Annotated in this window: 54 protein-coding genes (1 of these 54 running past the window's edge); 18 read left to right on the plus strand and 36 right to left on the minus strand. The window is 65.5% G+C overall.

Annotated features, from left to right (window positions below; genetic code table 11):
• From E4K64_RS40865 to E4K64_RS09855, 4 genes are all read right to left on the minus strand, one after another.
• Window positions 1-194 (minus strand): hypothetical protein (locus tag E4K64_RS40865; RefSeq protein ID WP_209311955.1); only part of this gene is annotated, 194 nt, incomplete at its 3' end.
• Window positions 195-590: 396 nt separating this feature from the next.
• On the minus strand, window positions 591-1,598 hold the full coding sequence (locus E4K64_RS09845; RefSeq protein ID WP_135163340.1) for an Hsp33 family molecular chaperone: 1,008 nt from the start codon (window positions 1,596-1,598) through the stop codon (window positions 591-593).
• Between the two features lie 291 nt (window positions 1,599-1,889).
• Window positions 1,890-2,825 (minus strand): ornithine carbamoyltransferase, encoded by a 936-nt coding sequence (gene argF / locus E4K64_RS09850; protein ID WP_135163341.1) that lies wholly within the window; start codon window positions 2,823-2,825, stop codon window positions 1,890-1,892.
• The gene (locus E4K64_RS09855) at window positions 2,825-4,033 is read right to left on the minus strand and encodes an aspartate aminotransferase family protein (protein WP_135163342.1); all 1,209 of its coding nucleotides are present in this window, start codon (window positions 4,031-4,033) and stop codon (window positions 2,825-2,827) included. Before E4K64_RS09855 ends, argF begins: the two co-directional genes overlap by 1 nt.
• Window positions 4,034-4,490: 457 nt before the next feature.
• Between E4K64_RS09855 and E4K64_RS09860 the strand changes: the two genes are divergently transcribed.
• Window positions 4,491-5,000, plus strand: coding sequence for a GcrA family cell cycle regulator (locus E4K64_RS09860; RefSeq protein ID WP_126257260.1), 510 nt, complete (start codon window positions 4,491-4,493; stop codon window positions 4,998-5,000).
• A 243-nt stretch (window positions 5,001-5,243) separates the two neighbouring features.
• Here the strand turns inward: E4K64_RS09860 and phoB are convergent, their stop codons facing one another.
• From phoB to E4K64_RS09930, 14 genes are all read right to left on the minus strand, one after another.
• Entirely contained in the window at window positions 5,244-5,951 is a 708-nt protein-coding gene (gene phoB, locus E4K64_RS09865) for a phosphate regulon transcriptional regulator PhoB (protein ID WP_014491300.1), read from the minus strand.
• 13 nt (window positions 5,952-5,964) lie between these two features.
• Complete coding sequence (phoU, locus tag E4K64_RS09870; protein WP_135163343.1) at window positions 5,965-6,681, minus strand: phosphate signaling complex protein PhoU; 717 nt, start codon at window positions 6,679-6,681, stop codon at window positions 5,965-5,967.
• An 11-nt stretch (window positions 6,682-6,692) separates the two neighbouring features.
• The gene (pstB, locus tag E4K64_RS09875; protein ID WP_135163344.1) at window positions 6,693-7,514 is read right to left on the minus strand and encodes a phosphate ABC transporter ATP-binding protein PstB; all 822 of its coding nucleotides are present in this window, start codon (window positions 7,512-7,514) and stop codon (window positions 6,693-6,695) included.
• Window positions 7,511-8,356 carry a phosphate ABC transporter permease PstA gene (gene pstA / locus E4K64_RS09880; RefSeq protein ID WP_135163345.1) on the minus strand — a complete coding sequence of 282 codons (846 nt, stop codon included), beginning with the start codon at window positions 8,354-8,356 and terminating at the stop codon, window positions 7,511-7,513. Before pstA ends, pstB begins: the two co-directional genes overlap by 4 nt.
• A 4-nt stretch (window positions 8,357-8,360) precedes the next feature.
• A complete protein-coding gene (pstC, locus tag E4K64_RS09885; RefSeq protein ID WP_167771948.1) occupies window positions 8,361-9,350 on the minus strand; it encodes a phosphate ABC transporter permease subunit PstC in 990 nt (329 codons plus the stop codon).
• 176 nt (window positions 9,351-9,526) lie between these two features.
• The gene (gene pstS / locus E4K64_RS09890) at window positions 9,527-10,540 is read right to left on the minus strand and encodes a phosphate ABC transporter substrate-binding protein PstS (RefSeq protein WP_135163347.1); all 1,014 of its coding nucleotides are present in this window, start codon (window positions 10,538-10,540) and stop codon (window positions 9,527-9,529) included.
• A gap of 144 nt (window positions 10,541-10,684) precedes the next feature.
• Window positions 10,685-11,983, minus strand: coding sequence for an ATP-binding protein (locus E4K64_RS09895; protein WP_135163348.1), 1,299 nt, complete (start codon window positions 11,981-11,983; stop codon window positions 10,685-10,687).
• A gap of 44 nt (window positions 11,984-12,027) precedes the next feature.
• Window positions 12,028-13,083 carry a lysylphosphatidylglycerol synthase domain-containing protein gene (locus tag E4K64_RS09900; RefSeq protein ID WP_135163349.1) on the minus strand — a complete coding sequence of 352 codons (1,056 nt, stop codon included), beginning with the start codon at window positions 13,081-13,083 and terminating at the stop codon, window positions 12,028-12,030.
• 425 nt (window positions 13,084-13,508) lie between these two features.
• A complete protein-coding gene (locus E4K64_RS09905; RefSeq protein ID WP_135163350.1) occupies window positions 13,509-13,940 on the minus strand; it encodes a GNAT family N-acetyltransferase in 432 nt (143 codons plus the stop codon).
• Window positions 13,941-13,958: 18 nt separating this feature from the next.
• Window positions 13,959-14,186 carry a SelT/SelW/SelH family protein gene (locus E4K64_RS09910; RefSeq protein WP_135163351.1) on the minus strand — a complete coding sequence of 76 codons (228 nt, stop codon included), beginning with the start codon at window positions 14,184-14,186 and terminating at the stop codon, window positions 13,959-13,961.
• A gap of 11 nt (window positions 14,187-14,197) precedes the next feature.
• Window positions 14,198-15,103, minus strand: a complete 906-nt coding sequence (locus E4K64_RS09915) for a haloalkane dehalogenase (protein WP_135163352.1) — start codon at window positions 15,101-15,103, stop codon at window positions 14,198-14,200.
• Window positions 15,100-15,690: a TetR/AcrR family transcriptional regulator gene (locus tag E4K64_RS09920; RefSeq protein WP_135163353.1), complete on the minus strand. Its 591-nt coding sequence runs from the start codon at window positions 15,688-15,690 to the stop codon at window positions 15,100-15,102. The genes E4K64_RS09915 and E4K64_RS09920 overlap by 4 nt, the downstream gene beginning before the upstream one ends.
• A gap of 96 nt (window positions 15,691-15,786) precedes the next feature.
• Window positions 15,787-16,083 carry a hypothetical protein gene (locus tag E4K64_RS09925; RefSeq protein WP_167771919.1) on the minus strand — a complete coding sequence of 99 codons (297 nt, stop codon included), beginning with the start codon at window positions 16,081-16,083 and terminating at the stop codon, window positions 15,787-15,789.
• Window positions 16,084-16,085: 2 nt separating this feature from the next.
• Window positions 16,086-17,480, minus strand: coding sequence for an OmpA family protein (locus tag E4K64_RS09930; RefSeq protein ID WP_135163355.1), 1,395 nt, complete (start codon window positions 17,478-17,480; stop codon window positions 16,086-16,088).
• A 164-nt stretch (window positions 17,481-17,644) separates the two neighbouring features.
• Here E4K64_RS09930 and E4K64_RS09935 point away from each other — a divergent pair, with 164 nt between their 5' ends.
• Entirely contained in the window at window positions 17,645-18,703 is a 1,059-nt protein-coding gene (locus E4K64_RS09935) for a polysaccharide deacetylase family protein (RefSeq protein ID WP_135163356.1), read from the plus strand.
• A gap of 240 nt (window positions 18,704-18,943) precedes the next feature.
• Window positions 18,944-19,744: an SDR family oxidoreductase gene (locus tag E4K64_RS09940; RefSeq protein ID WP_135163357.1), complete on the plus strand. Its 801-nt coding sequence runs from the start codon at window positions 18,944-18,946 to the stop codon at window positions 19,742-19,744.
• A gap of 175 nt (window positions 19,745-19,919) precedes the next feature.
• Here E4K64_RS09940 and boxB read toward each other — a convergent pair whose 3' ends face one another.
• From boxB to E4K64_RS09965, 4 genes are all read right to left on the minus strand, one after another.
• The gene (gene boxB / locus E4K64_RS09950) at window positions 19,920-21,371 is read right to left on the minus strand and encodes a benzoyl-CoA 2,3-epoxidase subunit BoxB (RefSeq protein ID WP_135163619.1); all 1,452 of its coding nucleotides are present in this window, start codon (window positions 21,369-21,371) and stop codon (window positions 19,920-19,922) included.
• A 148-nt stretch (window positions 21,372-21,519) separates the two neighbouring features.
• Window positions 21,520-23,208 (minus strand): 2,3-epoxybenzoyl-CoA dihydrolase, encoded by a 1,689-nt coding sequence (boxC, locus tag E4K64_RS09955; protein ID WP_135163358.1) that lies wholly within the window; start codon window positions 23,206-23,208, stop codon window positions 21,520-21,522.
• Between the two features lie 187 nt (window positions 23,209-23,395).
• Complete coding sequence (locus E4K64_RS09960; RefSeq protein ID WP_135163359.1) at window positions 23,396-24,214, minus strand: alpha/beta fold hydrolase; 819 nt, start codon at window positions 24,212-24,214, stop codon at window positions 23,396-23,398.
• A 249-nt stretch (window positions 24,215-24,463) separates the two neighbouring features.
• The gene (locus tag E4K64_RS09965; RefSeq protein ID WP_135163360.1) at window positions 24,464-26,005 is read right to left on the minus strand and encodes a benzoate-CoA ligase family protein; all 1,542 of its coding nucleotides are present in this window, start codon (window positions 26,003-26,005) and stop codon (window positions 24,464-24,466) included.
• Between the two features lie 137 nt (window positions 26,006-26,142).
• On the opposite strand from E4K64_RS09965, the gene E4K64_RS09970 reads away from it, so the two are divergent.
• Window positions 26,143-27,051 carry a helix-turn-helix transcriptional regulator gene (locus tag E4K64_RS09970; protein WP_126257240.1) on the plus strand — a complete coding sequence of 303 codons (909 nt, stop codon included), beginning with the start codon at window positions 26,143-26,145 and terminating at the stop codon, window positions 27,049-27,051.
• Window positions 27,052-27,369: 318 nt separating this feature from the next.
• Here the strand turns inward: E4K64_RS09970 and E4K64_RS09975 are convergent, their stop codons facing one another.
• A complete protein-coding gene (locus E4K64_RS09975) occupies window positions 27,370-27,702 on the minus strand; it encodes a PRC-barrel domain-containing protein (RefSeq protein WP_126257238.1) in 333 nt (110 codons plus the stop codon).
• Between the two features lie 65 nt (window positions 27,703-27,767).
• Window positions 27,768-28,553 carry an IclR family transcriptional regulator domain-containing protein gene (locus tag E4K64_RS09980; RefSeq protein ID WP_135163361.1) on the minus strand — a complete coding sequence of 262 codons (786 nt, stop codon included), beginning with the start codon at window positions 28,551-28,553 and terminating at the stop codon, window positions 27,768-27,770.
• 106 nt (window positions 28,554-28,659) lie between these two features.
• On the opposite strand from E4K64_RS09980, the gene E4K64_RS09985 reads away from it, so the two are divergent.
• Window positions 28,660-30,018 carry an aromatic ring-hydroxylating dioxygenase subunit alpha gene (locus E4K64_RS09985; RefSeq protein WP_135163362.1) on the plus strand — a complete coding sequence of 453 codons (1,359 nt, stop codon included), beginning with the start codon at window positions 28,660-28,662 and terminating at the stop codon, window positions 30,016-30,018.
• A gap of 193 nt (window positions 30,019-30,211) precedes the next feature.
• Complete coding sequence (locus E4K64_RS09995) at window positions 30,212-31,660, plus strand: glutamine synthetase family protein (protein WP_135163364.1); 1,449 nt, start codon at window positions 30,212-30,214, stop codon at window positions 31,658-31,660.
• A gap of 148 nt (window positions 31,661-31,808) precedes the next feature.
• Here the strand turns inward: E4K64_RS09995 and E4K64_RS10000 are convergent, their stop codons facing one another.
• From E4K64_RS10000 to E4K64_RS10030, 7 genes are all read right to left on the minus strand, one after another.
• A complete protein-coding gene (locus E4K64_RS10000) occupies window positions 31,809-32,522 on the minus strand; it encodes an ABC transporter ATP-binding protein (RefSeq protein ID WP_135163365.1) in 714 nt (237 codons plus the stop codon).
• The gene (locus tag E4K64_RS10005) at window positions 32,515-33,282 is read right to left on the minus strand and encodes an ABC transporter ATP-binding protein (RefSeq protein WP_135163366.1); all 768 of its coding nucleotides are present in this window, start codon (window positions 33,280-33,282) and stop codon (window positions 32,515-32,517) included. Before E4K64_RS10005 ends, E4K64_RS10000 begins: the two co-directional genes overlap by 8 nt.
• On the minus strand, window positions 33,275-34,219 hold the full coding sequence (locus E4K64_RS10010) for a branched-chain amino acid ABC transporter permease (RefSeq protein ID WP_135163367.1): 945 nt from the start codon (window positions 34,217-34,219) through the stop codon (window positions 33,275-33,277). Before E4K64_RS10010 ends, E4K64_RS10005 begins: the two co-directional genes overlap by 8 nt.
• A complete protein-coding gene (locus E4K64_RS10015) occupies window positions 34,216-35,133 on the minus strand; it encodes a branched-chain amino acid ABC transporter permease (protein WP_126257231.1) in 918 nt (305 codons plus the stop codon). The genes E4K64_RS10010 and E4K64_RS10015 overlap by 4 nt, the downstream gene beginning before the upstream one ends.
• Window positions 35,134-35,507: 374 nt before the next feature.
• Window positions 35,508-35,726 (minus strand): hypothetical protein, encoded by a 219-nt coding sequence (locus E4K64_RS10020; protein WP_135163368.1) that lies wholly within the window; start codon window positions 35,724-35,726, stop codon window positions 35,508-35,510.
• A gap of 1 nt (window position 35,727) precedes the next feature.
• Window positions 35,728-36,387, minus strand: coding sequence for an acyl-homoserine-lactone synthase (locus E4K64_RS10025; protein ID WP_167771920.1), 660 nt, complete (start codon window positions 36,385-36,387; stop codon window positions 35,728-35,730).
• A gap of 86 nt (window positions 36,388-36,473) precedes the next feature.
• On the minus strand, window positions 36,474-37,211 hold the full coding sequence (locus tag E4K64_RS10030) for a helix-turn-helix transcriptional regulator (RefSeq protein ID WP_135163370.1): 738 nt from the start codon (window positions 37,209-37,211) through the stop codon (window positions 36,474-36,476).
• A gap of 168 nt (window positions 37,212-37,379) precedes the next feature.
• On the opposite strand from E4K64_RS10030, the gene E4K64_RS10035 reads away from it, so the two are divergent.
• The 10 genes from E4K64_RS10035 to E4K64_RS10080 all read left to right on the plus strand — a co-directional run bounded on the left by E4K64_RS10035 (window position 37,380) and on the right by E4K64_RS10080 (window position 47,469).
• On the plus strand, window positions 37,380-37,556 hold the full coding sequence (locus tag E4K64_RS10035; RefSeq protein ID WP_126257227.1) for a hypothetical protein: 177 nt from the start codon (window positions 37,380-37,382) through the stop codon (window positions 37,554-37,556).
• Between the two features lie 365 nt (window positions 37,557-37,921).
• Window positions 37,922-38,854 carry a LysR family transcriptional regulator gene (locus E4K64_RS10040; RefSeq protein WP_135163371.1) on the plus strand — a complete coding sequence of 311 codons (933 nt, stop codon included), beginning with the start codon at window positions 37,922-37,924 and terminating at the stop codon, window positions 38,852-38,854.
• A gap of 145 nt (window positions 38,855-38,999) precedes the next feature.
• On the plus strand, window positions 39,000-39,887 hold the full coding sequence (locus E4K64_RS10045) for a shikimate dehydrogenase (protein WP_135163372.1): 888 nt from the start codon (window positions 39,000-39,002) through the stop codon (window positions 39,885-39,887).
• Window positions 39,888-39,945: 58 nt separating this feature from the next.
• Window positions 39,946-41,076, plus strand: a complete 1,131-nt coding sequence (locus E4K64_RS10050) for an ABC transporter substrate-binding protein (protein ID WP_126257224.1) — start codon at window positions 39,946-39,948, stop codon at window positions 41,074-41,076.
• A gap of 109 nt (window positions 41,077-41,185) precedes the next feature.
• Entirely contained in the window at window positions 41,186-42,061 is an 876-nt protein-coding gene (locus E4K64_RS10055; protein ID WP_135163373.1) for a branched-chain amino acid ABC transporter permease, read from the plus strand.
• Window positions 42,058-43,056, plus strand: a complete 999-nt coding sequence (locus E4K64_RS10060) for a branched-chain amino acid ABC transporter permease (protein WP_135163374.1) — start codon at window positions 42,058-42,060, stop codon at window positions 43,054-43,056. Before E4K64_RS10055 ends, E4K64_RS10060 begins: the two co-directional genes overlap by 4 nt.
• Complete coding sequence (locus tag E4K64_RS10065; protein WP_135163375.1) at window positions 43,053-43,796, plus strand: ABC transporter ATP-binding protein; 744 nt, start codon at window positions 43,053-43,055, stop codon at window positions 43,794-43,796. Before E4K64_RS10060 ends, E4K64_RS10065 begins: the two co-directional genes overlap by 4 nt.
• A gap of 12 nt (window positions 43,797-43,808) precedes the next feature.
• Window positions 43,809-44,546: an ABC transporter ATP-binding protein gene (locus tag E4K64_RS10070; RefSeq protein ID WP_126257220.1), complete on the plus strand. Its 738-nt coding sequence runs from the start codon at window positions 43,809-43,811 to the stop codon at window positions 44,544-44,546.
• A complete protein-coding gene (locus E4K64_RS10075) occupies window positions 44,543-45,601 on the plus strand; it encodes a Gfo/Idh/MocA family protein (RefSeq protein ID WP_135163376.1) in 1,059 nt (352 codons plus the stop codon). The genes E4K64_RS10070 and E4K64_RS10075 overlap by 4 nt, the downstream gene beginning before the upstream one ends.
• Complete coding sequence (locus tag E4K64_RS10080) at window positions 45,598-47,469, plus strand: bifunctional sugar phosphate isomerase/epimerase/4-hydroxyphenylpyruvate dioxygenase family protein (protein ID WP_135163377.1); 1,872 nt, start codon at window positions 45,598-45,600, stop codon at window positions 47,467-47,469. The genes E4K64_RS10075 and E4K64_RS10080 overlap by 4 nt, the downstream gene beginning before the upstream one ends.
• Before the next feature lie 235 nt (window positions 47,470-47,704).
• Here the strand turns inward: E4K64_RS10080 and E4K64_RS10085 are convergent, their stop codons facing one another.
• The gene (locus tag E4K64_RS10085) at window positions 47,705-48,877 is read right to left on the minus strand and encodes an ABC transporter substrate-binding protein (RefSeq protein ID WP_135163378.1); all 1,173 of its coding nucleotides are present in this window, start codon (window positions 48,875-48,877) and stop codon (window positions 47,705-47,707) included.
• 307 nt (window positions 48,878-49,184) lie between these two features.
• Between E4K64_RS10085 and E4K64_RS10090 the strand changes: the two genes are divergently transcribed.
• Entirely contained in the window at window positions 49,185-50,447 is a 1,263-nt protein-coding gene (locus E4K64_RS10090) for an NAD(P)/FAD-dependent oxidoreductase (RefSeq protein WP_135163379.1), read from the plus strand.
• A 128-nt stretch (window positions 50,448-50,575) separates the two neighbouring features.
• On the opposite strand, the gene E4K64_RS10095 is transcribed toward E4K64_RS10090, so the two are convergent.
• The 3 genes from E4K64_RS10095 to E4K64_RS10105 form a co-directional block, all read right to left on the minus strand.
• Complete coding sequence (locus tag E4K64_RS10095; RefSeq protein ID WP_135163380.1) at window positions 50,576-51,787, minus strand: ABC transporter substrate-binding protein; 1,212 nt, start codon at window positions 51,785-51,787, stop codon at window positions 50,576-50,578.
• A gap of 74 nt (window positions 51,788-51,861) precedes the next feature.
• Window positions 51,862-52,185 (minus strand): 2Fe-2S iron-sulfur cluster-binding protein, encoded by a 324-nt coding sequence (locus E4K64_RS10100; protein ID WP_135163381.1) that lies wholly within the window; start codon window positions 52,183-52,185, stop codon window positions 51,862-51,864.
• A gap of 11 nt (window positions 52,186-52,196) precedes the next feature.
• Window positions 52,197-53,417, minus strand: coding sequence for a cytochrome P450 (locus E4K64_RS10105; RefSeq protein WP_135163382.1), 1,221 nt, complete (start codon window positions 53,415-53,417; stop codon window positions 52,197-52,199).
• 83 nt (window positions 53,418-53,500) lie between these two features.
• Here E4K64_RS10105 and E4K64_RS10110 point away from each other — a divergent pair, with 83 nt between their 5' ends.
• Window positions 53,501-54,007, plus strand: a complete 507-nt coding sequence (locus E4K64_RS10110) for a MarR family winged helix-turn-helix transcriptional regulator (protein ID WP_135163383.1) — start codon at window positions 53,501-53,503, stop codon at window positions 54,005-54,007.
• A 385-nt stretch (window positions 54,008-54,392) separates the two neighbouring features.
• Here E4K64_RS10110 and E4K64_RS10115 read toward each other — a convergent pair whose 3' ends face one another.
• Window positions 54,393-55,883, minus strand: partial view of a feruloyl-CoA synthase gene (locus E4K64_RS10115; RefSeq protein WP_167771921.1) — the 3' portion only. The gene runs 360 nt beyond the window's last position; the window shows 1,491 of its 1,851 coding nt (coding positions 361-1,851); its start codon lies beyond the right edge, outside the window; the stop codon is at window positions 54,393-54,395.

Genomic DNA, 55,883 nt, shown 5'->3' on the forward strand with positions numbered 1-55,883 from the left:
TCGGCCTTCCCTGCGCGGTGGTCGGACGGCTTATGCCGTGCTCTCCCGGGAGCCGAACTTTCCTTCTGGCCTCCCTCGCCGGTCGAATTGGCGATGCCGTCCACCCGGTTGGGCTCGCGCGCATCTTCGATCCGGCTTGACCGTAGCAACGACGGCCAGGACCACACGGTTTTGCCGTACGCACGGCCCGCCATGTCGCCGCAGTTTTTCCAGCCCTGTCGACGGAGCCGGAAACTTACAGGCGAGACGAAGCCTAGCAGCGCCGTTCGTCCGCACGCGGCCACGGGCTCACAGGGACACCCCGCCCTGCCCGCACCTCTCGCGCCGACGCTGCCGCGTCCACCGCAAGCCCGGCTCGCGAAATTGACGACCGCAAGATCGCCCCTCTTGAGTGAGCCGGGATGGGCGACACTTACGCTAAAACCGAATTTCGGTAAAGTGGAATATTTTAGCGGCGGTGGGTTGACACGGGGCGACACAGCAAGGTGCCGTAGGGTGGGCAAAGCGCAAGCGTGCCCACGTCTTTTCGCCGACGTCGAGAACTCGTGGGCACGGCGCAAGTGCGCCTTTGCCCACCCTACGAGAGTTCGCTACGCGTCCTCGACGCCCGCCTCGTGCGGCGTGAACTGGTAGACCGAGCTGCAGAACTCGCAGGTCACGACCACCTTGTCGTCCTTGACCATCGCGGCGCGGTCGTCGGGCGAGAAGCTCTTGAGCATCGCGGCAACCGCATCGCGCGAGCAGGAGCACTGCGCCTTGAGAACCAGCGGATTGAACACGCGCACGCCGCGCTCGTGGAACAGGCGGAACAGCAGGCGCTCGCCGGAGAGCTCGGGATCGATCAGCTCGACGTCCTCGACGGTCTCGATCAGCGAACGTGCCTCGACCCAGGCATCGTCCTCGGTGACGGCATGCACCTCGACGCCATCAGGGGCATCGCCGGGATGCAAGTCCGCCTGCCGGGCGCGCTCCGGCGCCTTCGGCAGAAACTGCATCAGCATGCCGCCGGCACGCCAGCGATGCTTGCCGCCGTCATTGGAACGCCACTCCTCGCCGACCGCGAGACGCACCTTGGTCGGGATCTGCTCGGAGCGCAGGAAATATTCGTGGGCGGCGTCTTCCAGGCTGCCGCCGTCGAGCGCGACCAGGCCCTGGTAGCGGCTCATGTCGGGGCCCTGGTCGATGGTCATGGCGAGATGACCGCGGCCGAGCAGCGCGCCGGAATCCTTGGCGTCGCCGAGACGCGCGGCATCGAAGCGAGCATAGGCGCGCAGGCGATCCGGCGCCTGGTAGTCCACCACCAGGAACGACACCGGACCGTCGGTCTGGGCCTGGAGGATGAAGCGCCCCTCGAATTTCAGCGCGCTGCCGAGCAGCGTCGTCAGCACGATGGCCTCGCCGAGCAGCTTGCCGACGGGCGCGGGATAATCGTGCTTGGTCAGGATGTCGTCGAGCGCCGGGCCAAGCCGCACCAGGCGCCCGCGCACGTCGAGTGCATCGACCTCGTAGGGCAGCACGGCGTCATCGATCGGAACTGCGGATGGCGCGCGAACCGGGCCTTCGGACCCGGTCTTCATGTCAGGAGATTGGAAAACCATGGCGCTCTATCTGGGGGTCGGGGGTGGAAAATGGAAGGGGCGCGGAGGTGGTGTGTTCCGGGTGCGGGTTGAGCGGTGGCAAGCCGCCTCAAATTCGATGTCGTCCCGGGGCGCGCGAAGCGCGAGCCCGGGATCCATAACCACAGGCTGCGATTTGGCGAAGACTGTTGGCGTCGCCCAGCCTGCCACAAGAGAGATTCCGCGGTATGGGTCCCGGATCGGCGCGCGCTTGTGGCGCGCTGGTCCGGGACGACAATTGTGTATGAGGCGGCGGCCAGGCCGCCGGCGCGGTTATTTCACCGCGTCGAAGCACCAGGCCAGAATGCCCTTCTGCGCGTGCAGGCGGTTCTCGGCCTCGTCGAACACGACCGATTGCGGGCCGTCGATCACCTCGTCGGTGACCTCCTCGCCGCGATGGGCAGGCAGGCAATGCATGAACAGCGCATCGGGCTTGGCGAGCGACATCAGCTTGCCGTTGACCTGGTAGGGCTTGAGCACGTTGTGGCGATGCTCGCCTTCCTTGTCGCCCATCGACACCCAGGTGTCGGTGACGACGCAATCGGCGCCGCGCACGGCGGCTTCCGGATCGGTGCCGAGCACGATCGGCGCGCCCGTCGCCTTGACCCAGTCGCGCATCGCCTTTTTCGGCGCGAGCTCCGGAGGGGTGGCGACGTTGAGCTGGAACTTGAAGCGCTCGGCGGCGTGCGCCCAGGAGGCCAGAACGTTGTTGTCGTCGCCGGTCCAGGCCACCGTCTTGCCCTCGATCGGGCCGCGATGCTCCTCGTAGGTCATGAGGTCGGCCATCACCTGGCAGGGATGCGAGCGCCGCGTCAGGCCGTTGATCACGGGCACGGTGGCGTTGGCCGCAAGCTCCAGCAACGCATCGTGATTGAGGATGCGGATCATGATGGCGTCGACATAGCGCGACAGCACGCGCGCGGTGTCGGCGATGGTCTCGCCGCGGCCGAGCTGCATCTCGGCGCCGGTGAGCATGATCGCCTCGCCGCCGAGCTGGCGCATGCCGACGTCGAACGACACCCGGGTCCGCGTCGAGGGACGCTCGAAGATCATCGCCAGCGTCTTGCCTTCGAGCGGCCGCACCGGCTGCTGCGCCTTCTGCTTCGCCTTCATGGCGCTTGATGCGGCGAGCATGCGCTTGAGCTCCGACAAGGGCAGCTCGTTGATGTCGAGGAAGTGCTTCGGCGTCTTGGTGGGAGACTTGCTCATCAGCTTGCCGCCCGCTTGCTCTGACCGGCCGCCAATGCGGTGCAGGCACGCTCCAGCCGCCCGACGCTGTCCTCGATCTCGGCCTCGGTGACGATCAAAGGCGGCAGGAAGCGCACGACGTTGTCGCCGGCCCCGACGGTCAGGAGCTTTTCGTCGCGCAAGGCGGCCACCAGATCGCCCGAGGGCACGACGGCCTTGATGCCGATCAGGAGGCCCTCGCCGCGCACCTCGTTGACGATGTCGGGGTGACGGTCGATCACGGAGGCGAGCTTCTGCTTGAGCAGCAGCGACATCTTCTGCACGTGGTCGAAGAAGCCGGGCTTGAGCATGACGTCGAGCACGGCGTTGGCCGCGGAAATCGCCAGCGGATTGCCGCCGAAGGTCGAGCCGTGCGAGCCGGGGCCCATGCCGGCCGCCGCATCCGCGCTCGCCAGCACGGCGCCGATCGGGAAGCCGCCGCCGAGCGCCTTTGCCAGCGACATCACGTCAGGCGTGACGCCGGTGCGCCGATACGCGAACAGATCGCCGGCACGGCCCATGCCGGTCTGCACCTCGTCGAAGGCGAGCAGCAGGCCCTTCTCGTCGCAAAGCTGGCGCAACGCCTTGAGGAAAGCGGGCGGCGCCGAACGCACGCCGCCCTCGCCCTGGATCGGCTCGATCAGGATACCGGCGGTGTCGGGGCCGATCGCCTTCTTGACGGCTTCGAGGTCGCCATGCGGCACCTGGTCGAAACCGTCCATCGGCGGACCGAACCCTTCGAGATATTTTGCAGAGCCCGTCGCAGCGAGCGTCGCCAGCGTGCGGCCGTGGAAGGCGCCTTCGAAGGTGATGATGCGGTAACGTTCCGGATGCCCTTTGGAGAAGTGATGATGGCGCACCAGCTTGATCACGCCCTCCAGCGCCTCGGCGCCGGAATTGCAGAAGAACACGAAGTCGGCAAAACTCTCGTTGCACAGGCGCGCGGCGAGCTTCTCGCCGTCCGGGCTCTGGAACAGGTTCGACATGTGCCACAGCTTCGTCGTCTGCTCCTGCAACGCCTTGATCAGATGCGGGTGGCAATGGCCGAGCGCATTGACGGCGACGCCCGAGGTGAAGTCGAGATAGCGATCGCCATTGGTCGCGATCAGCCAGCAGCCTTCGCCGCGTTCGAAACCGAGGTTGGCCCTGGCGAAAACGGGGAGCAAATGCGGCGCGGCGCTGTTGGTCATGACGTCACTTGAATGTTGCGGACGGTGGGACGCGTGCATTGCGCAACGCACCATTGACCGGCCCGGAAAACGAAACGTGCCGCCTTTTAAGGGCGGCACGCGCAACTATCTTAGGCCTGGTGAAACGGGAGTCAATGCCGCCCGAAAGCCCCGGGAAACGCTGATTCCGTAGTCTTGCGGTGCCGATTTTGCGGGTTTTTCACCACGGAACATGTGGACGCGAGTCGGCGGACTCTTGCGCGGGAGTCACGCCATATTGTAGCGTTTGGACTGTCAGATACGACATCTCGTGCAGCAGTTCTGATCCCTTAAGTCCTCATGTACCGGCGTAAACGTTCGGGCGTCTTGAGCGCGCCCGGCGAGCCTTAAGGGATTCTGGCGGCACGGGTTTTTGAAGGCTTAGACAATCGCTGCGAAGGCCCCAGGATGGCAGCCGCGCGGCGAGGGAAAGGGTGCAATGACGGTTTTGACCTGGTCCGACGATCGCGTCGAGCAGCTGAAAAAGCTCTGGGAGGCCGGACTTTCGGCCAGCCAGATCGCAGCAGAGCTCGGCAATGTGACCCGCAATGCCGTGATCGGCAAAGTGCACAGGCTCGGCCTGTCCGGCCGCGCCAAGAGCCCTTCGTCGGCCGCGCCCCGGCCGCGCAAGGCGCGTCCCGCCCAGCACATGATGCGGGTGACCCGCCCCATCGCGCGCGGCAACACCGCGCTGGCGCAGGCCTTCGAGGTCGAGATCGAGGCCGAGCCCGTCACCTACGACAACGTGGTGCCGATGAGCCAGCGGCTGTCGCTGCTCGAATTGAACGAGGCGACCTGCCACTGGCCGGTCGGCGATCCCTCGAGCCCGGATTTCTTCTTCTGCGGCGGCAAGGCGCTGTCCGGCCTGCCCTATTGCGCCCAGCACTCGCGCGTGGCGTATCAGCCGGCGGCCGATCGCCGCCGCGCACCGGCGAAGCCCACGCGGTGAGACCGCGAAATTAACTGATCGCCTAGACTGCAGCCGTCACACGATGACGGCTCCAATTATTCGGTGTCATCCCCGCGAACGCGGGGATCCATAACCACAGGGCGCAATTGTTGCGCGAGATGGTGACTCCGAGTCTTCACCAAACCACGTCCTGTGGTTATGGATCCCGGGCTCGCGCTACGCGCGCCCCGGGACGACAGCTGAGATTGCGGCCACAGCTGCCAGCAAACAACTCACCCGACCTTACGCCTGCTCCGCCTTGGCGAAGCGATCGTCCAGTGCGTAGCCGGCGCCGCGGACGGTGCGGATCGGATCCTGCTCGCGGCCGAGATTGAGCAGCTTGCGCAGGCGGCCGATATGGACGTCGACGGTGCGCTCGTCGATGTAGATGTCGCGGCCCCAGACGCTGTCGAGCAGCTGCTCACGCGAGAACACGCGGCCGGGATGCTCCAGGAAGAACTCCAGCAGGCGATATTCGGTCGGGCCGAGGTCGATCGGGCGGCCCGAGCGCGCGACGCGGCGCTTGTCGCGGTCGAGCTCGATGTCGCCATAGGCGAGCACGGTGGCGAGCCGCTCGGGACTGGCGCGGCGCAAGAGGCCCTTCACGCGCGCCAGCAGCTCCGGCACCGAGAACGGCTTGACGATGTAATCGTCGGCGCCGGTCGCAAGACCCCGCACCCGCTCGCTCTCCTCGCCGCGCGCGGTGAGCATGATAATGGGCAGCTGCTTGGTCTCGGGCCGGGTGCGCAGGCGCCGGCACAGTTCGATGCCGGAGAGGCCCGGCAGCATCCAATCGAGCACGATCAGATCGGGAATGTGCTCCTTGAGGCGGGTGTCGGCGTCGTCGCCGCGCATCACCGTCTCGACGTCATAGCCGTCGCCTTCGAGGTTGTAACGCAGGAGCTCGGTGAGAGCTTCCTCGTCCTCAACCACCATAATGCGTGCGCCCATGGTGTCGTCGCTCCTAGGTATTCGGGATCGTCGTGGCGAAGTTCGTCATGTCGCCCTTCGGCCGCTTGTCGGTGATCGCCTGGCCCTCGATCATGTAGAACACGGTCTCGGCGATGTTGGTGGCGTGGTCGCCGATGCGCTCGATGTTCTTGGCGCAGAACATCAGGTGGATGCAGAACGAGATGTTGCGCGGATCCTCCATCATGTAGGTGAGGAGCTCGCGGAACAACGAGGTGCAGATCGCGTCGACTTCCTCGTCGCCCTTCCACACCGCCATCGCTGCCGGCAGATCGTGCGCGGCATAGGCGTCGAGCACCGACTTGACCTGCTGCTGCACCAGGTCGGTCATGTGCTCCAGGCCGCGGAACAGCTTGAGCGGATGGAAGTCGGTCTCCAGCGCCGCGACGCGCTTGCCCATGTTCTTGGCGAGGTCGCCGATGCGCTCGAGATCGGTCGCAACCCGCATGGCGCTGACGATCTCGCGCAGGTCCACCGCCATCGGCTGGCGGCGGGCGATGGTGAGCACGGCGCGCTCCTCGATGCGCTTCTGCAGCGCGTCGAGATCGGCGTCGATGGCGACGACGCGCTGGCCGAGCGGGACGTCGCGGCGGATCAGCGCATCGACGGAATCGACGATCATGCGCTCGGCGATTCCGCCCATCTCGGCAACCAGGCGGGTGAGCTCCTGGAGGTCGGTGTCGAAGGCCTTTGCGGTATGTTCAGTACCCATATTGCGTCTCCTCAGCCGAACCGGCCGGTGATGTAGTCCTGCGTCCGCCGGTCGGTCGGCGACGTGAAGATCTTGCTGGTGTCGTCGAACTCGATCAGCTCGCCCAGATACATGAAGGCGGTCTTGTCGGAGACGCGCGCCGCCTGCTGCATGTTGTGGGTGACGATCGCGATCGTGTAGTTCTCGGACAGTTCCTGGATCAGCTCCTCGACCTTGGCGGTCGAGATCGGGTCGAGCGCCGAGCAGGGCTCGTCGAACAGGATCACCTCGGGCCGCACCGCGACGGTGCGGGCGATGCAGAGGCGCTGCTGCTGGCCGCCGGAGAGCGACAGGCCGGAGGCGTTGAGCTTGTCCTTGACCTCGTTCCAGAGCGCGCCGCCGCGCAGCGCCTTCTCCACGCGACCGTCCATCTCGGACTTCGAGATCTTCTCGTAGAGGCGGATGCCGAAGGCGATGTTCTCGTAGATCGTCATCGGAAACGGCGTCGGCTTCTGGAACACCATGCCGACCCGGGCGCGCAGCAGGTTGAGGTCGAGCTTGGGATCGAGGATGTTGGTATGGTCGAGCAGCAGCTGGCCGGTGGCGCGCTGGCCCGGGTAGAGGTCGTACATCCGGTTGAAGATGCGCAGCAGGGTCGACTTGCCGCAGCCGGACGGGCCGATGAAGGCCGTGACGCGGTTGGTGCCGAGCGCCAGATTGATGTTCTTCAGCGCGTGGTGCTCACCGTAGTAGAAGTTGAGGTTGCGCGCGGTGACCTTGGCAGGCGCCTCGGGCAGCGGCTGCGAGCCGGGATGAACGCTCGGCGCGCTGACGGAAACAGACATTTCACTCATTTTGCGGTCCTCTCGGCACCAAGGATGCGGGCGCCAATATTCAGGGCAAGCACAGTCAGGGTGATCAGCAGCGCGCCGCTCCAGGCGAGTTGCTTCCAGTAGGCGTAGGGGCTCTGCACGAAGTTGTTGATGGTGACCGGCAGGTTGGCCATCGTCTTGTCCAGGCCGAGGCTGAAAAACTGGTTGGACAGCGCGGTGAACAGCAGCGGCGCGGTCTCGCCGGCGACGCGGGCGGTGGCGAGCAGCACGCCGGTGATGAGGCCGGAGCGGGCGGCACGGTAGGCGATGCGCTTGATCACCAGCGAGCGCGGCAGGCCGAGTGCGCTGGCGGCTTCACGCAGCGGGTTCGGCACCAGCAGCAGCATGTCCTCCGTGGTGCGCACCACGACCGGGATCACGATCACGGCGAGCGCCAGCGCGCCCGCGAGGGCCGAGAAGCCCCGCATCGGCACCACCACCGCGCCGTAGATGAACAGGCCGATGATGATCGAGGGCGCCGAGAGCAGGATGTCGTTGATGAAGCGGATCACCGAGGTCAGCTTATCGTTGCGGCCGTACTCGGCGAGGTAGGTACCGGCGAACAGGCCGAGCGGCGCGCCGATGCCGACGCCGATCACGGTCATGATGATCGAGCCGACGATCGCATTGCGCAGGCCGCCGTCGGTCGAGCCCGGAGGCGGCGTGTCCGCGGTGAATAGCTCCAGGTTCAGGCCGCTGATGCCGTTGTAAAGCAGCGTGACCAGGATCAGCGCGAGCCAGGTAACGCCGAAGGCGGCGGCGGCGATGCAGAGGCCGCGGATGACGATGTCCCAGCGGCGGCGGCGTGCATAGATCGGGTTCATGGCTTCACTTCCCGGCCTTGGTTTCCAGGCGCATCAGCATCAGCCGCGCGGCCGCGAGCACGAAGAATGTCAGCACGAACAGCAGCAGGCCGAGCAGGATCAGGCCGGACTGATGCAGGCCGTCGCTCTCGGCGAACTCGGACGCGATCGCCGCCGAGATCGTGGTGCCCGGGGCGAAGATCGAGGAGGAGATCCGGAACGAATTGCCGATGATGAAGGTCACCGCCATGGTCTCGCCGAGCGCGCGGCCCAGCGCCAGCATGACGCCGCCGATGATGCCGACGCGGGTGTAGGGGATCACCACGCTGCGGACGACTTCCCAGGTGGTGCAGCCGACGCCGTAGGCGGCTTCCTTCAGGACCGGCGGCACCGTCTTGAACACGTCGACCGAGATCGAGGTGATGAAGGGCAGCACCATGATGGCGAGGATCAGCGCGGCGTTGAACAGGCTGAGATAGGACGGGGGACCCGCGAAGATCGCGCCCAGCACCGGGACGCCGTCGAAGATACTGATCATGAAGGGCTGGAAGGTGTTGGCCAGGAACGGGCCCAGCACGAAGAAGCCCCACATGCCGTAGATGATCGATGGGATGCCGGCGAGCAGCTCGACCGCCATGCCGATCGGGCGGCGCAGCCATTGCGGGCAGAGCTCGGTGAGGAAGATGGCAATGCCGAGGCCGACGGGAATGGCGATCAGCATCGCGATGAAGGAGGTGACGAGCGTGCCGTACATCGGTCCGAGCGCGCCGAGCACGGGCGGATCGGCCGACGGCGCCCAGCGCTGCGTCCACAGGAAGGAGAGGCCGTATTCCTTGATCGCCGGGAACGCGCCGACAATCAGCGAGATGATGATGCCGCCGAGAATGAGCAGCACCGAGATCGCGGACAACCGCGTGATCCAGTAGAAGGTGACGTCGCCGAGCTTGAACGCGCTCAAGGCCTTGGCGCGGTCATACGGTCCGGCATCGTCGATCACATCGCTCTGAACGGCCATTTCTGCCACGCCGATCCCCTGTACCAAAGAATACACTTTTTATTGGTCTCGTGCCCCGGATGCGGTGCAGCGCGTAGCGGTGCACCGCTGATCCGGGGCCCAGTTCTTGTGGGTCCCGGCTCTGCGGAGCAGCACTTGCGTGCTGCGCCGCGTCCGGGACACAGGAGCTTATGGTCTCAGCTCTTGATCTCGGCAGCCCAGGTCTTCTCGATCTGCTGGACGACGCTGTCCGGCATGGGGATGTAGTCGAGCTCCTCGGCCGCCTTGCCGCCGTTCTTGAAGGCCCAGCGGAAGAACTTGATGGCTTCCTGCGAGGCCGCCTTGTCGGTGGCATCCTTATGCATGAGGATGAAGGTCGCCGCCGTGATCGGCCAGGACTTCTCGCCCGGCTGCTCGGTCAGGATGACGTAATAGCCGGGCGCCTTGGCCCAGTCGGCGTTGGAGGCGGCCGCCTGGAAGGCTTCGACGGTCGGCTGCACCGGCTTGCCCGCCTTGTTGACGAGGCCGGCGTAGGTCAGCTTGTTCTGCTTGGCATAGGCGTATTCGACATAGCCGATCGAGTTCTTGGTCTGGCCGATATTGCCCGACACGCCTTCGTTGCCCTTGGCGCCGACGCCGACCGGCCACTCGACCGCGGTGCCCTCGCCGACCTTGCTCTTCCAATCCGCGCTGGCCTTGGAGAGGTAGTTGGTGAAGTTGAAGGTGGTGCCCGAGCCGTCCGAACGGCGGACCACGGTGATCGCGCCCGACGGCAGCTTCAGGTTCGGATTGAGCTTCTTGATCGCGGCGTCGTCCCACTTGGTGATCTTGCCGAGATAGATATTGGCCAGCGTCTCGCCGTCGAATACCAGCTCGCCCGGCTTCACGCCCTCGAGATTGACGACGGGGACGATGGCGCCCATCACCATCGGCCATTGCACGAGGCCATCCTTCTCGAGCTGCTCGGCCTTGAGCGGCGCATCGGTGGCGCCGAAGGTCACGGTCTTGGCCTGGATCTGCTTGATGCCGCCGCCGGAGCCGATCGACTGGTAGTTCAGACCGTTGCCGGTTTCCTTTTTGTAGGCGTCAGCCCACTTCGAATAGATCGGGAACGGGAACGTCGCGCCGGCGCCCGTGATGTCGGCGGCAAGCGCCACCGTCGTCGATGCGGCGACCAAGCCGGCAGCGACCATCGTCTTGAGGAAATTCATGCTGGTCTCCATACAGGGGAGCGAAGCGCCATCCGCGCCCGATCGCGCTCCCCGCGCCGCCCCTTTAGGAGCGGTCGGCTGTGCTTTTACGAAGGTTTCGTGACAGTCGGATGACACTGACAAGCAATTGATATTGCTCGTATTTCAGGTCGCAGCGAGAGTCTTGATTTGGGGAAAACAGGCGGTGAAAGTGGCGCCCTGCTTGGGCACGCTTTCGATCAGGAGCCGGCCGCGATGACGGTTAAGAATATGTTTCACCAGCGATAATCCGAGGCCGGTGCCGCCCTGCGAGCGGCTGTCGCCGACGTCCACGCGGTAGAACCGCTCGGTCAGCCGCGGCAGGTGCTCGGGTGCGATGCCGGGGCCGAAATCGCGTACCATGATCCGGATTTCCTGAGTTCCGTCAGGGGCGGCGGCCGAGGTCAGCGACACGATGACGCGTCCGCCGGAGGCGCCGTATTTGAGGGCGTTCTCGATCAGGTTCTCGAACAGGCGGAGCAGTTCCTCGCGGTCGCCGGCGATCATCACCGGGCTATCCGGCAAATGGATCTCGACCTCGACCTGGCGCTCGCGCGCCAGCGGCTCGAGCCCGTCGGCGACCTGGCGGATGATCGGCAGGAGGTCGACCAGGGTGTCGGGCCGGACATGGGCCGACAGCTCGACCCGCGACAGCGACAACAGATCGTCGATCAGGCGCGCCATGCGGGTGGCCTGATTGTGCATGATGCCGAGGAAGCGCTCGCGCGCCTTGGGATCGTCCTTGGCCTGCCCCTGCAGCGTGTCGATGAAGCCCGACAGCGCGGCCAGCGGCGTGCGCAGCTCGTGGCTGGCATTGGCGACGAAGTCGGCGCGCATCTCCTCGACCCGGCGCAGCGGCGTCTGGTCGTGGAAGGTCATCAGCATACATTTGTCGGCGCCTCCGAAGCTGGTCGGCACCGGAACCGGCGTGATCATGAGCTCCATCCAGCGATCGACCGGGACATGATCGAGATAGGTCGCGCGCCGCGGCTCGGTGGTCGCGATCGCCTCGCGCAGCGCCGTGATGATCTCCGGCGAGCGCAGCGCGAACTGGGCGAGCTCGTTCCTGCGCAGCGCCGGCGCGAGCTGGGCGGCGGCGGCATTGAGGTGGATGACGCGGCCGGCGCGGTCGAGCAGCACCGCCGGATCCGGCATGCCGGCCACCACCGCGGCCACCGCCGCGCTCTCGACCGGATTGATGCGCCCGACGTCGTCACGCGAAGCGGCGGGATCATGCAGGCGCCACGGGATCAGCGCAGCGGCGGCGATGCAGAGGAATACGATCGCGGCGTGCAGCGCCGCCAATTCGCCGAGCGAGACGAAGACGGCCAGCGCCAGCGCCGCAGCGATCAGGATGATCGTCGAGTGCCGCAGCCGGTCGGACCAGGGCTGGGCCGAGGGAGAAGAGGGGGCGTCGATCGCCATCGGGGCGGACTTCTCCTGGGGGCTTGTCTCAAAGCTTGGCGCCGTCAGGCGCCGCTGTCGCTACGCTCTCTCACATAGGCGGCTTCGCGCGCCGGGCCGGGGTCGAGCTTGAGTGCCGCCTGCTGCAAGCGCTTCGATCGTGCGCCGATGATAACTTCGCGAAACGTCAGCAAGATTACAGAGATGACAAAGGGGGACAGATAATAGAGGACGCGGAACAGCAACATGCCGCCCAGAAGCTCCTCGCGGTCCATCTGCCAGAGGCCGACCAGCATGGCGGCGTCGAACACGCCGAGCCCGCCGGGCGAATGGCTGGCGAAGCCGAGCAGCGTCGCCGACACGAAGATCACCGCGACCACCACGAAGCCGAGATTGGGCTCGTCCGGGACCAGCACGTACATCGCCAGCGCACAGAAACCGAGATCGATGATGCCGATCGCGATCTGGAGCAGCGTCAGCGGGCCGCCCGGCAGCACCACGGTCCAGGGCCCGCGGCCGACCACGCGCGGCTGGGTCCAGACCCAGACCACGTAACCGACCAGGCTTGCGATGATCATCAGCGCCAGCGTCCGGTTCAGCCACGGCGGCAGCTGATCGATCGAGGCGGCGGCCTCGGGATGATAGGCGATGCCAAGGCCGAGCACGGCGGCATTGCCGAGCCAGAAGGTCAGGCCGGCGAGGAAGCAGATCTTGGCGACGTCGATCGCGTTCAGCCCATAGGCCGAATAGATGCGATAGCGCACCGCGCCGCCGGTGAAGACGGAGGCGCCGACATTGTGGCCGATCGAATAGCTGGTGAAGGCGGCGAGCGCGTTGATGCGATAGGGCACATTGGGGCGGCCGATCGCGCGCACGGCGAACAGGTCGTAGAAGGTCAGGGTGAAATAGCCCGCGGCGACGAACAGCGCCGCCATCGCAATCTGGCTCGGCTCGGTGCTCTTGATCGCCTCGAGGACCTCGTTGAAGTCGATGCCGCGCAGCATGTGGTAGAGCACATAGCAAGCGATGCCGATGACCGCGACGCTGATCACAACGCCAAGCTTATGCAGGATTTGCTTCTCGCGCAGAAACGACGTCGCCCTGCGTATGGCTTCCAGCATCTAGACCTCGAACAACGCTTCAGCGGCCAGAACGGCCGGCGGACAGGCGGACGGCGCACAGGCACGCGACGCCCCCTCGGCGCCGGCTCCGGCATCGCGCATGCCCCCTGCCTCTCCACTAGCGCGTTTTGGGCCGGAGTGGAATTCGCCAATTCGAACAAAAACACGTGCCTTCAATATTTTAGGCAGGGTCTTGGCTCCTGATGCAGGGTTTGGCGCCTTCGGCGGCAAGCTTGAGGCGAATCTCCTTGGCAATCCTGCGCAGACGCCATGAAGTTTTGATGATTTCGGCCGCACAATGTTCCGTCACGCCTTAAGCCGACGTCAATCTATGGACGGCGCCCGCCTGTTGAAAGAGGGGCATCCTGGGCATCGTTCGCGGATTGTCCCGATGCGCCGGAAGGTCGCGGGGCCGTGACCTGCCCTCAAGGCGCGGTCAGATAGCCGCGGCGATAGGCGCCGGCCTGATCGTCGAAGATCGCCATGGCGGTGGTCATCTGCCTGAAGCCCAGGCGCTCGTAAAACCCTTCCTTGCCGGGCACGGCATAGAGGATGATCTTGCGATGGCCGCGGCAACGCACAAGCAGACGTTCGATGATGTCGCGCCCAAGACCTTGCCCCTGGCGGTCCGGGTGTACGGCGATATCGCAGAGATAGGCGCAGTCCCGGCCGTCGGCCAGCACGCGCCCCGCTCCGACGATGCGGCCGTCCTCCATGGCGAAGGCGCGGAACATGCTGTTGCCGAACACCAGCGCAAGATCGGCCGGCGTCTTGTTGCCGAGCGGGGCGATACGATAGAGCTCGGACAGCTCGTCCCAGTCGGTCCCGGCGAGATCGTCAACCCAGACGATCGACATTGCGAAAACCCTCCCGGCTCATTCCCGCGCGGCGATGACGGCAGCGACGATGTCGTCGCCGTCAGGAAAATGGCCCTTGCTGCGGCTGGCGACAATCCGGTCGCCGAGCTTGACCTGGAAAATACCGCCCTTGCCGGGGACGAGATCGGCGTCCAGCCCCAGCTGTCGGCGCAGCGCGGCAGCCACCTCTTTGGCGCGCTTCTCGTAGCCGCACGGCCGGCAATAGATGATGGTCACCTCCGACATCCCGCCCTCCTTCAGGCCGCAAGCTGCCGGCGCACCGCTTCGATGCCGGCGATCCAGCCGGCCACGGAACGGCCGATCGCCTCGGAATGATCCTCCTGGAGGTAGTGCCGACCGGGGCCGAGGCGAACGAGCGCGCAGTGCTGGAGCGAGGCCGCGAACGTCGCGGCGAATTCGGGCGGAACGACCGCGCCCGGCTCGCCCGCGAACAGCAGCTTCGGATATGAGGACGCCCTCAGCGAGGCGTGAGCCGATTGCAGCGCCTGATAGACATCGGCGGGCTCGCCGGCGATCGGCAGTTCACGCGGGAATGCCAGAACCGGACGGCGGCTCTCCGGGGTCGGAAAGGGCGTGCGATATGGCGCCATCTCGTCTTCGCTCAAACTGCGCAGGATACCCGCCGGCAACACGCGTTCGACAAAGGCGTTCGCGTCCAGGATCATGGCCTCCCCCTCGCCCGGCGTCCTGAATTTGCGGAACGTCTCGCGCGCAGCTTCGACCTGGTGGAAATCCTGCCAGGTCGGCATCGGCCGGATGAACTCCATGAAGGCAAGGCCGCGCACCAGCGCCGGCCGGCGCGCCGCCAGATGAAACGCAAGCGCCGTGCCCCAATCCTGCGCAACGAGATAGGCGGAGGAAATGCCGAGCTGTTCGATCAGCGCGTCGAGATAACGCACATGGTCGACGAAGCGGTAGGCGATGTCGGGTTTGCCGGAGCGGCCGAAGCCGATGAGATCGGGCGCAATGCAACGCGCCACCGGCGCCACCAACGGCAGGATGTTTCGCCAGATGTGCGACGAGGTCGGATTGCCGTGAAGGAAGAGCGCGACCGGCGCGTCCCGCGCGCCCGTCTCGCGATAGGCCATCGTGCTTCCCAGCACGGCGGCGCTGCGGATCTGAATCTCGGCTTGCTGGCTCATGTCGGCTCCTTGAAGACAGTCTTGAAGGCGATGGTCTTGAAGCGCTCGAGCGCCTGGGGCGTGCGGTCGACCTTCATGCGCAGGATCGCGCCCTGCCAGGACGCGAGCAGGAAGTCGGCAAGCTCCTCAGGCTCGAATTCGGAATCGATTTCGCCGCTTTCCTGCGCCTCGCGGATGCAGGCAGCGAAGGGCATGCGCCATTCGGCAAATATTTCAGCAAGGCGGGCGCGCAGCATCTCGCTGCTGCCGGCCGCTTCCAGACTGAGATCGCCGATCAGGCAGCCGCGTCCGTAGCCGTCGGCTTCGAGCCGTCCGGTGATGATGTCGAGATAGCGCTTGAGCCGCGCCCGCGGGCTCAGCGAGCCGTCTTCAAGGGCCTCCGCGACCAATCCCTTCGTGATCTCGAAATAGCGATCGAGCACCTCCGAGGCGAAGGCTTCCTTGGAGCGGAAATGATTGGTGAAGGACCCCTGTGGCGCGCCCGCCGCGGCGGTGACATCGCGCACGCTGGTGCCGTGATAGCCGGTCCGGAACATGACCTTGAGGCCGGCGTCGAGGATGGCGTCTTTGAGCGAGGGCTTGGGCATGAGGGAATAATACGTACGTACGTATTATTGTCAAGCACTGAGATTTCCTCCGCTCGGTGACCCGTGTCGGGACGATGGGGGCTTGGTGGCGGAGCCTCAGCCGGCCCGCATGCTGCGCGCGACAACGCGGTCGCGCAGCCAGGCGCCGATGGTGCAGCCGACGAGGTAGCAGGCGAACATGATCAGGCCGAGGTCGAGCCAATAGCCGAAGCGGCCGGGGACCACATGGGCGAACGAGGCCGCGACCAGGGCGGCGGCGAGCGCGGCGAGCCAGCGCGCGGTCACCTTCGAGGTGCCGTTGCCGCGCTGGACCACCGAGATCCAGCCCATGCAGAAGCCCAGCAGCACCGAGCCGATCAGCCAACCAAGATGGAACGAGACGAGATAGGGCATCGTCACCTCACCAGAAATTCGATGCGGCGGTTCTGCGCCTTGCCGTCGTCGGTATCGTTGCCGGCGACGGGCTGCGTGCTGCCATGGCCAACCGCGGTGAAGCGGCTCGCGGGCAGGCCGGCCTTGACCAGATAGTCGATCACCGCCTGCGCGCGCTTCTCGGAGAGGGCCCGGTTGAAGCCGTCCTCGCCGTCGGCATCGGTATGCCCGGCAACCTCGATATTCACGGTAGGGCAACGCAGCGCCGTCTCGATCAGATGATCGAGGATGGCAGCGGAATCCGGATCGATGTCGGCACGCTTGGGCGTGAAGCGGATCTTGCCCTTGGCCAGCAGGTCCGTGAACAATTGCTGGCACACGGTGCCGTCGACCGGCCCTGGCGCAGGCTTCACGGTGATCTCCGGCTTGTACTGCCAGTTCTTCGGGAAGTCCTTGCCGAGGCCTGCACGGATATCGTTGGCGGCCCCCTCGTAGAGCGCATCGCCCGACAGCTTCACCTCGCGATCGGACACGACGAGCGTGCCGGTCGACAGCCGCGACAGCGCGCCGAGCGCGGCGACGACGGCGGTGTTGAAGGAGCCGGGGGCGCCGAGACTGGCCTTGAGATTGTCGACCACCTTCTCGGTGAAGAACTTTCGCGCGGCGCTGGTGGCGATCGCCGCATGCACATTGTTGTCGGGGACGTAGCCGGTCAGCGTCACGGTCGCCGCGACCGGATCCTTGTAGGCCTGGAAGATATAGGGCGGCGCCTTGACGTCGTTGGCGGCGACCGAAAAGCCCTCCGGCAGGTTCTTCAGCGCGGCCGCGATCGCCTCGCGGCCGCCGAGCTCGCGCGCCATGCCCGACAGACTGACCTTGGTATCCGTGATCGTGATCTTGCCGTCCTTCAGCTTGCCGATCTGGTCGAGCAGCAGCATCGCGGCGGCTTCGAACCGCGGCGGCGCACCGCGCGCCAGCCCCATCTGGTCGGCCACCTCGGCGCCGCCGACCTCCTTGCGGGCCGCCTCGGTCAGCCGGCCCTTGATCGACGGCAGCGGCGCGGAGCCCGACAGCGTCACCCGCACCACGTCGCGCTCGGCGTTCCAGACGAACGGTTGGGCTTCGGGAACAAGCCGGGTCCGGTCGTCGACCAGGCGCACGCCCGGGACGGTCTCGACCGCCGTCACGGCGTCGCGGCGCCCCTCCTCGGAGAAGGCGTCCGCGACCAGGCTGACGTCGCGGCCGTCGACCGCGATCCGGGTCTTGTCCAGAACGGTCCCCTTCAGCGCCGCCGAGCTGCGGGCCGACAGGTCGGCCTCCACCGGTAAGGTGTTATTCCAGGCCGCAAATCCCCACATGACGGCCAGGGGAATCAGCCCCGGCCACCATTTGCTGGCCCACCTGAAAAGCTTCTGCATTCGACGACCCGAACTCTGGAACCGGAGACAAAACAAACCCTTGGCAGGCTGTCAAACCGGAAATGGCGCCCTTCCGAAGGCATGGCCTGGACAATCGGAATAACTTTTTCTTCAAGGGTTCTTCCGTAAGTTGAGGACGGAATGCCAGAGTCCGCCGGCGGGTCATGAAACAACTGCGTAACAACGTCATCCGCGCCGGGCTGGGAGCACTCTATTTCAGCGGGGCACACCATCTGCTGCGCCCGCTCTTGTCGGGCGTCGGTGCCATTTTCATGCTGCACCACGTGCGGCCGGCCCGCGAGGCCGCGTTCCAGCCGAACCGGCATCTCGAGGTCACCCCCGAATTCCTGCGCGCGACGCTGTGCCATTTGCGCGCGAGCGACATCGACATCGTCACCATGGACGAGCTGCATGAGCGGCTGGTGCAGGGCCGCTTCGACCGCCGCTTCGCCGCCTTCACCTTCGACGACGGCTACCGCGACAATCTGGACCACGCGCTGCCGGTGCTGCGCGAATTTGACGCGCCGCTGACGGTCTATGTCGCGAGCGATTTTGCCGAAGGCACGGGACGGCTGTGGTGGACGGCGCTGGAGGCCGTGATCGCCAAGGCCGAGCAGGTCGACGTCAGAATCGGCCATTCCGCGCTGCGGCTCGATGCGGCGACGTCGGCGGCCAAGCAGGCCGCGTTCGACCGCCTGCACGACTGGCTGCGCGCGCTGCCGGGCGAGCATGACCTGGCTCGGGAGATCGAGGCGCTCTGCACGGCGCACGACGTCGACATGGCGGCGCTGTGCCGCAACCTCTGCCTGTCCTGGCCCGAGCTGAAGACATTTGCCGCCGATCCGCTGGTCACGATCGGCGCGCATAGCGTCAGCCATTGCAACCTTGCCAAGCTGGCGGAAGACATCGCCGCGCAGGAGCTGGCCGTGAGCCGGGCGCGGATCGAGCAGGCGCTAGAGTGCCCCGTGCTGCACCTCGCCTATCCCTATGGCGACCGCGAGGCCGCTGGCGTGCGCGAGTTCGGCCTGGCTGCGACGGCCGGCTTCAAGACCGCGGTGACGACGCGGCCCGGCATGCTGTTTGCCGAGAATGCCGGCCAGATGACGGCGCTGCCGCGCGTCTCGCTCAACGGCAATTACCAGGACGCGCGGATCCTGCCGGTGCTGACCTCGGGCGCCGCGACCGCGATGTGGAACGGCTTCCGCCGGATCGCGGCGGCGTAGCTGCTGTCGTCCCTGCGAACGCAGGGACCCATACCGCGTGATCTATCGATTACGATCGGTAGGCGTACCGAACGACCGGTCTTCGCCAAATTACCCCCTGTGGTTATGGATCCCCGCGTGCGCGGGGACGACACTGTGTTGGTTGGTCCGCCACCGCGTCTCACTCCCATCCCATCCCCAGCGCCTTTCTTGACTCCCCTTCCCGCCCCGCCCAAAACAGCGCCAACCAAGGGAGGCACCATGTTCAACGACCTGTTCTCGCTCAAAGGCCGCGTCGCGCTGGTGACCGGCGGCTCGCGCGGCATCGGCAAGATGATCGCGGCGGGATTTCTCAGCGCCGGCGCCGCAAAGGTCTACATCACCGCGCGCAAGGCGGGGCCGTGCGAGGCGGCCGCCAGGGAGCTCACCGCGCAATATGACGGCGAATGCATCGCGCTGCCGATCGACATCTCCACCGTCGAAGGCTGCGACAGGCTCGCCGGCGAGATCATCAAGCTGGAGCCGAAGCTCGACATCCTCGTCAACAATGCCGGCGCCGCCTGGGGCGCGGAGTTCGACGAATTCCCCGAAAGCGGCTGGGACAAGGTGATGGACCTCAACGTCAAGTCGCTGTTCTTCCTGACCAAGGCGCTGGCGAAACCGCTGCGCGCGGCCGCAAGCGCAGAACGTCCGGCCAAGGTGATCAACATCGCCTCGGTCGACGGCATCTTCGTCAACCCGGGCGAGACCTATTCCTATGCCGCCAGCAAGGCCGCGGTGATCCACCTGACGCGGCGCCTGGCGACCAAGCTGATCAAGGACAACATCAACGTCACCGCGATCGCGCCGGGCGCCTTCAAGTCCGACATGAACCGGGCCGCGCGCGACCACGCCGACGAGGTCGCACAGCGCATCCCGTCGCGGCGCATCGGAAGCGACGAGGACATGGCAGGTGTGGCGATCTATCTCGCCTCGCGCGCGGGCGATTACGTGGTCGGCAACACCATCGCCGTCGACGGCGGCGTGGTGTACGCGAATGCGGGGCTGGAGATAGCGGGGTAGAGGGCGAGGTTTGGCAAAGGCCGCACCTCACACTCCGCTGTCATGCCCCGCGAAGGCGGGGCATCCAGTACGCCGCAGCCTACCGGCTGAATTACTACTGTCTCTGGAATACTGGATCACCCGCTTTCGCGGGTGATGACACCATTTGTGTGGCAAAAGCGTCTGCCCCTGACGCCTACGACTCGATCTTCACGTACTCGAAATCGCCCGGCTTGTTGTCGATGCCGACCTTCGGCGGCGAGATCCAGGAGGCGTACTTGCCGGTCTCGGTGACGGGCTGCATCAGCGAGGTGATGAAGTCGCCGTCGCTGGTCGAGGGCAGCCACTCGTCCTTGCGCCTGGCCCAGGTGGCGTCGTCGATCAAGATGCCGTCGGGCGTGGCGTGCACGTCCTTGAACTCGCCGATGTGGCGGTGGAAGGCGACGTTGGGCAGCGTCAGCTTGAAGTCGTAGCCGGCGGTCGAGATCACCTTGTTCCAGCGCAGCATGCCCTTGACGCAATCCTGGCTGTAATCGTCGCGCAGGCGCATGTTGAGCGCAGTCAGCGCCGGCTCGTCGACCAGCTTGATCTCGCCGTTGATGAACTTCAGCACCGGATAGGTGGCGTTCTTGAGCTGGTGATCGTCCTCGATCTGGGTCTCGTGATAGCGGCCTTTGATGCCGGCGTTGAAGGCGTTGGCCGCGTTGGTCGAGACCTCCGAGCCGAACAGGTCGAGCGACAGCGTGTAGTGCAGGTTCAGCTTCTTCTGGATGGTCGGCAGGTCGATCACCCCGAGCGCGCGGACCTTGGCGATGTCGGTGGGATCGGTAATGCCGGCGGCCTTCATCGCATCGCAGGTGCGCTGCACCACGCGGGTGATGCCGGTCTCGCCGACGAACATGTGGTGCGCTTCCTCGGTCAGCATGAAGCGGCAGGTGCGCGACAGCGGATCGAAACCGGACTGCGCCAGCGAGTGCAGCTGCATTTTGCCGTCGCGGTCGGTGAAATAGGTGAACATGAAGAAGGACAGCCAGTCCGGCGTCGCCTCGTTGAAGGCGCCCAGCATGCGCGGCGCGTCGGCATCGCCGGAGCGGCGGCGCAGGAGATCATCGGCTTCCTCGCGGCCGTCGCGGCCGAAATATTTCTGCAGCAGGTAGACCATCGCCCAGAGGTGACGGCCTTCCTCGACATTGACCTGGAACAGGTTGCGCATGTCGTAGAGCGAGGGCGCGGTCTTGCCGAGATGGCGCTGCTGCTCGACCGAAGCCGGCTCGGTATCGCCCTGGATCACGATCAGGCGGCGCAGCATGGCGCGATGCTCGCCCGGGACTTCCTGCCAGGCCGGCTCGCCATAATGCTCGCCGAACGGCACGACGCGGTTCTCTTCCTGCGGCGCAAGCAGAATGCCCCAGCGATATTCGGGCATGCGCACATAGTCGAACTTGGCCCAGCCGCGCGGATCGACGGAATAGGCGGTGCGCAAGTAAACCAGCGATTCCTGGAAGCCTTCCGGCCCCATGTCGCTCCACCAATCCATGTAGCCGGGATGCCAGCCTTCCAGCGCTTTCAGCACCTGACGGTCTTCGGCGAGATTGACGTTGTTGGGAATCTTGGTCGAGTAGTCGACGTTCATGATGTTCATGTTCATGGCCGTGCTCTCCTTGCGATCTCGTTCCGTCATGCCCGGCCTTGTGCCGGGCATCCACGTTCTTGCTTCCTTGAGCGAAGGACGTGGATGGCCGGACTTTGTGCGAAGACGCGCTTCGCGCTTCTGCCCGGCCATGACGCGGTGAATGTCAGACTCGCGTCATATCGAATTTCGGCTTCTGGCCGCTGCCGTAGCGGCGCAGCGCGCCTTCCTCGCCGACGGCGTTCGGGCGCTGGAAGATCCAGTTCTGCCAGGCGGTGAGGCGCGCGAAGATCTTTGATTCCATGGTCTCGGGGCCGACGAAGCGCAGGCTCGCCTCCATGCCGGTGAGGCTGTCGGGCGAGAAGCTGGCGCGCTCCTCCAGGAAGACGCGAACCTCGTCGTCCCAGTCGATGTCGTCGAGCGCGAAGGTGACGAGGCCGAGCTCCTCGGCCTGCTCGGCGTCAAGGCTAGTGCCGAGCGTTGCTTCCGCGCGCTCGACATCGGAGGGGTCGGCCTGGAAGCGCGATTGCAGCCGGGTCAGCCCGTGGCTCATCGGGTAGGGTCCGAAATTCATCGCGGACAGCTCGATCGAGGGCGGTGGACGGTTGTCGCCCTGGCGCGTGCCGATTAGCATGTAGGAGCGGTCGGCCGCGAAGACGAGCTCGGCGAGGGTGCCGGCAAAGCAGGAGCCGGGCTCGACCAGCGTCACCAGCGTGCGCGAGGTGACGTCGATGCGCTTCAGCACGCGCTTCCAGTAATGCCTGATTTCGTTGACCAGCCAGTGCGCCTTGTTGGCTTCGAGGAAGGCGTCGTGCGCGAGCACATGAGCGCGGTCGCCATGGCTCTTGAAGACGAGCATGGCGATCTCGAGCTCGTTGATGCGCAAATGCAGGATGGCGTCGTCGAGCTCGCGCGCCACCCGGAGCGGCCAGAACGAGGCGCCCTGCGCCATCATGCCGTCGATGTCGGCGGGCGGCGCGGCCTCCGGCGCCTTGATCGAGATGGTGGCGATGCGGGCCGTGCGATCGATGTCGACCGTGACGAAGCCATAGCGGATGCTGGTGTCGTCGATCACGCGCTTGAGCGGCGTCAGCAGGATGCCCTTGCCGCTGCCCTTGCGCTTCGAAGCGGCAGCAAATTCGCTGGCACGCTCGGCGATCTTGGCCTCAAGCTTGGAGTTCGGCGCGATCTCGTCGACGAGGCGCCATTGCACCGCGCGCTTGCCCTTCACGCCCTCCTCGATGGTGCAGAAGAAATCGGCGTGGTCGCGGCGCACCTTGCGCTTGTCGACGACGCGCGTCAGTCCGCCGGTGCCGGGCAGCACCGCGAGCAGCGGCACTTCGGGCAACGCCACGGCGGAGGAGCCATCGTCGGCGAGAATGATGTGGTCGGTGGCGAGTGCCAGCTCGTAGCCGCCGCCGGCGGCCGAGCCGTTCACCACGGTGATGAAGCGCTGGCCGGAATTCTCCGACGAATCTTCCATGCCGTTGCGGGTCTCGTTGGTGAACTTGCAGAAGTTCACCTTGTGGGCATGCGTGGAGCCCGCGAGCATGCGGATGTTGGCGCCGGCGCAGAACACGCGGTTCTTGGCCGAGCGCATCACCACGACCTTGACCTCGGGATGCTCGAAGCGCAGGCGCTGGAGCGCGTCCGCAAGCTCGATGTCGACGCCGAGATCGTAGGAATTGAGCTTGAGCAGATAGCCCTCGAACAGACCGCCATTCTCGTCGACGTCCATGGTCAGCGTCGCGACGTCGCCGTCGACCGCGAGCTTCCAGTGCCTGTAGCGGGACGGTTCGGTCTGGAAATCGATGAATGTCGCGCCGCCTGCGAGGCGCCGATCTTCCCCGGCCATGGGTCATCCCTGAGCTTGATTATGCATTTTCGCTGTAGCGTTAGATGCACAATAGTGCATCTTTTTGAGCGCGTCTAGCCCTTAACGGAGCTCACATGCATTTTGTTTCATCTCAGAGAAGACAACGGCGGACGCTCCGAGCCCGTTGCAATTTTACGCGTTCGGTTCTGTCAGACCGCTGCCACCCTCACGCGGCGCGGCCTTGCAGTCCCTCATCATCGCGCAGGGCCGCTCTCGCGAACTGCTCGATCGCCTCCAGCGTCGCCGCAGGCGCTTCGCGATGCGACGAATGGCCCGCGCCCGAAATGATCTTCACGTCGACCGGGCAGTAGCACTCTTCCTGCGCGATCTCGACCTGACGCAGGGTGCCGTACTGGTCATCCTTGCCCTGGACGACCAGGACAGGCACGCGGATATAGGCGAGGTATTCGGAGATGTCCCAGTCGCGGAATTTGGGATCGAGCCAGGCACCGTTCCAGCCGTAGAAGGCGTTGTCGACGTCCTGGTGCCACCGCGCGAGCTTTGCCTTGAGGTCCGTGGTCTCGAACGTCGTCTTGATCTCCGCGATGGATTTCACCGAGAGGTCCTCGACGATGAAATGCGGTGCGATCAATCCGATGCCCTGCAAACGGTGATCCTGGTGCGAACCGGCATAGACCGCCGCGATCGAGGCGCCGTCGGAATGGCCGAGCAGGAGGCCGCGCTTGAACGGAATGGCGTCGAGGACTTTCGGCAGCACGTCCAGCGCCTCGCGCTGCATGTAGTCGAGCGGCCGCGGCAACGGCACGGGGCTCGACTGGCCGTAGCCCGCGCGCGAATACGCGAAGATGCCGGCGCCGGTGGCCTGCTGGAGCTTCTCGGGGAAATCGCCCCAGAGCCCGACCGAGCCGAGGCCTTCATGCAGCATGACGATGGTGGGCGCATCCGCCGATTGCGGCGCGAGCCATTTGTATTCGAGGCTGGCGCCGCCGATGTTGAGGAAGCCGGTGGGGGTGAGATTGGTCATGGTGTCACTCTTGTTCGCGCAATGAGCAGAAGGCGCTTCCGCGCACTCAGTCGTTCCCTCCCCCCTTGCGGGGGAGGGCCAGGGAGAGGGGTGCCACACGGGGACTCCCAATGTGACGAAGAACACCGTGCGCGCGACGAAGAAGACCGATTGCTGGGCTACCCCTCTCCCCCGCCCTCCCCCACAAGGGGGGAGGGAGCGCAGCGGTGTGTGCGGCGATAGCGCGAGTCATACGACGCACCGTCTCGCTCAATTCGCTCCTTCCCGCAGTTTAAACCGCTGGATCTTCCCTGTCGCCGTCTTCGGCAGCGACTCCACCACGTCGATCCAGCGCGGATATTTCCATGGGCCGATCTTCTGCTTGACGTGCTCCTTGAGCGTTTCCTGCAGCTCCGCCGTCGTCGCGCCGGGGCGCAGCACGACGAACGCCTTCGGCTTCAGCAGGCCTTCCGGATCGGCTTCCGGCACGACGGCCGCTTCCAGCACGGCGGGATGCGAGATCAGCGCGCTCTCGACCTCGAACGGCGAGACCCAGATGCCGGAGACCTTGAACATGTCGTCGGCGCGGCCGCAGAAGGTGTAGCGGCCCTCGGCGTCCCTGACATATTTGTCGCCGGTTCGCGTCCACGGTCCCTCGAACGTGCGGCGGCTCTTGTGGCGCTGATTCCAGTAGCCTTCGCCGGCGGAGGGTGCATCGACCAGGAGCTCGCCGACCTCGCCGTCGGCGACGTCCTGCCCGGCTTCGTTGACGAGCCGGACCGCATAGCCTGGCACCGGCTTGCCGGAGGAGCCGTATTTGATGTCGCCGGGCGCATTCGACAGGAAGATGTGCAAGAGCTCGGTCGAGCCGACGCCATCGAGGATGTCGACGCCGAAGCGCGCCTTCCAGTTGTTGCCGACCGATTCCGGCAGCGCCTCGCCGGCCGAGGTGCAGATGCGCAGAGCCTTGCCGCCGCGCTCGCTTTTCATCGTCTCGTCGTTGAGCATCGCCGCGAACAAGGTCGGCACGCCGTAGAAGATCGAGGGGTTGTAGCGGTTCATCAGATCGAACATGCGCGCCGGCGTCGGGCGCTCGCTGTTGAGGATGACGCTGGCGCCGACCGACATCGGGAAGGTCAGCGCATTGCCGAGGCCATAGGCGAAGAACAGCTTCGCGGCGGACAGACACACATCGCTCTCGCGGATGCCGAGCACCTGCCTGGCGTAGGTGTCGGCGGTCGCCTGCAAATTGGAATGGATATGGCGCACGCCCTTGGGCATGCCGGTTGAGCCCGACGAGTAGAGCCAGAACGCCGGCTCGTCCGGATGCGTCGCGGCGGTGGTGAACTGGTCGCTCTCGCCGGCGATCTCCTCCGCGAGTTGCTTGTGGCCGTTCTGCTTGGCGCCGGAGACCACGACATGCTCGAGATCGGGCATGCGGCCGACGACGTCCTTGATGACGGGATAGAGCGCTTCGGAGACGAACAGCACGCGCGCGCGGCAATCGGCGAGGATGTAGGCGTATTGGTCCGCCGTCAGCAGCGTGTTCAGCGGCACCGGCACGATGCCGGCGCGGATCGCACCCAGGAACACGACCGGAAAGTCGACCGTATCCAGCATGATCATCGCCACGCGCTCCTCGCGGCGGACGCCGAGCCGGCGCAGCATGCTGGCGGCGCGGCGGGTCTGCTGCTGCAGCTCGCCATAGGTGAGCCGCGAGACGGTGTCGTCGAAGGCCAGCTTGCTGCCCCGGCCCTCCTCGACGTTCCGGTCGAGCAGCCAGGTCACCGCGTTATAGGATCCCTCGCTCACGGACATCCCCCCCGAATTTAGAATTATAATTCATAGAAAGACACCGCGGTCGCTTGCTGTCAATGCCAGCAGGCACTATGTTTCATTAAAATGCGCCGCAGGACAACCTTCAAGAAGACACCCCCTAAAGAAGGCTCATGACCGACAGTCCCGACGCCGAATCCCGATTTCTCGAACAGCTCGGCCAGCGCGTGCGCACCATGCGCGCGTTGCGCGGCATGTCGCGCAAGGTGCTCGCCAAGGTATCAGGAATCTCGGAGCGCTACATCGCGCAGCTCGAAAGCGGCAAGGGCAATGTCTCCATCGTGCTGCTCCGCCGCGTCTCCGACGCGATGGGCGCACATCTTGAAGACCTGCTTCCCTCGGCCGAGCCGACACCGGACTGGCAGATGTTTCGCGATCTCCTGCGCAAGGCGACGCCGGCGCAGATCGCGCAGGCCAAGGATCTGCTCGCCGGGGGCAGCGCAACCGCGCCGCGGCGCGCGCCGTTCTGTGGCATCGCGCTGATCGGCCTGCGCGGCGCCGGCAAATCCACGCTCGGCAAGATCCTGGCGAAGAAGGTCGGCTGGAGCTTCGTCGAGCTCAACAAGGAGGTCGAGCAGCAGAACGGGCTCTCGGTCGCCGAGATCATCGCGCTGTACGGCCAGGAAGGTTTTCGCCGCATGGAGCAGGCGGCGCTGCAGCAGCTGCTGGCGCGCAACGAGCTGATGGTGCTGGCGACCGGCGGCGGCATCGTCTCGGAGCCCCTGACCTTCGACCAGATCCTGACCTCGTTCTACACGATCTGGCTCAAGGCCGAGCCCGAGGAGCACATGGCCCGAGTCCGTCGCCAGGGCGATCTGCGTCCGATGGCGGACGACCGCTCCGCCATGGCGGAGCTGCGCAACATCCTCTTGAGCCGCGAGCCGCTGTATTCGCGCGCGACGGCCGTGGTCGATACCGCCGGCCTCTCGGTCGATGCAGCCGCCGCGCGGCTGGTCGAGGCCGTGCGGCCGGTGCTGCAGAACGAGGCCCGCAGCTTCGGGCTGCGCAGCGTGGCGCTGTAGGGCGAGCCTCTCACCACGCACTCGCTGCGTTCCCTCCCCCTTGCGGAGGGTTAGGGAGAGGGGTCCACACGGGGACTCCATCCTTCACGCAACACGTTCCTTCTTCGCCACAAAGAACACCTTTTCCTGGGCCACCCCTCTCCCCCGCCCTCCCCCGCAAGGGGGGAGGGAGCGCAGTTGTGCGCGCCGAAGCACTTCGCATCCATTTCGTTCCGCAAATGGACGATATGAAGAGCAGCCAACTTCGGGCTTCAATAATGACCTCCACCAACGTCAGCGCGTCCGCCGAGAATGCGGCCTACCTGGCCGACTTGGTCGCTAGACCGACCAGTAATGCGGATGCGGGTAGGACCGCGAACGGTCACCCCAGTCGAACGCATCGCCATCGAACTCGCAGGGGCCACTGCTGAGTTCGTCCAGCGTCAACTCGATCTGGAACGCCTCGCGTCTTGGGTCGTATTTCAACGCGCTCCACTGGAGAGGGTAGTGATGGTGGGTGCCAAGCAGTCCACCGGTCTTGATCACCGCATAGGCAACCATCCCACTCATCTTGTCGAGCATCAGTCGTTCGATCGTGCCGAGCTTCGTACCGTCGCGCCCGTAGACGGCGACACGCTCCACGCGATCACTGGGAACCATGGTATGATGCATGGCGTCCTCCCTGTTCTCATGCTTGCGCCCATTATAGCACCGGTTTCGAGACAGCGGGAATGCAGTTACAGAAGTTGCGACCGCAGCGACGCCGCCCCCTCCTGCAGCAGCGGCAGGAAACGATCGACCAATTCCTGCGCCGGCACGCGGTCGACATGGGCCCCCATGTTGATGGCGGCAACGATGACGCCGTCGTAGCGACGGACCGGAACCGAGATCGAACGAAAATGCGGCTCGGCCTCGCGATCGACCAGGGAATAGCCTTGCGCACGGTCGGCGGCGATGCGCGCCAGCAGCACCTTCGGGTCGGTCTGTGTCTGCGGCGTCAGCGCCTCGCGCGTCATCGCCTTCAGGCGCGCGGCAAGGGCGGCATCGTCGAGCCGGCCGAGCATGGCGCGGCCGACCGAGGTGCAGAACGAAGGCAGGCGGTAGCCGATCTCGAGTCCACCCGAGAACACCCGCGCCGGACTCCCCCGGGCAATGAACACGACGTCATCGCCGTCGAGCACCGCGAGCGAAGAGATTTCGTTCGCTGCGGTCGCAACGTGATCGAGCACGGGCTGCAGCACCGCGACGAGCTGGTTGGAGCGCAGGTAAGACGCCGCCAGCGTCAGCACATGCGGGGTCAGTGAGAACAGCTTCCCATCGCCCGAGACATAGCCGCCGCGCTGGAGCGTGAACAGCATGCGCCGTGCGGTGGCGCGCGGCAGATCGGCGGCGCGGGCGAGATCGCTCAGCGTCATCGGACCCGCATTGGTGCCGAAACATTGCAGCAGGCGCAGGCCGCGATCGAGCGCCTCGACGAAATCCGTCGCGCGCTCCTCGCTCTCGCTCCGCTTCAGCTTGGGCATGGGAGGATCCTGCAAAATAGTGCTTGCTGCCGGATCACGGCATGGCATAATTCGCCCATTCGTTCAATAGGCGAACAAACGCCACTCCACAAGGGATGCCCGCGCCATGATGAGCCAGGAGCAGAACGACCTGATCACCCGCACCGGGCCGAAGGATCCGTGCGGCAGACTGATGCGGAGCTATTGGCAGCCGGCGGCGCTGGTGGACGAGCTAGAGGGCGCTCGCCCGATCCGCCCGGTCAGACTGCTCGGCGAGAACCTGGTGCTGTTCCGTGACGAGACCGGACGCTACGGCCTGATGGATCGCCACTGCGCCCATCGCGGCGCCGACCTCGCCTTCGGCCGGCTCGAGCATGGCGGCCTGCGCTGCGCCTTCCACGGCTGGCTGTTCGACGCGACCGGCCAGTGCACCGAGACGCCGGCGGAGCCGAAGGATTCGAAGCTCTGCCAGAACATCCGGCAACGCTCGTATCCCGTGGTCGAGAAGAGCGGCATCCTCTGGGCGTATCTTGGCGAAGGTGAGCCGCCGGCATTTCCTGAAATCGATTGTTTCGTTGCGCCGGGCAGCCATACTTTCGCGTTCAAGGGCCACATGGCGTGCAACTGGCTGCAGGCGCTGGAGGTCGGCATCGATCCCGCGCACGCCTCCTATCTGCATCGCTTCTTCGAGGACGAGGACACCTCCACCGCCTACGGCAAGCAATTCCGCGGCGCCTCCGCCGGCAGCGATCTGCCGATGACGAAGATCCTGCGCGAGTACGACCGCCCGATCATCAATGTCGAGCACACCGAATACGGCCTGCGCCTGATCGCGCTGCGCGAGATCGACGAGGAGCGCACCCATGTGCGCGTCACCAACCAGCTGTTCCCGCACGGCTTCGTCATCCCCATGAGCACGGAGATGACGATCACGCAATGGCACGTGCCGGTCGACGACGAGAACTGTTATTGGTACGCGATCTTCACCAGCTACGCGGCCCCGGTCGACAAGCAGAAGATGCGCGACCAGCGGCTCGAGCTCTATGAGCTGCCGGACTACAAGTCGCGCAAGAACCGCAGCAACGATTACGGCTTCGATCCGCACGAGCAGCACACCGCGACCTATACCGGCATGGGCAACGACATCAACGTCCACGACCAATGGGCGGTGGAATCGATGGGCGCGATCCAGGACCGCACCAAGGAGCATCTCGGTTCGAGCGACAAGGCGATCGTGCAGTACCGCCGCCTGCTGCGGCAGGAGATCGAGAAGGTCTCGGGCGGCGAGAAGCCGTTGCTGTTCCTGGACGAGGCCAATGCGCGCAGCATCCAGGGACCGGCGACCATGGACGGCATCGGCCCGACCCGGGGCTGGGAGACCTACTGGATGGAAGTCGACGTCAAGCGCCGCCGCGGCGCGCCGTGGACCGCGCCGGTGCCGAAGGAGATCGCTGATAACGTCCATAAGCTGACGGCGGCGGAGTGATGGCGCCGATCGTCGCCGGCGAGTCGCGACGACGGCTCAGCAATCTCTGGTGTCATGCTCCGCGAAAGCGGGGCATCCAGTACGCCGCTGCCTCTCGTGGATACGTTGCCGTCTCTGGAATACTGGATCGTCCGCCTTCGCGGACGATGACAGTGTGCCCTATACTCTCATCGAGCGAAAAGGAACGAGCAAAGTGACTTTCGTCGCGCGTCATGCGCTGTGGTCGGATGAGCAGAGGGACGCCGCGGCGCGCATGTGCCGCATCGTCGAGGAGAGGAATCTCGAGGTCATCCGCCTCGCCTTCCCCGACCAGCACGGCATCCTGCGCGGCAAGACCATCATTGCCACTGAAGCGATCGCGTCGCTGGAGAGCGGCTGCTCCATCACCACCACCATGCTCGCCAAGGACACGTCGCACCGCACGGTGTTTCCGGTGTTCACCGCGGGCGGCGGCTTCGGCATGAAGGAGATGGAGGGCGCGGCCGACGTGCTGATGGTCGCCGATCCCACCACGTTTCGCGTCTTGCCGTGGGCACCGACCACGGGCTGGGTGCTGTGCGACCTCCACTTCAATGACGGCCGCCCGGTGCCGTTCGCGACGCGCTCGCTCTATCGCAAGGTGCTCGACGAGCTCGCGGGCCGCGGCCACGATTTCGTCGCCGGCCTCGAGGTCGAATTCCACATCTTCAGGCTCGACGATGCGCATATGCGGCCGGAGGATGCCGGCCAGCCCGGCACGCCGCCATCGGTGAGCCTGCTCAGCCACGGCTATCAATATCTCACCGAGCAGCGCTTCGATCAGATGGAACCGGTGCTTGAGATCCTGCGCCGCGACATCGTCGCGCTTGGCCTGCCCCTGCGCTCCGTCGAGGTCGAGTTCGGACCGAGCCAGTGCGAGTTCACCTTCGCGCCGCGCAAGGGGCTGGAGCCCGCCGACAACATGGTGCTGTTCCGCTCCGCCGTGAAGCAGATCGCACGCCGGCACGGCTATCACGCCACCTTCATGTGCCGGCCGAAGCTGCCGAACGTGTTCGCCAGCGGCTGGCACCTGCACCAGTCGATCGTCTCGCGCGCGAGCGGCGAGAATCTGTTCATGACCAAGGAATCGGCGAAAGACGGCAGCGAGCCGCTCAGCGCGTTCGGCAAGGCCTACCTCGCCGGCCTGCTCGACCACGCCCGCGCCTCGACATTGTTCACCACGCCCACCATCAACGGCTACAAGCGCTACCGCTCCTATTCGCTGGCGCCGGACCGCGCGATCTGGGGCCGCGACAATCGCGGCGTGATGATCCGCGTGCTCGGCGGCGCGAGTGATGCCGCAACGCGCCTGGAGAACCGCATCGGCGAGCCAGCAGCGAACCCGTATCTCTACATGGCCTCGCAGATTCTATCTGGCCTCGACGGCGTCGATCGCAGGCTCGATCCCGGCCCCTCCGCCGACACGCCCTACGAGACCAAGGCGCCGCTGCTGCCGAAATCACTGCGCGATGCCGTCGCCGCGCTGAAGGACGATCCGTTCTTCCGCGAGAAGCTCGGGGCGGAGTTCGTCGACTATTACACCCACATCAAGAACGCCGAGATCGACCGCTTCCTGTCCGAGGTGACCGACTGGGAGCACCGGGAATATTTCGAGGTGTTTTGAGCTGGCCCGTAGCTCTCTCCGGTACCGGTGAGGCGTCCCGCTCTTCCCCGTCATTGCGAGCGCAGCGAGGCAATCCAGACTGCCCCCGCAGAGAGACTCTGGATTGCTTGGTCGCTCCGCTCCTCGCAATGAGGGGAGAGAGCGGCGGCTAAATCCCCAGATATTTGCGCTGCAAATCCGGCTCGGCCAACAGCTGGTCGGAGGTGCCGCTCCATACCGTCTTGCCGCGCTCGATGATGTAATGGCGATCGCAGATGCGGGCGAGATGGTCGACGTTCTTGTCGACGACCAGGATCGACTGCCCCCGGCTCTTGAGCAGCGACAGGCAGTGCCAGATCTCTTCGCGGATCAGCGGCGCGAGGCCTTCGGTCGCCTCGTCCAGGATGAGAAGCTTCGGATTGGTCATCAGCGCGCGACCGATCGCGAGCATCTGCTGCTCGCCGCCGGAGAGCTGGTTGCCCATGTTGGACGCACGTTCGGCGAGGCGCGGGAACAGCACATAGATCGCCGGCAGTGTCCAAGGATTGGGGCTGCCGAAGCGATCGGCCGCGGCCGCGACCAGGTTTTCGCGCACGGTGAGGTTCGGGAAGATCTGGCGTCCCTCGGGGACGAGGCCGACGCCAAGCTTTGCAATTCGGTAGGACGGCAGCTGCCGCACCTCGGCGCCCGCAAAACGGATCGCGCCCGCGCGGGCCGGCGTCAGGCCCATGATGGAGCGGATGGTGGTGGTCTTGCCCATGCCGTTGCGGCCCATCAGCGAGACCATCTCGCCCGGCTTGATCGACAACGACAGGCCGAACAGCACCTGCGAGAGGCCATAGCAGGTCTCGATGCCGTCGACGTCGAGCAGCGCGTCAGCCATGATGCGTCACCACATGCTGGTCGCCGAGATAGGCGCGCTTGACGTCTTCGTTGGCCCGGATCGCGACCGGATCGCCGGAGGCGATGACGCGACCATAGACCAGCACCGAGATGCGGTCGGCCAGCGCGAACACCGCTGGCATGTCGTGCTCGACCAGCACGATCGAGACTTCCTTGCGCAGCTCCTGCAGCAGTTTCACCATGCCCTGGGATTCGGTGACGCCGAGGCCGGCCATCGGCTCGTCGAGCAGCAGCAATTTCGGCTTGCTGGCGAGCGCGACCGCAAGCTCGATCTGGCGTCGCTCGCCATGGCTGAGCCTCGAGACCAGAACATCGGCGCGATGAGCCAGGCCAACGCGATCGAGCGCGGCATGTGCGGCGTCGCGCAAACCTTTCTCCTTGCGCGCATCGGCGAAGAAGCGGAACGAGGTGCCGGCATGCGCCTGCGCCGCCAGCGCGACGTTATCCGCGGCGGTGAAATCGAGCAGCAGCGAGGTGATCTGGAACGAACGCGCAAGGCCCAGCGCACAGCGCCGATAGGCCGGCAAATATGTGATATCGCGCCCCGCCAGCGAGACGCTGCCGGAATGCGGCGCGAGATGTCCGGTGAGCTGGCTGATCAGCGTGGTCTTGCCGGCGCCGTTCGGGCCGATGATGGCGTGCAGCTCGCCGCTGGCGACGTCGAGCGAGACGTTGTCCGTCGCGATGATGCCGCCGAAGCGGCGCACCAGCTTTTCGACGCGGAGCAGGGGTTCAGCCACGGCCAGCCCTCCCGAGCAGGCCCATGATGCCGCCGCGGCCAAACAGCACGATCAGCAGCAGCAGCGGGCCCATGATCAGTGCCCAATATTCGGTGATCTGCGACAAGAACTCTTCCAGCAGCAGGAACACCACCGCGCCCATGACCGGCCCGAACAGCGTGCCCATGCCGCCAAGGATCACCATCACCATGAGGTCGCCGGAGCGGGTCCAGTACATCACGGCCGGGCTGACGAAGTCGGTGTTGTTGGCGAGCAGCGCGCCGGCAAGGCCGCACATGGTGCCCGAGATGACGAAGCAGACCAGCTGGTAGCGCTTGGCGGGAAAGCCGATCGCCTGCATGCGCTGCTCGTTGGAGCGCAGGCCCTGCACGACGAGGCCGAAGCGCGAATTGACGATGCGCCAGATCAGGAAGATGACGCCGAGCAGGCAGGCGAGGCAGAGATAGTAGAACTGCGTCCGGTTCGACAAGTTGATCAGCCCGGAGAAGTCGCTGCGGTTGTAGACGGTGAGGCCGTCATCGCCGCCGTAACGCGCAAGGCCCGAGGCGACGTAATAGGCCATTTGCGCGAAGGCGAGCGTGATCATGATGAAATAGACGCCGCGGGTGCGCAGCGAGAGCGCGCCGATCACCAGCGCATAGATTGCGGAAGCCGCCAGCGCGACCGGAAACTGGATGAAGCCCGACCCGACGCCTTCCTGCGCCAGCATGCCCACGGCATAGCCGCCGATGCCGAGATAGGCGGCGTGGCCGAAGCTCATCATGCCGCCGAAGCCCATGATGAGGTTGAGGCTCGCGGCCGCCAGCGCCAGGATGATGATGCGGGTGAACAGCGTCAGGATGAAGATGTTGCCTGACAGCTGCGAATAGAGCGGCAGCAGCACGAGGCCCGCCAGCATCAGGGCCGTGACGGCCTTGCTCACGCTCAAACCCTTCATCGACGGTTGGCCGGAAACAGCCCCTCCGGCCGCACCACCAGCACGATCGCCATCAACAGGTAGATCAGCATGGAGGACAGCGCGGGCGCGGCGGTGGAGGCGGCGGCGCCGCTCAGCACCTGCCGCAGCAGATTGGGCAGGAAGGCGCGGCCGAGCGTGTCGATCATGCCGACGAAGATCGCGGCGAGGAACGCGCCGCGGATCGAGCCGATGCCGCCGATCACGATGATGACGAAGGCGAGGATCAGGATGTTCTCGCCCATGCCGATCTGCACGGTGAGGATCGGCGCCTGCATCAGGCCGGCAAGGCCCGCGAGCGCGGCCCCTAAGCCGAACACCAGCGTATAGAGCAGCTTGATGTTGATGCCGAGCGCGCCGATCATCTCGCGGTTGGAGGCGCCGGCGCGGATCAACATGCCGATGCGGGTGCGCATCACGCCGAGATAGAGCAGGAGCGCGACCAGCAGCGCCACGATGATGATGGCGAGACGATAGGCCGGATAGTGAATGCCGGGCAGGATCGGCACCGGCACGGTGAGCCAGGCCGGCAACGGCAGCGCGAGGCCCGCCGGACCCCAGATCAGCCGCACGGCTTCGTTAAAGAACAGGATCAGGCCGAACGTCGCCAGCACGTGGTCGAGATGGTCGCGGCCGTAGAGATGCCGCAGCGCGCTGACCTCCAGCACGATGCCGAGCACCAGGGTGGCGCCGAGCGCCATCAGCGCACCGAGCAGGAAGCTGCCGGTCCAGGCCGCGAAGGTCGCGGCGAAATAGGCGCCCATCATGTAGAGCGAGCCGTGCGCGAGGTTGACGAGATCCATGATCCCGAACACCAGCGTCAGGCCGGCGGCGAGCAGAAACAGCAGCAGGCCAAACTGCAATCCGTTCAAGAACTGTTCGACGACGAGCAGCATCAAGACTCTTTCAGGCGCACGCAGCGTCGCGCCGATGTTCGAACAATGTCGCCATCAGTGAAAGAGCTCCCCCTGCCTCTTCAAGGCCGAAAAATGGGTAATGGCAGTATCGTTCCGAGGCAAGAGCGATTCGACACCTGACATGCACTTTGTTGCATGCCGGTGCATGCGGGCAAAATGCCCCTGCAAGAAGGCTGCCGCGCCGGCTGGGGCAACCTGCCGCACCCAACACGAGCCGCGCTCTTTTTGGACCCGATGATCTCCATACCGTCATGGCCGGGCTTGTCCCGGCCATCCACGCCTTAGCGTAGCACAAAGAACGTGGATGCCCGGGACAAGCCCGGGCATGACGACCTCTTTGTGAGGGGATGCGTCTAGTGCGACGTCATCTGCTGGGGGAGATTATCCGGTTCGGCGAGCACGCTGTCGGCCGTGGAGGCCTCCAGCGCCGCCATCCGGAACAGATAGGCGAGCGTCGCCAATCCGGTGTCTTCCGCCATTTGCGCCAGCTCGAGCGCCATGTCGGATATGTAGCCGAGAGTCTCGTCCTCGGTCTGCGCCACGATCTGGCTGTCCCGCATCATGTTCGACATCTCAGGCGCTCTTTCGCTGCGCGGCAGCAAGGCCGCAGAAGTTGGCACGGGCGATACAGTCGATCCGCGGACCGTCCTGCTGGACCACGCTCGTCATCCCGATACGGTCACGCACGACATCGAGCGATTCCTGGCGGACCTCGATCGTTGCCGCCATGGTCCAGGAATTTTCCACCAGGGCCGGTAATCCCAGCGGCACGACGACGAAGCCGATGTCGTGGAACCGCGGCAACCACCAGGTTTCCATGACGAGACAAAGCCGCTCGATGCCCTGCTCGAGACAGAACTCCTGCGCCGCCGCCATCAATTGCAGATTGAATGCGCCGTCGCGGCGCTCGCGCGAGACGAAGAAGCGTGACCATTCCCAGACCAACGGATCCGACGGACAACCGCATACCGACGCGAGATGCGGGAACACCTCGCTCATCATCGTCGGCCTGGTGGTCGGATACAGCCGGGAGCCGCCGAGCACCCGGCGGTTTTCCAGTGCCAGCAGGTAGACCGCGTCGTCATTGTCGTAGGTATCGATCTCGCGCCCGTCAGGTTTGCGCAGCGCCTCCCATTTCCGCTCCTCGACAAATATCTCGTGGCGGACCCGGAAATGCTGTTCGAGAACGTCTTCGTAAAGGTGCCGATTGACGGCAGAAATCACATGAATCATGAACTCCCCCATGGCTCGCAATGCGGGGAAGCCTCAGCGAAAACGGCCGAGCCGACTATTGGGAAATTTCCCAGTAGGCGAATGTTTCAGAGATTGATGATTCTGTGGCGGATCGCGATCGCGACCGCATGCGTCCGGTTGACGGCACCGAGCTTGCGCGCGGCAGTTGCAAGATGCTCTTCCGCGGTGCGTTGCGTGATGTGCAGGATCTCGCCGATCTCCCAGGCGGACTTGCCTTGCGAAGCCCAGGCGAGCACCTCGCGCTCACGCGGTGTGAGGCGCGTCGATGGATGCGGCGTCGGATCGAGCAGACGGCGGATGTGATCGAAGCCGTACATCCCGATCAGGTGCAGCGCCGGCTTGCTGCGCGCATTGAGATCGAGGTGGACGCCGGCGAGCGAGACGCCGGCCTCGTAGCCGGTCAAGCCGTGGATCGGCACGACGAAGCCGCGCGACATGCGGAAATCGGCAGCGCGCCGCATCACCTCCACCGCGCCCGGCTCCAGCTCCGGGTCGTACGGCGCTTCGGACCACTCGAACGGGTTCACCGTCTGCCGGCATTTGCGGATCACGGGATCGACGCGGTCGTAGCTCTTTTGGGTATAGAGGCTGAACCACTCCGCCGGCCATTTCTTGGCGAGCACCATCTGGGAAAAGCGCTGCTCGGGATTGGGCAGGCCCGCCACGATGATATGTTCGAAGCCATACCGACCGAACGCGGCTGCAAGCGCGTCCATGGCGTCCGGAACCTTGGTATAGGTTCCGAGCCCTTCGATGAAGTCGAGCGCCTCGCGGCCATAATCAACGCCATCAGCGGCGGACATCGGTGCGTTTCCTGACCTTCGCCCTCGCCTATAGCACGTATTCGCGGGCCGCCTCAATTTCGCAGCGACCGTAGTTTCCCGGTCCTCACCCGGCCTGAAGATTCAAACTACTTGTGGCAGAGTTGACGGCACTATACACCTGAACGTGTCCGAAGCGGGAAAACCACGATGGAAGACGAGGACATCGCCCTCAACAGCGTGCTCGGCCTGGAATTGAATCGCGTGTTTTTCGCCGTCCGCGAAACGGCAAACAAGCAGAAGATCATCGAGTTCGCGCGCGAAGTGCTGGAGAGCGAGCGTGCGGAGCCGGCCGACAGCATCTCGCCCGAGGGCCCGGCGAGCTAAAGTGCAATTGCAGCAGGCGCCGCCGATGCTGCTGATCGCGCGACGATGCCCTTCCATTCGAACGAACCGATTTTAATCGAAACATTCTGACATTTGCCTCCCCTTCTCCCCGACCACGCTCTCGTGCCCCGGACGCAGCGCAGCGTCTCTTCGACGGTGCGCTGCAGAGCCGGGGCCCATATGACCAAGAACAGCCGCTGTGACAGGGGTCCCGGCTCTGCGCAGCAGCGTTGCACGCTGCAGCGCGTCCGGGACACCAGGGCGGTTTGCAGCCTCCGTCCACATCCTCAGACACTTACCGCTGGATGACAGCGCGGCTCTCGTGAGATGATCGCCGCCCCGATCCTCCTTCGGACGCCAAGAGCATGATGACGCTGCGCCAGGTCGAAGTGATCCGTGCCGTGATGGTGACGGGCACCATCGGCGGCGCGGCGAAGCTGCTCAACGTCTCGGCGCCGGGGATCAGCCGCCTCGTCAAATACACCGAGCGCTCGCTCGGCATCCGCTTCTTCCAGCGCCAGAACGGGCGCTACTTCCCGACGCCGGAAGCCGAGAACATCTTCGAGCAGATCAACGGCGTCTACAAGAAGGTCGACGATCTCTCCGAGATCATCTCCAAGATCGGCCGTGGCGGGTTGTCCGAGCTGCGGATCGGCTCGGTGCCGAGCATCTCGCAGGTGATGGTGCCCCGCGCGATCGAGCGCGTCCGGCGCCGCTATCCCGACCTCGGCATCGACATCAACATCCTCAAGCTCGAGGAGGCCATCGACTATCTCATGCTCGGCCGCGGCGAGTGCGTCGCGATGAGCTACCGGCTGGAGCATTCCGCGCTCGACTTCATGCCGCTCGCCTCGGGCGAGCTGTATTGCATCGTGCCGCCCGGCCACGAGCTCGCCGGCCGCAAGCAGGTCTCGGCCGCCGAGATCACCCGCTATCCGCTGATCGGGATCGATCCCAACGATCCCTACGGCCGGATCATGGCCGGGATCTTCGCGCGCAACCGGCTCGACTACAACATCACCATCCGCGCGCGCTTCGGTACCACGGTCTGCGCGCTGGTGAAGGCGGGGCTCGGTATCGCCATCATCGACCAGTTCACCGTGGCTCATGGCGGCTATCCCGGGATCGAGCTCTTGAAGATCGCCGAGCCGACCCGGTTCGACACCTACATCGCGGTCAAGCGCGGCGCGCCGCTGTCGCTCCATGCCGAGGCTTTCATCGAGGCGCTGCGCGCCGAGATGCGCGCGGTCGAGCCGTCCCGCGGCAAGGCCGCTTCGGCGCGCGGGCGGAAGAAATAACATGATGTTAGGTTTGTCGGCTAAAAGGGTAATTGTGTTAGCCTAAGGAAAGGCTATCGTCGGGGACCTGGAAGCCCCTTGGCATTGCGCGGGCTTCCCCGCTAATGACCGGCACCGAACGCTCCATTTGAGACGACAGCGAACCATGTCCACGCGCGGATACGCCGCCAGCAAGAAGCTCCTCACCGGCCTGATCGGCGCGCCGATCGCGCATTCCGCGTCCCCTGCCATGCATGAACGTGCCGCCGAGGCGCTCGGCCTGCGCGGCCATTATCAGCTCATCGAAATTGCCGGCGCCGATGCGGCCGGCCTTGGCCTGTTGCTGGAAGGCGTGCGGCGGCTCGGCTTTGCCGGCGTCAACGTCACCTATCCCTACAAGGAAGCGGTGGTCCCGCTGCTCGACGCGCTGGCGCCCGGTGCGGCCGCGATGGGCGCGGTCAACACGGTGGTCGTCAGAAACGGCCGCCTGACCGGCCACAACACCGACACCACGGGCTTTGCGCGCGCGGTGGCGCCGCTGCTGGCGCCCACGGGTAACGCCGTCGCGGTGATCGGTGCCGGCGGCGTCGGCAAGGCGATCACGTTTGCGCTGGCGAGCCTGAAGGTTTCCGACATCCGCATCTTCGACAGCGAGCCGGCGCGCGCCGCGACGCTCGTCTCCCTGCTCGCGCCGCAAGGCGGCGCAAGGGTCGCAAGGGTCGCTGCAAGCGTCGAGGATGCGCTTCATGGCGCAACCGGTCTGGTCAACGGCACTCCGGTCGGCATGTTGCCGAACCGGGCCATGCCGGTTGCGGCGGCGCTGCTGCACGAAAAGCTGTGGGTGGCGGATGCCGTCTACTCGCCGCTGATCACGCCGCTGCTGGCGGCGGCCGAAACCAAGGGCGCGCGGATCATGACCGGGCGGGAGCTCGCGATCTATCAGGCGGCCGACGCTTTCGAATTGTTCACGGGGCTTGCCCCATCGACCGAGGTCATGGGACAGGCATTCGACGAGGTGATGGCGGCACGAAGCTCAGCCTATCACGCAGCGTAACCAAAGCGGCCGGACACAAGGCCGCGGACCCTATCTGAGGAAAACCGGAGGAGACATCATGAAATCGACCCTGCTGGCAGGCGCCCTGCTTGCCTTCGCGACCGCAACCAGTGTCCACGCCCAGGCGATCAAGCTCGCCAACGTCGCCGAGCTCTCCGGCGGCGGCGCCACCGTCGGCACCAACTGGAAGAACGGCATCGACCTCGCGATCGAGGAGATCAACGCCAAGGGCGGCGTGCTCGGCCGCAAGCTGGAGGTGACCCACGCGGACTCTCAGTCCAACCCGGGCGTGGCGCGCGCCCAGGTCCAGAAGGCGCTCGATGCCGAGCCCTATGTGCTGCTCGGGCCCGGCTATTCCGGCTCGGTGAAGGTCACGGCCCCACTCGCGGCCGAAGCCGGCATCGCGCAGATCATGGGCGGCGAGGCCGCCGAGCTGACGCAAGGAGGCAACAAATTCCTGTTCCGCACCTCGTTCGGCCAGCAATCCTCGATGCCGAAGGTCGCGAAATACATCCACGACGAGATGAAGGCGAAGACGGTCGCGGTGGTCTGGGTCAACAACGACTTCGGCCGCGGCGGCCGCGACGTCGTGATCAAGGAGCTCGACCGGCTCGGCTCCAAGGTCGTTGCCGACCTCTCGACCGAAGCGGGCCAGGCCGATTTCGCCGCCGACGTCGGCAAGATCAAGGCCGCCAATCCCGATGCCGTCTTCGTCTACCTCAACGAGGAAGAGAGCGCGCGCATCCTGAAAGAGCTGAAGCGCCAGGGCGTCACCGCGCCGCTGATGGGCGAGACCACGCTGATCGGCCAGAAGGTGATCGAGCTCGCCGGCGATGCCGCCAACGGCGCGCGCGGCCATGTCGGCCTCACCACGGATGCGCCGGTCGACCAGATCAAGCAATTCCGCGAGAGGTTCTCCAAGAAGTACAATTACGTCCCCGACCACAACGGCCTGAAGGGCTATCTCGCCGTCTACATGGTGAAGGCCACCACCGAGAAGATGGGCAAGGTCGACCCGAAGAAGTTCGCCGACACGCTGCACGGCCTCACCATCAAGGCCGCGGACGAGCCGGGCATCCTGATGGACGTCACCTTCAGCGACACCGGCGACATCGACCGCCAGAGCTTTCTGGTCGAAGTCGTGGAAGGCAAGCAGGTCGTGAAGCAGGTGCTGCCGAAGGTGAAGTGAGATCTTCGCCTTTCCCCGCACGCGGGGGGATATCTCTCCTCTCCCTCTCCCCGCTCTTCGCGGGGAGAGGGTCGGGGTGAGGGAGAAGACAGAACGGCGAGAGGGAAAAATGTCCAACCTATTCGATCTTCTGGTCGCGGGGCTCGCCACCGGCGCGATCTATGCGCTGGTCGCGGTCGGCTTCACGCTGCTTTGGCAGACCTCGCAGACCATCAATTTCGCGCAAGGCGAGTTCGTGATGCTGCCGGCATTCCTGATGCTGGCGGCGATGCATGCCGGCGCGCCGTTCTGGCTCGCGATCATACTCGGCATCCTGCTGTCGATGATCCTGCTCGGGCTCGGTTTCAAGCTGCTGCTGGTCGACCCGATGATGCGCCATGGCGTGTTGCCGCTTGCGATTGCGACCATGGCGCTCGCGATCGGCATCAAGGAAGCCGTGAAGCAATTCTTCAGCGCCGAGGCTTCGCCGTTCCCGTCGGTCGTGCCGACCGGCGACATCTCCATCCTCGGACACGCGGTCTCGCTGCAAAGCATCGGTGTGCTCGTCGTCGCCATCCTCGCCGTGGTCGGCCTGACCACGCTGCTCAACCGCACCTCGCTCGGGCATCAGATGCAGGCGGCGGCGCAGAACCCGACGGTGGCGCGCATCATCGGCGTGCCCGTCGAGCGCATGATCCTGCTGACGTTCCTGATCAACGCCTTCCTGGTCGCGCTGGCTTCGCTTCTGATCACGCCGATTTATCTGGCCAAATTTTCCTCCGGCGAGGTGCTGGGCCAGGCCGCTTTCATCGCGGCGATCGTCGGCGGCTTCAACCAGGTGCGCGGCGCCATCGCCGGCGGTCTCCTGATCGGCGTGCTCGACAATCTCGCGGCCGCCTATGTTTCCACCCAATATCGCGCCGCCGTGCCGATGATGTTCCTGATCGCCGTGATCCTGTTCCGGCCGCAGGGATTGCTCGGCCGCGCCGAGGAGCGCACGGTATGAGCAGCTTCGGCAAACCCCTGAAGATCGCGCTCGGCCTCGCAATCATCGCCGGCCTGATCGTCATCCCCATGAACTTCAACCGCTACGGCCTGTTCATCCTCAGCCAATGGGCGGTGATGAGCATCGCCGCGATGGGCCTCAATCTCACGCTCGGCTATGCCGGCCAGGTCTCGCTGGCGCAGGGCGCGTTCGTCGGCATCGGGGCCTATGCCGCCGCGATCATGACCACCCATGGCTGGCCGCTGCCGGCGGCGATCCTGGTCGCGATCCTGCTCAGCTTTGCGGTCGGCTGGGTTCTCGGCTATCCCGCGCTGCGCGTGCAGCACCATTACCTCGCCTTCGTCACGCTGGCCTTCTCCACCCTCGCCTTCCTGGTGTTCCGCAACGAGAGCTGGCTCACCGGCGGCATCTACGGCATCTCCAACATCCCGCGGCCGCACATTTTCGGCCTCGCGACCAACAAGCCCCTCCCCTTCTACTACGTCTGCCTCGGCTCGCTCGCGATCGTGTCGCTCGCGGTATGGTGGCTGATCCGCTCGCCCTGGGGCCGCGCCTTCATGGCGCTACGTGAAAATCCCTTGCGCGCGCAATCGCTCGGCATCGACACGCGGCGCTACACGCTGATGGCATTCGCGATCGGCTCGGCGCTCGGCGGCATCGCCGGCGCGCTCTATGCGCCGCTGACGCAATATATCGACCCTGTTCCCTTCAACCTGTCGCTCTCGCTCGACCTGCTGATGATGGTGATCGTCGGCGGCGCCGGTTTCTATTTCGGCCCGTTCCTGGGCGCGATGATCGCGGTGCTGCTGCCGGAATGGCTGCGCTTCACCGAAGGCTATTATCTGATGCTGTACGCGGTCGCGGTGATGCTGCTGCTGATCTGGTCGCCAACCGGCATTCTGGGAATCCTCGATCGCTATCTCGCCGAACGCCGCACCAAGGCGGCGTCCGCACTGCGCGCCGTGGCAAAATCGCGCCTGGAGACGGTACAATGAGCGCGGTGCTGGAAGTCTCGGAGATCAAGAAGAATTTCGGCGGCATCAGCGCCGTCGACGGCGTTTCCTTCGACGTGCGCGAGGGCGAGATCCTCGGCCTGATCGGCCCGAACGGCTGCGGCAAGTCGACCCTGTTCAACTGCATTCTCGGCCAGCTCACGCCCTCGGGCGGCGAGGTCAAGCTCGACGGCAAGGTCGTCACCGGTCTGCGCCCCGCCGAGCTCAACAAGCTCGGCGTCAGCCGCACCTTTCAGCTGTTGCAGGTCTTCCCGAAGCTCTCGGTGCGCGAGAACCTGATCCTGGCGGGCCAGGAGCACCAGGGCAGCATGGCCTCGCGCCTGGTCGGCCGCTCCGATGCCGGGCTGACCGAGGCCGCCAACCAGATGATCGGCTTCTTCAAGCTCGATCATCTCGCCGACGAGCCGGCCGGCGGCCTGTCCTATGGCCAGCAGAAGTTGCTCGACGCCGCCATGGCCTTCATGGGCGGCCCGCGCCTCGTGCTGCTCGACGAGCCCGCCGGCGGCGTCAACCCGTCGATGCTGACGGACCTCAAGGAGCGCCTGGTGGCGATCAACCGCGAGAAGAACGCCACCTTCGTCGTGATCGAGCACAACATGGAGTTCGTGATGTCGCTGTGCTCGCGCGTCATGGTGATGGCGGAAGGCAAGGTGCTGGCGATGGGACGCCCCGACGAGGTCCGCAAGAACCCCGCCGTGATCGAAGCCTATCTCGGACATTAGGGAGAGCGAGCCATGAGCGACCCGATCCTCTCGGTTCACAATCTCGTCGGCGGCTACGGCAAGATGACGATCTTGAACGGCACGACGTTTTCGGTGCCGCCGGCGACCATCACCACCATCATCGGCCCCAATGGCGCCGGCAAATCCACCGTGTTCAAGGCGATCTTCGGCCTGCTCAGGCTGCGCGAGGGCAAGATTAGCTTTGCCGGCCGCGACGTCACCAATTTGAGCCAGCGCGCGCTGCTCAATGCCGGCATCTGCTACGTGCCGCAGGGCCGCAACATCTTCCCCGAGCTGTCGGTGCGCCACAATGTCGAGCTCGGCGGCGTCGCGGCCGAGAAGGGTCTCGACCTGCCGAAGCGGATCGAGGCGGCGCTCGACCTGTTTCCGGCGCTGCGGCGGAAGTCGACGCAGCAGGCCTCGACATTGTCCGGCGGCGAGCAGAAGCAGCTCGAGATCGCCCGCTCGCTGCTGCTCGAACCCAAGCTGGTGCTGGTCGACGAGCCCTCGATCGGCCTGTCGCCGCTGATGGTGCAGCAGACCTTCGATATCCTCAAGAGCTTGCGCAGCCGTGGCGTCACCATCCTGATGATCGAGCAGAATGCGCGGTCGGCGCTGGAAATCTCCGACATCGGCATCGTGCTCGAGCTGGGCCAGACCCGCATGGTCGACGACGCCAAGCGCATTTTGAACGATCCGCGGATCGGCCAGCTCTTCCTCGGCGGCGCGATGGAGGAGAGTGCGGCATGAGCGCGGCTATGCGCATCGCCGTGGCCGGCGCCGGCCTGATCGGCCGCCGCCATATCGAGCTGATCGCGGCATTCGAGGGCTGCGAGCTCGCCGGCATCGCCGATCCCTCGCCCGCCGCGAAGGATCATGCACTGGCGCACAACGTGCCTTGCTATTCCGATCATCGCGCGCTGCTGGCACAGGAGAAGCCGGACGGCCTCGTCATCGCCTCGCCCAACACGCTGCATTTGCCGATGGCCCTTGATTGCGCCGCGGCGGGCGTTCCGGCGCTGATCGAGAAGCCGGTGACCGAGACGGTTGCCACCGCGCAGCGCCTGTGCGACGCGGTGAGGCGCACCGGCGTGCCGATGCTGGTCGGTCACCACCGGCGGCACAATCCGATCATCAAGTCGGCCCGCGAGACGGTGGCAAGCGGCAAGCTCGGCCAGCTCACCGCAGTGGCCGGACTGTGGCTGCTGAAGAAGCCGGACGATTATTTCGAAGTCGCCTGGCGGCGTGAGGCGGGCGGCGGTCCGCTGCTGATCAATTTGATTCACGACATCGACAATCTCCGCTTCATCTGCGGCGAGATCGTCGAGGTGCAGGCGCTGACCTCGAACAAGGTGCGTGGCTTCGCCGTCGAGGACACCGCGGCGCTCCTGCTGCGTTTCGCCAACGGCGCCCTCGGCACGGTGACCGTGTCGGATGCGACGCCGGCACCATGGAGCTGGGAACTCACGTCGGGCGAGAACGCGGTCTATCCCAGACAGGACCAGCCCTGTTACGTCTTCGCCGGAACCAGCGGCTCCCTCTCGGTGCCGACCATGGAGCTGTGGTCGTATCGACAAGATCCCGGCTGGCACGCGCCGCTGGTCCGCGAGCCCGCCGCATTCTCGGCTTACGATCCGCTCGCCGAGCAGCTTCGGCATTTCCTGGCCGTGATCGCCGGCCGCGAGCAGCCTCTGATTTCGGTCGAGGATGCAATGGGCACGCTCGCCGTCGTCGAGGCCGTCGGCGAAGCGGCGCGCACGGGACAAAAGATCTCGCCGGGGCAGATCATGGAGCAGGCCGCATGAACAAGCGCTCGATCGCCACCGTCTCGCTCTCCGGCAGCCTGGACGAAAAGCTCCGCGCCATCGCGGCCGCCGGCTTCGACGCGGTCGAGATCTTCGAGAACGATCTGTTGTCGTTCGGCGCAAGCCCGCGCGACATCGCAAAGCTCTGCCGCGATCTCAACCTGACGATCTGCGCGTTCCAGCCGTTCCGCGATTTCGAGGGCATGCCCGAGCCGCAGCGCTCGCGCAACCTCGCCCGCGCGGAGCGAAAGTTCGATCTGATGCAGGAGCTCGGCACTGATCTCCTGCTGATCTGCTCCAACGTCTCGCCCGCCTCGCTCGGCGGCATCGACCGCGCCGCGGACGATCTTCGCGAGCTGGGCGAACGCGCGGCCAAGCGCTCCTTGCGCGTCGGCTACGAGGCGCTGGCCTGGGGCCGCCATGTCAGCGACTATCGCGACGCCTGGGAGATCGTGCGGCGCGCCGATCATGCCGCGATCGGCATCATCCTCGACAGCTTTCACGCGCTGGCACCCGGATTTCCCACCCGCGCGATGGCCTCGATCCCCGGCGACAAGATCTTCCTGGTGCAGCTTGCGGACGCGCCCAAGCTCGAGCTCGACATCCTGTCGTGGAGCCGGCACTTCCGCTCCTTCCCCGGCCAGGGCGATCTGCCGGTCGTTGAATTCATGGCCGCGATCGCCGCGACCGGCTATGCCGGGCCGCTGTCGCTGGAGATCTTCAACGACCAGTTCCGCGCCGGCTCGGCCGCGCAGACCGCGCTCGACGGCCTGCGCTCGCTGATCCTGCTGGAAGACCAGCTAGCGCCGGATTGGCCGAAATTCGCCGCCGAGCCGCTGGCGCCGAAGGCGAAGAGCCGCGGCACCGGGTTCATCGAGTTTGCCGTCAACGAGACCAAGGCCGGCGATCTCGCCCGCCTGTTTTCCCAGCTCGGCTTCCGCAAGACCGGCGCGCATCGCAGCAAGGCGGTGGAGCGCTGGTCGCAGGGCAAGGTCGAGCTCGTCATCAACAGCGAGACCGACGGTTTTGCCCATTCCCATTACGTCACCCACGGCCCCGGCGTCTGCGCCATCGCGCTCGACGTCGACAATGCGGGTCTCGCGATGCAGCGTGCCGAGATGCTGAAGGCGCGCACCTTCTACCAGCCGGTCGGACCGGGCGAGCTGGAGATTCCCGCGATCCACGGCGTCGGCGGCAGCCTGCTCTATTTCCTGGATCAGGCCGGCAAGAACTGGGACACCGATTTCGAGGCGATCGCGGGCAACGCAGACAAGGACGCGCTGCTCGCCGTCGATCACATCGCGCAGACGATGCCCTACGACGAGATGCTGTCCTGGCTGTTGTTCTACACCGGCATCCTCGACCTGAAGCGGTTGCCGCAGATGGAGATCGCCGACCCCAGGGGCCTCGTGCAGAGCCAGGCCATCGTCAACGCCGACCAGAGCCTGCGCTTCGTGCTCAACGGCTCCTCCGCCAACCGCACGCTGCCGGCGCGCTTCATCTCGGAATTTTTCGGATCAGGCGTGCAGCACGTCGCGTTCTCTTGCAGCGACATCTTCACGACGGTAGCGGAGATGCGCAGCCGCGGCGCGGATTTTCTCGATATCCCTGACAATTACTACGATGACATCGAAGCCAAATACGACCTCGCGCCCGAGCTGATGGCGCAGCTGCGTGCCAACCACATCCTCTACGACCGTGAGGGCGACGGCGAGTTCTTCCAGGTCTACACCCACATCTTCGACGAGCGCTTCTTCTTCGAGATCGTCGAGCGGCGGAGCTATCAGGGCTTTGGCGCGGCCAATGCCGCCATCAGGCTGGCGGCGCAAGCGCGCGAGGTGAGGCCGATGAGCATGCCGCGGGCGTGACGGTCTTTCCCTCTCCCCTGTGGTGTTTCTCTCCGCGAGACCGGAATCGTAGGAATCGTAGGGTGGGCAAAGGCGCGCTTGCGCCGTGCCCACCATCTCTCAATGATTGATAAGAATGGTGGGCACGCTTCCGCCGTCGCTCTTCGAGCTATGGCGGACAAGTCGCTTTGCCCACCCTACGATACTTACAATTGAGGGGGCAGAAGAGCCCCCTCATCCGGTAGCTACACCGCCCTCACTTCATCTTGCACTTGTCGTGGAAGCGATCCTGGTCGTTCTCGACGATGGTGGCGACCGTCTTCAGCGCGAGCTGGCCTTCGGAATCCTTGACCACGTCCTGCAGGTAGAAGCTCTGGATCGGGATGTGATTGTTGCCGAACTTGAACGCGCCGCGCACCGACTTGAAGTTGGCCTTCTCCATCTCGGCCTTCATCTCGTCCTTCTTCGAAGTGTCACCTTTCACGGCGTCGACGGCGCTGTTGATCAGGTTCGCGGCGTCATAGGACTGCGCACCGTAGAAGGTCGGGCGCAGGCCGGGATACTTCTTGCGGTAGTCGGCGACGAAGCGCTTGTTCTGCTCGTTGGGCAGGTCGTTGACCCATTGCTGCGCGCCGGGCACTCCGAGCGCGTTCTCCTTCTGCAGCGGCAGCGACAGCTCGTCGACGGTGAAGGCGGTGTAGAGCGGCATCGTGCTCTTCAGGCCGGCCTGCGCATATTGATTGAGGAACTGCACGCCGGCGGCACCGGGGTAGAACACGAAGATCGACTCGGCGCCGGAGGCGCGCGCCTTGGAGAGCTCGGCGGAGAAGTCGAGCTGGCTCGGCCACACCGTGTATTCCTCACCCACGACCTGGCCCTTGAAGGTGCTCTTGACGCCGGCCAGCATGTCCTTGCCGGCGGCGTAGTTCGGGCCGATCAGGAACACCGACTTGACGCCCTTCTGGTTCATGTAGGTGCCGACCGCCTGCGGGGTCTGGTCGTTCTGCCAGGAGGTCGAAAACACGTAAGGCGAGCACAGCTCGCCCGCGAGCTGCGACGGTCCGGCATTGGCCGAGATCATGAAGGTCTTCGAATCGACCGCGGTCTTGAGCGAGGCGAGCAGCACGTTCGACCAGATATAGCCGACGATGAAGTCGACCTTGTCCGACTGCACCAGTTTCTCGGTCTTCTGCTTGCCGACGTCGGGCTTCTGCCCGTCGTCCTCGTAGATCACCTCCACCGGCTTGCCGCCCATCTTGCGGCCGAGGTGATCGAGCGCGAGCTCGAAGGAATTACGCATATCGTTGCCGATCACGGCGGTCGGGCCGCTGAACGTCGAAACGAAACCGATCTTGATGGTGTCGCCGGCGAAAGCCGGGCTCGCCAGCACCAGCGCCGCTGCGCCCGCCAGCCAGAATGCCGTCTTCATAATCACTCCCCTCCTTATGATTGAGCCCGCAAGCGGGGTGATCGCCGCCCCGGGCCTTCTCTATTGAACGCAAAATCTGTCGAGCCGCCAATGGCTCAGCGCCCGCTCCTGCACCATATTTCGCCCGGATTGGCGATGGCAAGAAATATAATTCTACTCGCTTGGGCCAAGGCTGGTCGGGGCTGCGGCGCTTTTTCGCGCCGGAACGATACATGCGGCCTATGCGGCGATTGATGACGGCTATTGGACGGCACCGCACAATCGGCACTTAAATGAGGAAGAGCAGCAGCAAGATTCGAGGATCCACATGGCCGCACATCCCCATCGCGTCGTCATCGTCGGTGCCGGCTTCGGCGGGCTGGAGGCGACCTACCGGCTCGCGGGCACGCCGGTCGAGATCACGCTGATCGACCGCCGCAACCATCATCTGTTTCAGCCGCTGCTCTACCAGGTCGCGACCGCCTCGCTCGCAACTAGCGAGATCGCCTGGCCGATCCGCCATCTCATGCGCGACCGGCCCGAGGTGACGACGCTGTTCGCGACCGTGAGCGGCGTCGATGCGGCACGACGTTGCGTGCTGATCGACGACGGCAGCGAGGTGCCCTACGACACGCTGGTGCTGGCGACCGGCGCGCGGCACGCCTATTTCGGCCACGACGAATGGGAGCAATGGGCGCCCGGGCTGAAGACGCTGGAGGATGCGACCACCTTGCGCCGTCACATCCTGGTGGCGTTCGAGCGCGCCGAGCGCGAGACCGATCCGGCGAAGCGCGCGGCGCGGCTGACCTTCGTCATCGTCGGTGCCGGCCCGACCGGCGTCGAGCTCGCCGGCACCATCGCCGAAATGGCGCGCCATACGCTGCCCGGCGATTTCCGCAACATCGACACGACGAAAGCGCGGGTGGTGCTGATCGAGGCGGGGCCTCGCGTGCTCGCCGGCTTCGCCGACGACCTCTCGGCCTATGCGCAGGCGTCGCTGGAGAAGATCGGCGTCGAGGTCGTGCTGGGACAGGCCGTCACGGAGATCAACCGCGAGGGCGTCGTGTTCGGCGGCAAGCTGCTCGAAGCCAAGACCAGGATCTGGGCCGCCGGCGTGCGCGCCTCGCCCGCAGCCGAATGGCTGGGTGCACCCGCCGATCGCGCCGGACGCGTGCTGGTCGAGGCCGACCTCACCATCCCCGGCCATCCCGAGATCTTCGCGATCGGCGACACCGTCAGCATCAACGCCTGGGACGGCAAGCCGGTGCCGGGCATCGCGCCGGCGGCCAAGCAGCAGGGCCGTCACGTCGCCGAGACCATCAAGGCCCGCCTGCGCGGCGCTGCGGCCGGCCCGTTCCGCTACAAGCACGCCGGCAGCCTGGCTCAGATCGGCAAGCGGCTCGCCGTCATCGATTTCGGCCGCTTCAAGCTGCGCGGCGCTATCGCGTGGTGGATCTGGGGCATCGCCCACATCTACTTCCTGATCGGCCTCCGCCACCGCCTCAGCGTCGCGCTGAGCTGGCTCTGGATCTACGCGCGGGATCAGCGCGCCGCGCGGTTGATCACGCAGGGGTCAAGCAAGGTGGTGTAAGGGCTGCTCTCGTGTCCCGGACGCGGCGCGGCATGAAATGACGCGACGCAGAGCCGGGACCCAGGAGGCTGTGGGCCCCGGCTCAGCGGCGCAACGCTTCGCGCTGCACCGCGTCCGGGGCACGAGACCTACTTCACCAGCTCGCACCCGCCTTCCGCCAGCGGGCGGAAGGCCTGGTCGGCGGGAATCGTCGAGACCAGCTTATAATAATCGTACGGGTATTTCGACTCCTCCGGCTTCTTCACCTCGAACAAATACATCGGATGCACGACGCGGCCGTCCTGGCGGATCGTGGTGTCGCCGAACAATCTGTCCTTGCCCTTGAACTTCTTCATCTCGGGCACGGCGTCCTTGGCGTTGTCGCTGCCGGTCGCCGCGACGGCGTTGAGATAAGCGAGCGTCGAGGCATAGACGCCCGCTTGATTGCCGCTCGGCATCTTGCCGTTCATGCCGGGCCGCGCGGCGAAGCGCTTGGCGAAGGCGCGGGTGTCGTCGTTCATGTCCCAATAGAAGGCTTCCATGAGCTGCAAGCCCTGTGCGACCTTGATGCCCATGCCGTGGATGTCGTTGATGAAGAGCAGGAAGGCGACGAGCTTCTGGCCGCTCTGCTGGATGCCGAACTCGGCGGCCTGCTTCACGGCGTTGATGGTGTCGCCGCCGGCATTGGCAAGGCCGATCACCCGGGCCTTCGAGCTCTGCGCCTGTAACAGGAAGGAGGCAAAGTCGGAGGTGCCGAGCGGATGCTTGGAGGAACCCAGCACCTTGCCGCCATGGCTCTCGATGTATTTCTGCGCCTCGGCCTCGATGCCCTTGCCGAGGGCGTAGTCGACCGTGAGGAAGTACCAGTCCTTGCCGCCGCGCGACATCATCGCGGCCGCCGTGGTGTTGCCGGTGGCCCAGGTGTCGTTGACCCATTGGATGGTGTTGGGCGAGCAGGCCTTGCCGGTGAGATCGGAGCTTGCGGTCGACGACGCCAGGAACGTCATGCGGCTGTCGCGCAGCAGCGTGTTGATGGAAAGACCGACCGCCGAATTTGGCACGTCGACGATGGCATCGACGCCTTCGACATCGAGCCATTTACGCGCAATGGCGTTGCCGACGTCGGCCTTGTTCTGGTGGTCGGCATAGACGATCTCGACCTTGATGTTCTTGCCGCCGCCGTTGAAGTCTTCCGCCGCCATGCGCGCGGCTTCCACCGAGCCCATGCCGTTGGTGTCCTGGAAGATGCCGGAGATGTCGTTGAGCACGCCGACGCGCACGACGTTGTCGGAGATCTCGGCGCTCGCCGCGCCGGCAACCAGGCTCGCGGCCAGCGCGAGCGTCCACTTCAGATGTTTCATGGTTCCCTTCCCTGTTGATGCGTTGCCGCACCGGCCGTTGCCGGAGCGGTTGAAAAATCGGTTGGCTTTGCAGGTCAGACCTGCCGCTCCGGCAGCTTCACGATGAGCCCGTCGCGCTCCGGCGTGATCCTGATCTGGCAGGACAGCCGGCTGTTCGGCCGCCGCTCGCTCGCGGTGCCGTCGAGCAGCGCATCCTCGTCGTCAGCCATATCAGGCAGGCGCGCGAGCCAGCTTTCATCGACATAGACGTGACAGGTCGCGCACATGGCGTTGCCGCCGCATTCGGCCAGAATGCCGTCGAGGCCGTGACGGGTCGCCGCCTGCATGGCGCTCTCTTCACCTGAGGTCTCGACGCGCTCGGACTTGCCGTCGGGGTGGATGAATGTGATGGCGGGCATGAAGCTCCTCGTCAGGCCGGGGTAATCGTCACAGGCAGGCTGTCGAGCCCGCGCAGCGTGTTGTTGAAGCGGCGTTTCGGCTCGCCCGTGATCTCGATTTTCGCGACGCGGCGCGCCAGCGCAGTCAGCATCACCTCGCCTTCGAGGCGGGCGACGAGCTGGCCGACGCACATGTGGATGCCCGAGCCGAAGCCGACATGGCCGGAGGTCCGGCGGGTAATGTCGTAGCTGTCGGGCCGGTCCCAGCGCCTGGGATCGCGATTGGCGGCGGCCAGGAACATCAGCACCTTCTCGCCCTCGCCGATCGTGGCCCCCGAGAGCTCGACCTCGCGCGTGGTGGTGCGGAAGAAGGTCTGCACCGGACTTTCGAACCGCACCGCCTCCTCGAAGGCGTTGCGCGCCAGCGTCGGATCATCGCGCAGGCGCTGCCACTGGTCGGGGAAGCGCGCGAGGCAATAGACGGCGGCACCGATGCCGTTGACCGTGGTGTCGAGGCCGGCCGATAGCAGCGAGCGCACCAGCAGCGGCGCCTCGGTGGCCGTGATCTCGCCGTCGTCGACGCGGGCATGAATGCAGGCGCCGAAGCCGCCGGGCGCGAGATTGTCGCGCTGGCATTGCTCGGCGACATAGGCCTGGTGCGGCGCCGAGCGCGCGATCGCCTGCTGGCGCAGCTCATTCGGCGGACCGAACGCGTTGAACACGACACTGGCGTAGGGGATCAGATGCTCGCGCCCCTCCGGCTTCAGGCCCAGCGCATCCGGAAAGATCGAGAGCGGATAGGCCTCGGCGAGATCGGCGATCGCGTCGAAGCTGCGCTTGTCGAGCAGCGCGTCAACCCGCTCCTCCGCTGCGGCGGCGAAGCGGTCGCGCACCTGCTTCATCGCGGTCGGCGACAGCACTTTCGACAGCACCGCCCGGGTGCGGGTATGCGCGGGCGGGTCGGCTTCGAGGATCAGGCTCGGCGGCCGCCACGGCGTCTCCTTCTTGAAGTCGGACAGGCCGACACCGCGGCTGGAGCAGAAGGTGGCGGGATCGTTCAGCACCGCGTGGACCTCGGCATAGCGCGCTACGCCATAAACGTTCCACTTGTCGAGATAGACCACCGGCCCGGCCTCCCGCAGCCGCTGATGGGCGGGATAAGGGTCGGCGAAAAACCTCATGTCGAACGGATCGACGTCGAGATGCGGAACGGAGGCGGGACCCGTCGATGCCGGGGTGCCGGATGCGGTCATGGAAGACCTCCCTCATTTTGATCTTGTGAAAGTGCAGCGCATGCCATTAGGTCTTTGGGCCCACCGCGAGTCAGAACCCCGACATGCCTGCGCCTTCGACCAGATCCCGCCAAAAGCCTGCGCCCGTTGAGGCGGGGCCGACGCTCGATCTCAACCGCTACGTCCCCGCATTCGTCACCTTCATCGCCAACAAGCTCTCGAACAGCGCCACCGCGTTCTATCAGCGGGAGTTCGGCGTCAACGTCACGGAATGGCGGATCATGTCGCTGCTGGCGATTGAGCCCGGCATTCCGGCCTCGCGCATCTGCCACGTCATCGGCTTCGACAAGGGGCCCGTGAGCCGGACGCTGGGCGGCCTCGAGAAGCGTGGCCTGATCTCGATCCGCACCGACCCGAATGACGGCCGCACCCATTCGATCGCGCTGACGGCAAAGGGCCGCGCCACGCATGACAAGGTGATCGTTGCGGCGCTCGAGCGCGAACGGCGGCTGTTGTCGTGCCTGAGCAAGGACGAGCGCGAAGTGCTGATCGATCTGCTGCGCCGGCTGCACGACAACCTCGGCGCGGTCACTGGCGGCATCGAGCCCTGACGGGTCGCGCTTCAGGCGCCACCTTCCGTCACGTCCAGGCATGCGCCGGCGTTTGCCGACGGCACCGTTCGGGCCGAGCATTGTTTCCTCCAGGATCGGACGCGGCAGTTTCCCTGCCGTCATTGCCTCCTGGAATGGTTCGCATAAATTAGTTGCCTAGGCAACAAAAGAATCGGAAATATATTGCGGCGGGCGGCTGTCCTGTTTCGCCAGCACCTTCTTCGCATAGCGCTCGTCATTCCGGGGCGCGCGTAGCGCGAACCCGGAATCCATCGTGCAGCCATCTATGCGGGAGAATGGATTCCGGGTTCGCGCCCCAGGCGCGCCCCGGAATGACAGCGAGATGAGCTACGCGTCCCTCCCACGCCGCTCCTTCATCGACTCACTACAAGCCGACCCATTCCGACGACGTATCATCATTCAGCTGCGCCACCGCATCGGCACGCCGCGCCAGCACGGCGCGCTGGTTGATGTAGCCCTTGTCGGTAATCTCGCCGCCGTCGACCGACGGTGGCTCGGCGAGCAGCAGCGCACGGGTGGCGTGACCAGTGGAATTGGCGGCCTGCTGCTTCAGTTTCGCGAGGCCCTGCGCGATGGCGCTCCTGACCTTGTCATGTGCGAGCACCTCGCTCACATCGGCCGCCTCGCCCAAGCCGGCATGGGCGCGGCAGGCTGCGATGTTCGGAAACACCAGAAAGCGCACTTCATCACCGCCATGGCCTGCGACCACGATGTCCTGCGCCAAGGGCGCCAAGGCGGCGATGCCGGCGACGCGCAGCGTGCCGACATTGACCCAGGTGCCGGAATTGAGCTTGAAATCCTCGGCGACGCGGCCGTCGAAGAACAGGCCGCGCTCCGGCCGCGCATTGTCGGCAAGCTTGACGGCATCGCCGATCAGGTAAAAGCCCTCGTCGTCGAAGGCCTGCCGGGTCAGCTCCGGCGCCTTCCAATAGCCCGGCGTGACGTTGGGGCCGCGCACGCGCACCTCCAGCTTGTCGCCCGAGGCGACGAGCTTCAGCTCGGTGCCGGGAATGGGCACGCCGATATTGCCGGAGCGCTCGGCGAGGAAATGGCAATCGGTCGCGAGCGGCGACGTTTCCGTCGAGCCCCAGGCCGAAACCATCGGCAGCGCGCGGCCGACGGTCTTGATCGAGAGCTCCTCGAGCGCGTCCCAGAGATTCTGCGGCAGGGCAGCGCCGGCATAGAAGGCGAATTTCACCTCGCCGAAGAAGCGGCGGCGCAGTTCCTCGTCGCCGCGCAGCGCCGCGATCAGCATGTCGAAGCCGCGCGGCACGTTGAAATAGACCGTCGGCATCACGCTCTTCAAATTGGCCAGCGAGGTTGCAAACAGCCCCGGCGCTGGCTTGCCGCCGTCGATATAGAGCGAGCCGCCATTGCGCAGCACGAGATTGAAATTGTGGTTGGCGCCGAAGGTGTGGCTCCAGGGCAGCCAGTCCAGGATGACGAGATCACCGCGCGTCTGCTCGAGAAACGTCCAGGTCTGCGCCTTGGCCTGTTGGCTCGAGGTCAGCATGCGCTGGGTGTTGATGACGGCTTTCGGCGTCCCGGTCGACCCTGACGTGAACAGGAACTTTGCGATCGTGTCAGGCGTCACCGCGGCGAAGGCCGTTGCGACGTTAGGGCTCTCTGGCGTTGCCGCGACGGCGCGGAAAGCGAGTGCGCCGGCGTCATCCGCGTTGCCGCTGATGATCTGCGCCCGGTGCAGCGGCGCGATGGCGGCAAGCGCGGCCGCGAAGGGCCTGGTCGCAGACACGTAGATCGCGCCCGGCTCGAGCAGCGCGATCATGCTCTTGAGCTTCTCGAAATCCCGCGACATCAGCGAATAGGCCGGCGAGATCGCGGCCGAGGGCACGCC

This window comes from Bradyrhizobium frederickii (genome assembly GCF_004570865.1).
Classification (GTDB): domain Bacteria; phylum Pseudomonadota; class Alphaproteobacteria; order Rhizobiales; family Xanthobacteraceae; genus Bradyrhizobium; species Bradyrhizobium frederickii.

Bases quoted from the DNA above. Each gene is read 5' to 3' on its own strand.
- E4K64_RS09845 (WP_135163340.1), bottom strand. From the start codon at position 1,598: ATGGTTTTCCAATCTCCTGACATGAAGACCGGGTCCGAAGGCCCGGTT.
- argF (WP_135163341.1), bottom strand. From the start codon at position 2,825: ATGAGCAAGTCTCCCACCAAGACGCCGAAGCACTTCCTCGACATCAAC.
- E4K64_RS09855 (WP_135163342.1), bottom strand. From the start codon at position 4,033: ATGACCAACAGCGCCGCGCCGCATTTGCTCCCCGTTTTCGCCAGGGCC.
- E4K64_RS09860 (WP_126257260.1), top strand. From the start codon at position 4,491: ATGACGGTTTTGACCTGGTCCGACGATCGCGTCGAGCAGCTGAAAAAG.
- phoB (WP_014491300.1), bottom strand. From the start codon at position 5,951: ATGGGCGCACGCATTATGGTGGTTGAGGACGAGGAAGCTCTCACCGAG.
- phoU (WP_135163343.1), bottom strand. From the start codon at position 6,681: ATGGGTACTGAACATACCGCAAAGGCCTTCGACACCGACCTCCAGGAG.
- pstB (WP_135163344.1), bottom strand. From the start codon at position 7,514: ATGAGTGAAATGTCTGTTTCCGTCAGCGCGCCGAGCGTTCATCCCGGC.
- pstA (WP_135163345.1), bottom strand. From the start codon at position 8,356: ATGAACCCGATCTATGCACGCCGCCGCCGCTGGGACATCGTCATCCGC.
- pstC (WP_167771948.1), bottom strand. From the start codon at position 9,350: ATGGCCGTTCAGAGCGATGTGATCGACGATGCCGGACCGTATGACCGC.
- pstS (WP_135163347.1), bottom strand. From the start codon at position 10,540: ATGAATTTCCTCAAGACGATGGTCGCTGCCGGCTTGGTCGCCGCATCG.
- E4K64_RS09895 (WP_135163348.1), bottom strand. From the start codon at position 11,983: ATGGCGATCGACGCCCCCTCTTCTCCCTCGGCCCAGCCCTGGTCCGAC.
- E4K64_RS09900 (WP_135163349.1), bottom strand. From the start codon at position 13,083: ATGCTGGAAGCCATACGCAGGGCGACGTCGTTTCTGCGCGAGAAGCAA.
- E4K64_RS09905 (WP_135163350.1), bottom strand. From the start codon at position 13,940: ATGTCGATCGTCTGGGTTGACGATCTCGCCGGGACCGACTGGGACGAG.
- E4K64_RS09910 (WP_135163351.1), bottom strand. From the start codon at position 14,186: ATGTCGGAGGTGACCATCATCTATTGCCGGCCGTGCGGCTACGAGAAG.
- E4K64_RS09915 (WP_135163352.1), bottom strand. From the start codon at position 15,103: ATGAGCCAGCAAGCCGAGATTCAGATCCGCAGCGCCGCCGTGCTGGGA.
- E4K64_RS09920 (WP_135163353.1), bottom strand. From the start codon at position 15,690: ATGCCCAAGCCCTCGCTCAAAGACGCCATCCTCGACGCCGGCCTCAAG.
- E4K64_RS09925 (WP_167771919.1), bottom strand. From the start codon at position 16,083: ATGCCCTATCTCGTCTCGTTCCATCTTGGTTGGCTGATCGGCTCGGTG.
- E4K64_RS09930 (WP_135163355.1), bottom strand. From the start codon at position 17,480: ATGCAGAAGCTTTTCAGGTGGGCCAGCAAATGGTGGCCGGGGCTGATT.
- E4K64_RS09935 (WP_135163356.1), top strand. From the start codon at position 17,645: ATGAAACAACTGCGTAACAACGTCATCCGCGCCGGGCTGGGAGCACTC.
- E4K64_RS09940 (WP_135163357.1), top strand. From the start codon at position 18,944: ATGTTCAACGACCTGTTCTCGCTCAAAGGCCGCGTCGCGCTGGTGACC.
- boxB (WP_135163619.1), bottom strand. From the start codon at position 21,371: ATGAACATGAACATCATGAACGTCGACTACTCGACCAAGATTCCCAAC.
- boxC (WP_135163358.1), bottom strand. From the start codon at position 23,208: ATGGCCGGGGAAGATCGGCGCCTCGCAGGCGGCGCGACATTCATCGAT.
- E4K64_RS09960 (WP_135163359.1), bottom strand. From the start codon at position 24,214: ATGACCAATCTCACCCCCACCGGCTTCCTCAACATCGGCGGCGCCAGC.
- E4K64_RS09970 (WP_126257240.1), top strand. From the start codon at position 26,143: ATGACCGACAGTCCCGACGCCGAATCCCGATTTCTCGAACAGCTCGGC.
- E4K64_RS09975 (WP_126257238.1), bottom strand. From the start codon at position 27,702: ATGCATCATACCATGGTTCCCAGTGATCGCGTGGAGCGTGTCGCCGTC.
- E4K64_RS09980 (WP_135163361.1), bottom strand. From the start codon at position 28,553: ATGCCCAAGCTGAAGCGGAGCGAGAGCGAGGAGCGCGCGACGGATTTC.
- E4K64_RS09985 (WP_135163362.1), top strand. From the start codon at position 28,660: ATGATGAGCCAGGAGCAGAACGACCTGATCACCCGCACCGGGCCGAAG.
- E4K64_RS10000 (WP_135163365.1), bottom strand. From the start codon at position 32,522: ATGGCTGACGCGCTGCTCGACGTCGACGGCATCGAGACCTGCTATGGC.
- E4K64_RS10010 (WP_135163367.1), bottom strand. From the start codon at position 34,219: ATGAAGGGTTTGAGCGTGAGCAAGGCCGTCACGGCCCTGATGCTGGCG.
- E4K64_RS10015 (WP_126257231.1), bottom strand. From the start codon at position 35,133: ATGCTGCTCGTCGTCGAACAGTTCTTGAACGGATTGCAGTTTGGCCTG.
- E4K64_RS10020 (WP_135163368.1), bottom strand. From the start codon at position 35,726: ATGTCGAACATGATGCGGGACAGCCAGATCGTGGCGCAGACCGAGGAC.
- E4K64_RS10025 (WP_167771920.1), bottom strand. From the start codon at position 36,387: ATGATTCATGTGATTTCTGCCGTCAATCGGCACCTTTACGAAGACGTT.
- E4K64_RS10030 (WP_135163370.1), bottom strand. From the start codon at position 37,211: ATGTCCGCCGCTGATGGCGTTGATTATGGCCGCGAGGCGCTCGACTTC.
- E4K64_RS10035 (WP_126257227.1), top strand. From the start codon at position 37,380: ATGGAAGACGAGGACATCGCCCTCAACAGCGTGCTCGGCCTGGAATTG.
- E4K64_RS10040 (WP_135163371.1), top strand. From the start codon at position 37,922: ATGATGACGCTGCGCCAGGTCGAAGTGATCCGTGCCGTGATGGTGACG.
- E4K64_RS10045 (WP_135163372.1), top strand. From the start codon at position 39,000: ATGTCCACGCGCGGATACGCCGCCAGCAAGAAGCTCCTCACCGGCCTG.
- E4K64_RS10050 (WP_126257224.1), top strand. From the start codon at position 39,946: ATGAAATCGACCCTGCTGGCAGGCGCCCTGCTTGCCTTCGCGACCGCA.
- E4K64_RS10055 (WP_135163373.1), top strand. From the start codon at position 41,186: ATGTCCAACCTATTCGATCTTCTGGTCGCGGGGCTCGCCACCGGCGCG.
- E4K64_RS10060 (WP_135163374.1), top strand. From the start codon at position 42,058: ATGAGCAGCTTCGGCAAACCCCTGAAGATCGCGCTCGGCCTCGCAATC.
- E4K64_RS10065 (WP_135163375.1), top strand. From the start codon at position 43,053: ATGAGCGCGGTGCTGGAAGTCTCGGAGATCAAGAAGAATTTCGGCGGC.
- E4K64_RS10070 (WP_126257220.1), top strand. From the start codon at position 43,809: ATGAGCGACCCGATCCTCTCGGTTCACAATCTCGTCGGCGGCTACGGC.
- E4K64_RS10075 (WP_135163376.1), top strand. From the start codon at position 44,543: ATGAGCGCGGCTATGCGCATCGCCGTGGCCGGCGCCGGCCTGATCGGC.
- E4K64_RS10080 (WP_135163377.1), top strand. From the start codon at position 45,598: ATGAACAAGCGCTCGATCGCCACCGTCTCGCTCTCCGGCAGCCTGGAC.
- E4K64_RS10085 (WP_135163378.1), bottom strand. From the start codon at position 48,877: ATGAAGACGGCATTCTGGCTGGCGGGCGCAGCGGCGCTGGTGCTGGCG.
- E4K64_RS10090 (WP_135163379.1), top strand. From the start codon at position 49,185: ATGGCCGCACATCCCCATCGCGTCGTCATCGTCGGTGCCGGCTTCGGC.
- E4K64_RS10095 (WP_135163380.1), bottom strand. From the start codon at position 51,787: ATGAAACATCTGAAGTGGACGCTCGCGCTGGCCGCGAGCCTGGTTGCC.
- E4K64_RS10100 (WP_135163381.1), bottom strand. From the start codon at position 52,185: ATGCCCGCCATCACATTCATCCACCCCGACGGCAAGTCCGAGCGCGTC.
- E4K64_RS10105 (WP_135163382.1), bottom strand. From the start codon at position 53,417: ATGACCGCATCCGGCACCCCGGCATCGACGGGTCCCGCCTCCGTTCCG.
- E4K64_RS10110 (WP_135163383.1), top strand. From the start codon at position 53,501: ATGCCTGCGCCTTCGACCAGATCCCGCCAAAAGCCTGCGCCCGTTGAG.